The following is a 57,671-nucleotide window of genomic DNA, read 5'->3' as shown; positions in this document are numbered from 1 at the left end:
CAGCGTCAGCCCGAAGCCGGGTATGACGGGGGAAATGCGGCGTGACATGATTTTGGCCTTGGCTGGTTTGGCGACGAAGAAATGACGCGTTGCGAGCGAAGGTCAGACAAGGCGAAGGCCGGCGAGGGCAGCGGAGTTTACGGGCGGTAAATGAGCATGCCCGAGCCGGCTTTCAACACCGTATGACCGAGCGCAGTAGCGTCACTGGGCCTGGTAGATCTGGTCGAAGATGCCACCGTCGTTGAAGAACTTCGGCTGGGCGGTTTTCCAGCCGCCGAAGTCCTGGTCGATGGTCACCAGCTTCAGCTGCGGGAACTGCTGGGCGAACTCCGCGGCGACCTTCTCGTCACGCGGACGGTAGAAGTGCTTCGCGGCGATGCGCTGGCCTTCCTCGCTGTACAGGTACTGCAGGTAGGCGGTGGCGACTTCGCGGGTGCCCTTCTTGTCGACGTTCCTGTCGACCACGGCCACCGGCGGCTCGGCGAGGATGGACAGGCTCGGCACGACGATTTCGAATTGGTCGCCACCTTGTTCCTTCAGGGCCAGGAAGGCCTCGTTCTCCCAGGCCAGCAGCACGTCGCCGATCTGGTTGTTGACGAAGGTGATGGTCGAGCCGCGGGCGCCGGTGTCCAGTACCGGGACGTTCTTGTACAGCTGCTCGACGAACGTCTGGGCCTTGGCCTCGCTGCCGTACTGCTGCTGGGCCCAGGCCCAGGCGGCGAGGAAGTTCCAGCGCGCGCCGCCGCTGGTCTTCGGGTTGGGGGTGATCACTTCCACGCCCGGCTTGACCAGGTCATCCCAGTCCTGGATGCCTTCCGGGTTGCCCTTGCGCACCAGGAACACGATGGTTGAGGTGTAGGGCGTGCTGGATTGCGGCAGACGCTCCTGCCAGTTTTCCGGGATCAGCTTGCCCAGCTTGTGCAACTCGTCGATGTCGCCGGCCAGGGCCAGGGTCACCACGTCGGCGCGCAGGCCGTCGATCACCGCGCGGGCCTGCTTGCCCGAGCCGCCGTGGGATTGCTGGATGGTCAAGGCCTCGTGGCCCTGGCGCTGCCAGTGCTGGTTGAAGGCAGCGTTGAACTCGCTGTACAGCTCGCGAGTGGGGTCGTAGGAAACGTTGAGGATCTGCGTGGCGGCGAACGCCGGGCTGGCGAACAGGGCGCTGGCGATGGCGGCCAGGGCGAAGGCACGAACGGACATGGTTGCGGCTCCTTGGGATGCGGTGGTGGCGTGGCGTTGGCGCGCTCGATAGCGCGCTTCTTCGGCTTGCTCACGCCCTCCGGTGATCCGGTCGGGCCTGGGGTGGTCAGGGTTGTTTGGTGGTTGGCGGCAGACGGAATTTTTCCTTGCGCTCGATCTGCACGACCTGACCGTTGTGTACGGTGATCTCCACCGAACCGAAGCGCAGATCGCGCAGGGCACTGTGGATTTCCCGCAGGATGCTGGCCTGGTCGGCATCGCTGGTGTGTGGGGCGTGCATGGGGCGGCTCCTTGAACGCCGGTCTGGCGTGGAGCGGATATTACGGAGCGATCTTTTATTCTTAAAAATACCGTTTAAGAATTTTTATATATCCTTTTGTTATTTCAGGTATTTGGGCGCGGTTGTCGGCCGCTATGGATACCGCGCCGTCGTGGTCGAGTTCCCTGGCGGAAGGGCGTTGTTGGAAATTCACGCCACCCGTCACATTGGCTTTGGCCGGTCATCGTCAGGAGTCGGTGGCAGGCTTAAGCTCGAACGATCGGTCAAGAATTGAAGAGGTCAGGTTATGGAAGACCAGAGCCAGGTCGCCAGCGAGGTCGAGCAGCTGACGCTCAGCCTGCTGCATTGCCGTGGCGAGGTGGAGCGCCTGCGCGAGCGCGAGCAGCTGGTCGGCAGCCTGCTGGCCAGCGTCAATGCCGTGCTCTGGGCGTTCGACTGGGACCAGCAGCAGATGGTGTACGTCAGCCCGGCGTACGAGCGTATCTTCGGGCGCAGTGCCGCCCTGCTGCTGGCGGATTACGGTGAGTGGCGCAACAGCATCTACCCGGATGACATGGAGTACGCCGAGCAGAGTCTGCGCTCGGTCATGCAGGTCGGTGCGGTGGAGGAGCGCGAATACCGCATCATCCGTGGTGACGGCCAGGTGCGCTGGCTCAGCGACAAATGCTTCATCAGCCCGCCAGCGCTGTTCGGCGGCCGCGCCCTGGTGGTCGGCATCGCCGAGGACATCACCGAGAAGAAAGTCATGCAGAGCGAGCTGCAGCGCCTGGCCACCAGCGATGTGCTGACCGGTGCGAGCAACCGTCGGCACTTCTTCGAGCGCGCCGCCGAGCTGTTCGCCGAGGCCCGCGACAGCGGCCAGCCGCTGGCCTTCCTGCTGCTGGACATCGACGACTTCAAGAAGATCAACGACGGCCATGGCCATCAGGTCGGCGACCGCGTGTTGCAGCGCGTGGCCCACTGCGGCGCCTATGTGGTGCGCCGCGACGATCTGTTCGGGCGCATCGGCGGCGAGGAGTTCGCCGCGGTGTTTCCCGCCTGCGATCTGCAGCAGGCGCAGCAAGTGGCGCAGCGCCTGCAACGCGAAGTGCAGCGCCTGCAGTTTCCCAGTGGTGATGACAGCTTCGGCGTCACTATCAGCCAGGGCCTGACCTGCCTCGGCGACGGCGACACCCTGGATGATCTCTACGCCCGTGCCGACGCGGCGATGTATCAGGCCAAGCGCCAGGGCAAGGACTGCATCGTGCTTGGATGAGTCATAAAAGGAATAAGTAAATAATTTCTTATTCCTTAACTTTAAGAAAACCGCTGCCTAGACTGGCCTCCACCATTTCCAGGAGGCCTGCCATGTCCCGCCAGACCCCGCACTACCTGATCCTGCCTGGCTGGCAGGGCTCACCAGACGAACACTGGCAGAGCCACTGGCAGCGCAGCCTGCCGAATGCCAGCCGGGTCGAGCAGGCCGACTGGCTTTGGCCCGATGCCGAGCGTTGGGTCGCAGCCCTTGAGCAGCGTGTTGCGACGGCCCCGGCCCCGCTGATCCTGGTGGCCCACAGCCTGGGCTGCATCACGCTGGCGCGCTGGGCCGCGCAGGCCTCGGCGAGCGCACTGGACAAGGTGCGCGGTGCGCTGCTGGTGGCTCCTGCAGATGTCGAGCGGGCCAATTGCCCCGAAGCCCTGCGCGGTTTTGCGCCGATTCCCCGTGATGGGTTGCCCTTTCCCAGTCTGTTGGTGGGCTCGGATAACGACCCGGCCGCCAGTGCCGAACGCGCCTCGCAGATGGCGCGCGACTGGGGCGCGGAGGCGCTGATCCTGCCGGAAGCCGGGCATATCAACGTGGCCTCCGGTCACTGCCGCTGGGAGCAGGGCTTCGCCTACCTGTATCGCTTGCAGCAGCAGATCGAGCAGCACGCACGGCGGCGCGCATAACGGCGCGCACCGCTCTGTCGTGGTGGCTTCGGCCCCGCCTGTGTCATCCCGCTAGGCCTGGGCCAGCTGGCGCAGATAAGCGGCGCTGGCCTCGTCGGCCGGAAAAAAGGTCTCCAGCGCCAGCTCGGCCAGGGTCACGTCGTTGGGCGTGCCGAACACGGTGACGGTGCTGATCAGACTGAGCACGCCCTGCTCGGTGCGGAACTGCAGCGGCATCAGCACGTTCTCCGTGACCGGCTCGGCCTTCTCGGCCGGGGCCGGGTAGCCCAGCAGCTCCTCCTGCAGGGCCAGCAGCGCGGGATCGCCGCTGATGTCGATATCGTGCTGCAGGCGCATCAGCAGGTAGGCGCGCCACTGCGCCAGGTTGACGATACGTGGCGCCAGCCCGTGCGGGTGCAGGGAAATGCGCAGCACGTTGAGTGGCGGGCCGAGCAACTCGGCCGGCACGCCGGCCAGGAAGGGCGCCACCGCGGCATTGGCGGCCAGCAGGTTCCACTGGCGGTCGATGGTCAGCGCCGGGTAGGGCTCGTGGGCCTTGAGCAACTGGTCGATAGCCGCCCGTGCGGCGGCCAGCGCCGGGTCGTCCAGCGGGTGCTGGCTGTACAGCGGCGCATAGCCGGCGGCGCTGAGCAGGCGGTTGCGTTCGCGCAGCGGAATCTCCAGCTGCTCGGCCAGGTGCAGGAGCATCTCGCGGCTGGGCAGGGCGCGGCCGGTCTCGACGAAACTCAGGTGGCGGGTGGAGATGTCCGCTTCGCAGGCCAGGTCGAGCTGGCTCAGGCGGCGGCGCTGGCGCCACTGGCGCAACAGGGCGCCGACGGGGTGATGGACTGTGTTCATGGTGAGCGACGATAGACCAGCGAATGCATGGCAGCCATTACCTGGCAGGTAATCGACCTGCCGCACTGCTTGGGAGAACGCTATGGCCGAGGTGCCACTCCGGCGCCATCACAGGAGGATTCACCATGCATACCCTCAATGCTTCTCCGTTGTTGCGTCGTGCCTTGCTTGCCGATGGTGTGGTCGGCCTGGCCACGGGCGCGTTGCTGGTGCTGGCCACCGGCTGGTTTGCCGAACTGCTGGCCCTGCCCCGCGAACTACTGCTCGGTGCCGGCTGGGCGTTGCTGCCGCTGGGCGTGTTTCTGGTCTGGCTGGGCAGTTGTGAGCAGATCAATCGCCAACTGGTGTGGGCGGTGCTGGCCGTCAATGCGCTGTGGGTGCTCGACAGCCTGATGCTGCTGATCGCCGGCTGGATCGCACCGAACCCGCTCGGCCTGGTCTTCGTGATCGGCCAGGCGTTGCTGGTGCTGCTATTCATCGAGCTGGAGTGGATGGGGCTGAAACGCTCCGAGCCAGCGCTGGCCTGATGGGTTAGCTCAGGGCCATGGCCGCCAGCAACTGCTCGGCCGGCTGCGGGCGACCGAACCAGTAGCCTTGTCCCAGGCTGCAGCCGATGCCCTGCAGATAGGCGGCCTGGGCCTCGGTCTCGACGCCCTCGGCCAGCACGCGCAGGTTCAGGCTCTGGCCGAGGCTGACCACCGCGCGGGCAATGGCGGCATCCTCGCCGTCCTGCGGCAGGCCGCGGACGAAGCTCTGGTCGAGTTTGAGCTTGTGTACCGGCAGGCGCTTGAGGCGTGCCAGCGAGGAGTAGCCGGTGCCGAAGTCGTCGATGGCCAGGTGCACGCCCAGCGCCTGCAGGCGCTGCAGCAGCTGCAGGGCGCGATCAGGGTCGTCCATCACCGCGCTTTCAGTCACTTCCAGCTCCAGCCGTGCGGGCTCCAGCCCGGTTTCACGCAGCACCCGCTCGACCCGGGCGTCCAGCTCGCCACGGCCGAACAGGCGGCTGGAGACGTTGACCGCGACGAACTCCAGCGGTACGCCCTGGGTTTGCCAGCGCACCATCTGCGCACAGGCCTGCTCCAGCACCCAGGCGTCGATGGCACCGATCAGGCCACTGTCCTCGGCCATCGGAATGAACTCGCCGGGCGGCACCAGGCCGCGCTCGGGATGCTGCCAGCGCACCAGGGCCTCGACGCCGAGCATGGCGCCGTCGTCCAGGCGGTGGATCGGTTGGTAATACACGCGCAGCTGCTCGTGCTGCAGGGCCTGGCGCAGCTCGGCCTCGAGGGTGACACGCAGGCGTGCCTGGGCGGTCATCTCCTGGCTGTAGAAGCTGAACGTCTGGCGCCCACTGTTTTTGGCGCGGAACAGCGCCGAATCGGCGTTGCGCAGCAGCTGCTCGACCGAGTCGCCGTCTTCGGGGAACAGGCTGATGCCGATGCTGGCGCTGACGAACAGGGTCTCGCCGTCGACGACGAAGGGCTGCGCCAGGCAGTCCTGTACGCGCTGGGCCAGCTGCGAGGCCTGTTCGGCCTGGGCGCAGTCGCCGCTGAGCAGGCCGAACTCGTCGCCGCCCAGGCGCGCCAGGGTCAGCTTGCCGCCCAGGCTTTCGCCCAGGCGCGCGCCAATCAACTTGAGCAGACGGTCGCCGGTGCTATGGCCGAGGCTCTCGTTGACGATCTTGAAGTGGTCCAGATCGATCAGTAGCAGGGCGCCGTGCAGTCCGTCCTGATGGGCACGCTGCAGCGCCTGCTCGATGCGCTCGCCGAACAGCAGGCGGTTGGGCAGGGAGGTCAGCGGATCATGGTGGGCCAGGTAGTCCAGCTCGCGTTGCGAGCGCTTGATCGCACTGATGTCGGAGAACACCGCCACGTAGTGGCTGAGGTTGCCATTCTCGTCATGGATGACGCGGATGCATTGCCACATGGGGAAGATTTCGCCGCTTTTGCGCCGGTTCCAGATCTCCCCGCTCCACGAGCCGCGCTGCTCCAGGGCGTGCCACAGGCTGCGGTAGAAGTCGGCATCGTGATGGCCGGACTTGAACAGGTCGGGAGAGCGCCCCAAGACGTCTTCGGTGGCGTAGCCGGTGATGCGGCTGAAAGCCGGGTTGACGTGGACGATGCGCAGCTCGGCGTCGGTGACCAGCACCCCTTCCAGGGTGCTGTCGAACACGGCGGCGGCCTGGCGCAGGCTGTCCTCGTCGGCGCGGCGCTGGGTGATGTCGCTGGAGATGCCGATGAAGCGCTCGGGGTCGCCCTGTTCATCGAGCAGCAGCTGGCCGCGCGAGTGTAGCCAGCGGTATTCGCCATCGCGGTGGCGCAGGCGGAAGATGCTCTCGTAGTGCGGGCTGCGCTCCTCGAGCAGGGCGCGCAGGCGCTCCTCGGCCAGCGTGCGGTCCTCTGGGTGCAGGCGCGTGACCCAGGCCTGTTGGTCCTGGCCGAACGTCTCCGGGCTGTAGCCGAGCAGGGCGCAGTAGCCCGGCGAGTAGAACACCTTCTGCCCTTTGATGTCCCAATCCCAGAGGCCTTCCTGGGCCGAATCCAGGGCCAGGGCCAGGCGCTCCTCGCTTTCCTTCAACTCGCGTCGCACCTGCCATTGCTCGCGCCAGTGGCGCATCAGCACGGCATACAGCACCAGGGCGCTGAGCAGCACGAAGGCGAAGCCTTTGAGGCTCTGGTAGCGGCTCAGCGTGTCGCGGTCGAAGCCGAGACCCAGTAGGAGGGTGTCACTGCCGAGAATCCAGAGCGTGGCGGCTATCAGGTAAAACAGACTGAACTGCAGCGGTCTGCGCTGGAATTTCATTGCGGGGCCGGCCGTGGCGAGATGTGCGAAATGCCGCACATTATAGATAAGTCGACTAGCAGTGCATTCTTGTCTAACGCTGCGCTGGCATTCTCCACCCGCTTGGGGATAATGCCCGGAGGCTGGGTTTACAGTCGTTCTCCCTTTTTGCGAGGCAACACCATCCATGTGGTACAACGGTTTACTCGATCTCTCGGTCTGGCAGCTCATCGCCGTGACCCTGGTGCTGACCCACATCACCATCGTCAGCGTCACCGTCTATCTGCACCGTTATTCGGCGCACCGCTCGCTGGAGCTGCATCCGGCACTCAAGCATTTTTTCCGCTTCTGGCTGTGGCTGACCACCGGCCAGAACACCCGCGAGTGGACCGCCATCCACCGCAAGCACCACGCCAAGTGCGAAACCGTCGATGACCCGCACAGCCCGGTAATCAAGGGCCTGGGTACGGTGCTGCGCAGGGGCGCGGAGCTGTACCAGGAAGAGGCGAAGAACGAAGAAACCCTGCGCATCTATGGCAAGAACTGCCCGGATGACTGGATCGAGCGCAATGTCTACAGCCGCCATCCCATGGGCGGCATCATCCTCATGGCGATCATCGACCTGGCCCTGTTCGGTGTGCTCGGCATGACCGTGTGGGCGATCCAGATGATGTGGATTCCGGTGTGGGCGGCGGGCGTGATCAACGGCCTCGGCCATGCCGTCGGCTACCGCAACTTCGAGTGCCGCGATGCTGCCACCAACCTGGTGCCCTGGGGCATCCTGATCGGCGGCGAGGAGCTGCACAACAACCACCACACCTACCCGAACAGCGCCAAGCTGTCGGTGAAGAAGTGGGAGTTCGACATGGGCTGGGCCTGGATCCAGCTGTTCAGCTTCCTCGGCATGGCCAAGGTGCAGCGCGTGGCGCCCATCGCCCACCGCGTCGAGGGCAAGCACAGCCTGGACATGGACACCGCCATGGCCATTCTCAACAACCGTTTCCAGATCATGGCGCAGTACCGCAAGCTGGTGATCAAGCCGCTGGTGCAGCAGGAGCTGGCCAAGGCCGACGAATCGGTGCGCCACCTGTTCCGCCGCGCCAAGCGCCTGCTGTCGCGCGAGACCAGCCTGCTGGACGAGCAGCACCATGCGCGCATCAGCGAGCTGCTGGCGCAGAGCCAGGCGCTCAAGGTGATCTACGAGAAGCGCATCGCCCTGCAGCAGATCTGGGTCAAGACCAGCAGCAACGGCCACGACATGCTCGAGGCGATCAAGCAGTGGGTGCACGAGGCCGAGGCCAGCGGTATCCAGTCGCTGCGTGAGTTTGCCGAACAACTGAAGACCTATTCGCTGCGTCCGGCTACCGCCTGAGTCGATAGCTTCGAAGAGCCCGCCGCACTGGCGGGCTTTTCTTTGCCCATGAAAAAGCCCGCCGGAGCGGGCTTTTCTGCAGTGCGTAATCAGCGCCGTTGTGGCGCCGGCTGCTGCTGGGTGATGCAGTGGATGTTGCCGCCGCCAAGGAGGATCTCGCGGCCTGGCACCATCACCACTTCGTGCTCGGGGAACACGCGCCGGAGGATGGTTTCGGCCTCGGCATCCATCGGGTCGTCGAACTTCGGCGCGACGATGCCGCCGTTGACGATCAGGAAGTTGACGTAGGAGCCGGCCAGGCGGATCGATGGATCACGCTCCTGGCTGCCGGCCACCAGGTCGACGCCGGCGCATTCTTCCTCGGTTGCATGCAGCGGGCCGGGAATCGGCATCTTGTGGATGACCAGTTGGCGGCCCTTGGCGTCACGCGCGGTTTCCAGCACCTGCATGGCCGCCTGGCAGCGCGGGTAGTTGGGGTTTTGTGGGTCATCTGTCCAGGCCAGCAGCACTTCGCCGGGGCGCACGTAGCAGCAGAAATTGTCGACGTGGCCGTTGGTCTCATCGTTGTACAGGCCGTCCGGCAGCCAGATCACCGTGTCGATGGCCAGGTGCTCGCGCAGGGTTGCCTCGATCTGCTCACGGCTCAGGTGCGGGTTGCGGTTGCGGTTGAGCAGGCATTCCTCGGTGGTGATCAGCGTGCCTTCGCCATCGACGTGAATGGAGCCGCCCTCCAGTACGAAGCCTTCGGTGCGGTAGCGCGCGCAGCGTTCGACCTGGAGGATCTTGGCCGCGACCTGATCGTCGCGCAGCCAGGGGAAATACAGACCGCCATCGAGGCCGCCCCAGGCATTGAAGCTCCAGTCCACGCCACGTACCTCACCGGCATCGTTGATCACGAAGGTCGGCCCGGTGTCGCGTACCCAGGCGTCGTCGGTGCTGATCTCGATCACGCGGATGGCCTCGCTCAGGCGCGCGCGGGCGTTCTCGAACTGGGCGGCGGAGACGCACACGGTGACCGGCTCGAAGCGGGCGATGGCCTCGGCCACCGCGCTGAAGGCGGCCTGGGCCGGCTTGCCACCCAGGCGCCAGTTGTCCGGGCGTTCGGGCCAAACCATCCAGGTCTGGGTGTGAGGTTCCCATTCGGCGGGCATACGGAAGCCATCGGCGCGGGGGGTGGTGTTCAGCGTGCTCATGAGGGTCACCAGATTCGGGCAGCCAGAACGCAGCGGCACAGACCGCTGGTTCGCGAGGTACGGATTTGGAACGTCGCCGCCAGTATAGGTCGCGACGTCTTAATCGCCTGTTCGTCGCTTTTGGGAAGCGTCGAGACTTTTTATATCCGATAAAAATCGATTTTCAAAGCGGCATGTAGCTTCTAAAAACTTAAAAAGCTGTTTTTTACAGATAATTATTTGATTTGAGAGTGTCTGAGTGGTCGATGCGCGACCAGAGTCCGATAGAAATCGGTCAGTCGAGAGGGGCTGCGCGCTTGGGTAGGCCGAGGGGCAGATACAGGCTCAGGTAGGCGTCGAACACGCGCATGCCCTCCTCGGCCAGGCGCGGGGTAATTTCGCCGTGCAGCTGCACCGAGCGGGCGTAGACGCGGTCGCCCAGCTCCATGGCCAGGGCGAACACGTCGATGTCGTCCGGCAGCTGTGGCAGCGGGAAGTGGCGCTCGAACAGCTGCTGCATCAGGCGGCCCAGCTCCAGGTCGTGCTGTCGGTCGGCCTGAGTGACTTCGGCCAGGCCGTGCTGGGCCAGGATCAGCTGACGCGCGGCGCTGTCGTCGGCGTAGATGGCCAGCATGCGCTGTTCGACGATGCGCGACAGGTCATGCCAGTGACGCAGCGCCTGGTGATCCACCGGCTGCAGCAGGCAATCACGGAAGGCGGCGTGGATGTCGGCGGTGAGGGCTTCGAGCAGCGCCGGCACGCTGGCGAAGAAGTGGTACACGGACGACGGCGGGATCTCGGCGCGTTCGGCCACCGCATACATAGTCAGGCCGCTGAAGCCCTGCTCGCGCAACAGCTCGCGAGCCGCGGCGAGAATCTGGGCGATACGCGCCTGGCTGCTGGCGCGCGGTTTGCGAGGGCTGGCGGTGCGGCTCATGCCGGTCTCCTGTCCGGGGAAGACGCTATTGGACGCCAGCCGGACAGGGCAGGGCAAGCGCTGTCACTGGGCGGTGGCGGTTGCCGCCGGGCCTTCGAGGAAGCTGTTCCAGACTTCGTCGCGGGCAACCTTGATCTTGTCTGACAGCGGCGTGAGGGCGAACAGGCGGCTCTTGGCCGACTCCAGATCGCGGCCCAGCTGCTCGCGCAGCTTGGGCTCAAGGAACTGCTGGGCGTCGGCGTTGGCGTTGGGATACAGCGTTTCGCTGGTGATCAGCGCTGCCACCTGCGGTTGCAGCAGGTAGTCGATGAACTGGTGCGCGAGGTCGGCACGGCGCGCGCTGGCCGGGATCACCAGGTTGTCGATGAACAGGGTCGAACCTTCGTCCGGCACGACGAACTCGACCGGCTGGCCGGCATCGCTGGCGCCCAGCGCATCGCCGATCCAGGCCACGGCCAGGCACAGATTGCCCTGATTGAGGTCGTCGATGTAGCGCTCGCTGTCGATGTAGCGCACATTCGGGCGCAGGCCCTCAAGCACGTTGGCAGCCCGCTGCACACGGCCCGGTGAGGTGTTGGCCAGGCTGCGGCCCTGGAAGTTGAGCAGGTTGTAGAGCAGCTCGTCCGGGGCATCCAGCACGCTGATGCCGCACTGCGCCAGCTTGGCGCTCTGGTTGCTGTCGAACAGCAGGCTCCAGCTGTGCGGCAGCGCGCCACCATAGGCGGCCTCGGCCTGCGGCGTGTTGATCGCCAGGCCCACGGCACCCCACAGGTAGGGCACGGCATAGCGGTTCTGCGGATCGACGGCGGCCAGCTTGCTGAGCATCTGGCGGTCCAGGTGCTTGCGATTGGGCAGGCGCTGCAGGTCCAGCGGCTGCAACTTGCCGGCGGCGATCAGGGCCGGCAGTTCGTCATGGGAGGGGACGGCGATGTCGATACTCTCGCCGCTGGCCAGGGCGCGGTCGAGTTCCTCGTCGGTGCTGAAGGTGCGGTATTCCACCTGGATGCCGGTGGCCTTGGTGAAGTCGTCGAGCACCTGGGGGGCGATGTAGTCGTTCCAGTTGTACACCCGGATGCTGTCGGCGGCAGTTGCCAGGCCTGGGCTCAGGGCCAGCAGCAGGGGAGCAAGAATACGAAACATGACGACCTCCTCGAATGCGTGTGCATGGCTGCGCCGACGCCGGCGGCGTGGGCGACGAATCAGGTGGGCAGCAGAAAAAGAGACGCCGGCACAATGGCCGGCGTCTGGGTGTTGCTTACACGGTATGCAGGTACCAGTTGTATTCGAGGTCGGAGATGGTGGTCTCGAACTCTTGCAGCTCGGCTTCCTTGCAGGCGACGAAGATGTCGATGTAGTCCGGGCTGATGTACTTGTTCAGCACTTCGCTGTCGTCCAGCTCGCGCAGGGCATCGCGCAGGTTGTTCGGCAGGCTCGGCTCCAGCTGCTCGTAGGCGTTGCCTTCGATGGGCTCGCCCGGCTCGATCTTCTGGGTCAGGCCGTGGTGCACCCCGGCGAGGATGGAGGCCATCATCAGGTAGGGGTTGGCGTCGGCGCCGGCCACGCGGTGTTCGATGCGCACGGCGTCCGGGCTGCCGGTGGGCACGCGTACGGCCACGGTGCGGTTGTCCAGCGCCCAGCTCGGCGCATTCGGCACATAGAAGTTGGCACCGAAGCGGCGGTACGAGTTGACGTTGGGGCAGAGGAAGGCCATGGAAGCCGGCAGGGTCTCCAGCACGCCGCCCACGGCATGACGCAGGGCGTCGTTCTGCAGCGGATCTTCGCTGGCGAAGATGTTCTTGCCGGTCTTCTTGTCGAGCAGCGAGATGTGCACGTGCAGGCCGTTGCCCGCCTGGCCCGGATAGGGCTTGGCCATGAAGGTGGTGTCCATCTCATGGTCGTAGGCGATGTTCTTGACCAGACGCTTGAGCAGCAGGGCGTAGTCGCAGGCCTTGATCGCGTCCTCGACGTGATGCAGGTTGACCTCGAACTGCGCCGGGGCGCTTTCCTTGACGATGGCGTCAGCCGGAATGCCCTGCTCCTTGGCCGCTTCGAGCATGTCCTGCAGGCAGTCGACGTATTCGTCGAGGTCGTCGATCAGGTACACCTGGGTCGACTGCGGACGCTTGCCGGAAATCGGTGAGCGCGGTGGTTGCGGACGGCCGTTCACGTTCTCCTGGTCGATCAGGTAGAACTCCAGTTCGAACGCGGCGCAGATCTTCAGGCCCATGTCGTCGAACTTCTGCACCACCTGGCGCAGTACCTCGCGCGGGTCGGCGAAGAACGGCTTGCCGTCGAGCTCGTGCATGGTCATCAGCAGCTGAGCGGTGGGGCGCTTCTGCCAGGGCTCGTTGCACAGGGTGTTGGGAATGGGGAAGCAGATGCGGTCGGCATCGCCGATGTCCAGGCCGAGGCCGGTGCTTTCGACGGTAGCGCCATTGATGTCGAGGGCGAAGAGCGAGGCGGGGAGGTTGATGCCTTTCTCGTATACCTTGTGGAGACTGTTGCGTTCGATGCGCTTGCCGCGCACGACGCCATTCATATCTGCAATCAGAAGGTCAACGAACTGGACCTCGGGATGTTCCTTGAGGAACGCGTTAGCTTCGTTGAGCTGAACGGCACGCGGGGGTACCGACATGATGCAACACCTTTATTGTTAAAAATTTCAATCATTCATTCGTACAGCCGTGAGTCAATCTCAAACACCCTGTACTGTCAATAGCCTGCCATTTTGCCCTGTTATGGGGCGTAAAGGCCAGTTTTGGGGCATTTAGGCCCCCTTGGACTGCCCGCCTGGCCTTGTGGTGCGGGGTGCTCAGTGGCCTGTGTTCAATTTTTTACAGCCCTATTGTGTAAAAAATTGAACAAGGCTAATCTCGACCTCAACCTAACAACAGCAATAAAACAGGTGTTCCATGTCGCGCCTGCCGATCATCGGCGTTACCGCCTGCACCAAGCAGGTGGGCCTGCACCCCAACCACATCGTTGGCGACAAATATGTCCGCGCCGTGGCGGTCGGTGCTGGGGGGCTGCCCCTGGTGATCCCCGCACTGGGTGAGCTGATCGATCAGGACACACTGCTGGCCAGCGTCGATGGCCTGCTGTTCACCGGTTCGCCGTCCAACGTCGAACCCCATCATTATAGTGGCCCCGCCAGCGTGGCGGGCACGCAACACGACAGTTGCCGTGACGCCACGACCCTGCCGTTGATTCGCAAGGCCATAGACGCCGGTATTCCGGTGCTGGGCATTTGTCGCGGCTTCCAGGAAATCAATGTGGCCTTTGGCGGCAGCCTGCACCAGCGCGTGCAGGAAGTGGCCGGGATGATGGACCACCGTGAGCCGGCGGATGAGCCGGTCGAAGTTCAATATGCCCCCCGCCACGCCGTGCGTGTACAGGCGGGAGGGGTACTCGCCGGCATCGGCTTGCCGGACGAGATTCAGGTCAATTCCATTCATGGCCAGGGCGTGCAGCGTCTGGCGCCGGGCCTTCGCGTAGAAGCACTGGCGCCTGACGGGTTGGTCGAAGCCTTCTCTGTCGAGAATGCGCCAGGCTTCGCACTGGGGGTGCAATGGCACCCCGAGTGGCAGGTAAGCTCCAACCCGAATTATCTCGCCATCTTCCAGGCCTTTGGTGAGGCATGCAGGAAGAAGGCGGGACAACGCTGAGTAGGTGAGCAACCGGTCGGCGAAGCTGGGAGGTTTCGCTAGGCTTTAACCGGTCCGCAGTAGCCGCTCTACAACCCTGAGGTCTTTATGACTAGCAAGCTCGACCAGCTCACCAGCTGGCTGAAAGAACGCAAAATCACCGAAGTTGAATGCTTGATCAGCGATCTTACCGGCATCGCCCGTGGCAAGATTTCGCCGACCAACAAGTTCCTTGACGAGAAGGGCATGCGTCTCCCCGAGAGCGTCCTGCTGCAGACCGTGACCGGCGACTACGTCGAGGACGACATTTATTACGACCTGCTCGACGAGGCGGACATCGACATGTTCTGCCGCCCCGACGAGAACGCCGTGTTCTTGGTGCCCTGGGCCCTTGAGCCGACTGCGATGGTGATCCACGACACCTTCGACAAGCAGGGCAATCCGATCGAGCTGTCGCCGCGCAACATCCTCAAAAAAGTCCTGAAGATGTACGCCGACAAGGGCTGGCGGCCGATTGTCGCTCCCGAGATGGAGTTCTACCTGACCAAGCGTTGCGCCGACCCTGATTTCCCGCTGGAAGCCCCGGTGGGCCGCTCCGGTCGTCCGGAAACCGGCCGGCAGAGCTTCTCCATCGACGCGGCAAACGAGTTCGACCCGCTGTTCGAGGATATGTACGACTGGTGCGAACTGCAGGGCCTGGATCTGGACACGCTGATCCACGAAGAAGGCCCGGCGCAGATGGAAATCAACTTCCGTCACGGCGACGCGCTGCACCTCGCCGACCAGATTCTGGTGTTCAAGCGCACCATGCGCGAGGCCGCGCTCAAGCATGACGTGGCCGCGACCTTCATGGCCAAGCCGATCACCGATCAGCCGGGCAGCGCCATGCACATCCACCAGAGCGTGGTGGACATCAAGACCGGCAAGAACATCTTCTCCAACGAAGACGGCACCATGAGCACGCTGTTCATGCACCACATCGGCGGCTTGCAGAAGTACATCCCCGAGCTGTTGCCGCTGTTTGCGCCGAACGTCAACTCGTTCCGCCGCTTCCTGCCGGATACCTCGGCGCCGGTAAACGTCGAGTGGGGCGAGGAGAACCGCACGGTGGGCCTGCGCGTACCGGAGGCCGGGCCGCAGAACCGCCGCGTGGAAAACCGTCTGGCCGGCGCCGATGCCAACCCCTATCTGGTCCTGGCTGCCACCCTGCTGTGCGGCTACATGGGCATGGTCGAAGGCATCAACCCGGGCGCGCCGGTCAAGGGGCGTGGCTACGAGCGTCGCAACCTGCGTCTGCCGGTGACCATCGAGAGCGCGCTGGAGCGCATGGAAGCCTGCAAGGATGCCGAGAAGTACCTGGGCGAGAAGTTCATCCGTGGCTACGTCGCGGTCAAACGCGCCGAGCACGAGAACTACAAGCGGGTGATCAGCTCCTGGGAGCGTGAATTCCTGCTGCTGTCGGTGTGACTGGAGCGGGCGCGGCTGCCGCGCCCGTTGCCACAGATTTCATCGGGTCGCCGCCGGCGGCCCGCGTAATAAAAGGTGTTGTTATGAACAGTGCAGTGACCAACCCGAAAACCCGCGAGTGGCAGGCCATGAGCCGTGAGCACCACCTCGCGCCGTTCAGTGATTACCAGCAGCTGCACGAGAAGGGCCCGCGCATCATCACCAAGGCGGACGGTGTCTATCTGTGGGACAGCGAAGGCCACAAGATCCTCGACGGCATGGCCGGCCTGTGGTGCGTGGCCGTAGGCTACGGCCGCGAGGAGCTGGTGCAGGCCGCCGCCGCGCAGATGCGCGAGCTGCCCTTCTACAACACCTTCTTCCAGACTGCCCACCCGCCGGCGCTGGAGTTCGCCAAGGCCATCGCCGACGTGGCGCCGGCCGGCATGAACCACGTGTTCTTCACCGGCTCCGGCTCGGAAGGCAACGACACCATGCTGCGCATGGTTCGCCATTACTGGGCGAGCAAGGGCCAGCCGAGCAAGAAAGTCATCATCAGCCGCAAGAACGGCTACCACGGCTCCACCGTGGCCGGCGCCAGCCTCGGCGGCATGACCTACATGCACGAGCAGGGCGACCTGCCGATCCCGGGCATCGTGCACATCCCGCAGCCCTACTGGTTCGCCGAAGGCGGCGACATGACCCCGGATGAGTTCGGCATCTGGGCCGCCGACCAGCTGGAGCAGAAGATCCTCGAAGTCGGCGAAGACAACGTCGCCGCCTTCATCGCCGAGCCGATCCAGGGTGCGGGTGGCGTGATCGTGCCGCCGGACAGCTACTGGCCGCGCATCCGCGAGATCCTCGCCAAGTACGACATTTTGTTTGTAGCCGACGAAGTGATCTGCGGCTTCGGCCGTACCGGCGAATGGTTCGCCAGTGAGTACTACGGCAACAAACCGGATCTGATCACCATCGCCAAGGGCATGACCAGTGGCTACGTGCCCATGGGCGGGCTGATCGTCAGCGACAAGGTGTTTGAGGTGATCAACGCCGCGGGCGACTTCAACCACGGTTTCACCTACTCGGGTCACCCGGTAGCGGCCGCGGTGGGCCTGGAAAACCTGCGCATCCTGCGCGACGAGCACATTATCGAACGCGTCAAAACGGAAACGGCACCCTATTTGCAGAGTCGTTTGCGTGAGCTGGCGGATCATCCGCTGGTGGGCGAAGTCCGCGGTGTGGGCATGCTCGGCGCCATCGAACTGGCGAAGGACAAGCAAACCCGTGAACGTTTCCCGAGCGACATGGGCGTCGGCATGATCTGCCGCACCCACTGTTTCGACAACGGACTGATCATGCGCGCCGTGGGCGACACCATGATCATCGCGCCACCGCTGGTGATCAGCAAAACCGAGATCGACGAACTGGTAGAAAAGGCACGCAAGTGCCTCGATCTGACCGCCCGCGCGGTGCTGGTGTAAGGCTTGAGCCACGGCTCGGACCTTGCCAGACTGCACGAGCGTTGGCCAGGCTCACCGGAGGGTGTGTCGCCCAGGCGACGCAGCCCCGGATACTTCAAACGACAATGGAGCTAACCCGCATGATCAAGACCTTCGGTAAAACACTGCTTGCCATGACTCTGGCAGGCGCCGTGGCCGGCATGGCGCAGGCAGACAGCAAGGTACTGCACGTTTACAACTGGTCGGACTATATCGCCCCGGAAACCGTCGATAAGTTCACCAAGGAAACCGGTATCAAGGTCGTCTACGACGTCTTCGACTCCAACGAAACGCTCGAAGCCAAACTCCTGGCGGGCAAGTCCGGCTATGACATCGTCGTACCGTCCAACAACTTCCTGGCCAAGCAGATCAAGGCCGGTGTCTACCAGCCGCTGGACAAGTCCAAGCTGCCGAACTGGAAGAACCTCAATGCCGACCTGCTGAAGACCCTGGAAGTCAGCGATCCGGGCAACCAGTACTCCTTCCCCTATCTGTGGGGCTCCATCGGCATCGGCTTCAACCCGGAAAAGGTCAAGGCCGCACTGGGCGAGAACGCCCCGGTGGATTCCTGGGACCTGCTGTTCAAGCCGGAAAACATCGAGAAGCTGAAGTCCTGCGGCGTGTCCTTCCTCGATTCGCCGACCGAGATTCTGCCGATTGCCCTGCAGTACCTGGGCTACAGCCCGCTCAGCGAAGACCCGAAAGAGCTCAAGGAAGCCGAGGCGCTGTTCCTCAAGATTCGTCCGCACGTGACCTACTTCCACAGCTCCAAGTACATCTCCGACCTGGCCAACGGCAACCTGTGCGTGGCTGTCGGCTACTCGGGTGACGTGTATCAGGCCAAGTCGCGTGCCGAAGAGGCCGCCGCAGGCGTGACCGTGTCCTACAACATTCCGAAGGAAGGTGCCGGTACCTTCTTCGACATGATCGCCATGCCGAAGGATGCCGAGAACGTGGACGCGGCCTACGCCTTCATGGACTACCTGATGAAGCCGGAAGTGATGGCGGAAATCGTCAACTATGTGCAGTTCCCCAGCGGCAACTCGGCGGCCACCCCGCTGGTTGACGAGGCGATCCGCAACGACCCGGGCATCTACCCGAGCGAGGCGACCATGGCCAAGCTCTATGCCTTCCCGGATCTGCCGGCCAAGGTACAGCGCTCCATGACCCGCAGCTGGACTGCGATCAAGTCCGGCAAGTAAGCCAACAGCGACCCCCTCCGGCGGGCGCTCCCGCCGGAGCACCGCCAGGAGGTACCGATGCTTTCTTCGACTACCGTTTCACACGAGCCCCACACAGCTCCGTGGGCGGCCGGCTGGACGGATGGCACGGATGTCAGGGATTGGCAGCGAACTCATCACCACCCCTGGTCGCGCGGTGCGGCCAGCAAGATCAACAAGAAAGAGGACTGACGTGTGCGAATTTCCTTCCGCAAGACCCTGATCTCCGCTGCAGTCGTGATGGGCATGGCAGGCGCCGTTCAGGCGGCCCCGACCGTGCATATCTACAACTGGAGTGACTACATCGGTGAAACCACCCTTGAGGACTTCGAAAAGACCACCGGCATCAAGCCGAGCTACGACGTCTTCGACTCCAACGAAACCCTGGAGGGCAAACTGCTGGCGGGCCGTAGCGGCTACGACATCGTGGTGCCGTCCAACCATTTCCTCGGCAAGCAGATCAAGGCTGGCGCGTTCCAGAAACTCGACCGCTCCCTGCTGCCCAACTGGAAGAACCTGGATCCGGAGCTGCTCAAACAGCTGGAAACCAATGACCCGGGCAACCTCTACGCCGTTCCCTACCTGTGGGGCACCAATGGCATCGGCTACAACGTCGAGAAGGTCAAGGCTGCACTGGGGATCGACGAGGTCGACTCCTGGGCCGTGCTGTTCGAGCCGGAGAACCTGAAGAAGCTGAACAGCTGCGGCGTCGCCTTCATGGACTCGCCGGACGAGATGTACCCTTCCGTGCTCAACTACCTGGGTCTCGATCCGCGCAGCACCAATCCGGACGACTACAAGAAGGCCGAGGCCAAGTTGATGGAGCTGCGTCCTTACGTGACCTACTTCCACTCCTCCAAGTACATCGGCGACCTGGCCAACGGCAACATCTGTATCGCTTTCGGTTACTCGGGTGACGTGTTCCAGGCCGCTGCGCGCGCCGATGAGGCGGGCAAGGGCATCGAGATCGCCTACAGCATTCCCAAGGAAGGCGCCAACCTGTGGTTCGACCTGATGGCCATCCCGGCCGATGCTCCGAACCCCAAGGAAGCCCATGCCTTCATGAACTACGTGCTGGACCCGGCCGTCATCGCGCCGATCAGCGACTACGTGGGCTATGCCAACCCCAACCCGGCTTCCGACAAGCTGATGGACCAGGAAGTGCGTAACGACCCGTCCATCTACCCAAGCCCGGAAGTCATGAGCAAACTCTACATTTCGACCGAGTTGCCGCCGAAGATCATGCGCCAGATGACCCGCAGCTGGACCAAGATCAAGTCAGGCAAGTAAACGTAGTTGAAGCAAACCGTACGGCAGGTCGGGCCTGTCGTACGGGCCCGCTGTGCCAGGCGCAGCAGATTTAATTCGGGCCCCATGGCCCACTTTTTCCCGGGAGTTTTTGGAAATGGCAGTCGCCTCCAGCGCCTACAAGAAAGCCCTTGAGGGCAGCCAGCAACCCAAAGAGGTGTTGGTCAAGATTGATCGCGTGACGAAGAAGTTCGACGAAACCATCGCCGTCGACGATGTCTCGCTGACCATCAACAAGGGCGAGATTTTCGCCCTGCTCGGCGGCTCCGGCTCCGGCAAGTCGACCCTGCTGCGCATGCTTGCCGGCTTCGAACGGCCGACTGAAGGGCGCATTTTCCTCGATGGCGTGGATATCACCGACATGCCGCCGTACGAACGCCCGATCAACATGATGTTCCAGTCCTACGCACTGTTCCCGCACATGACCGTGGCGCAGAACATCGCCTTCGGCCTCAAGCAGGACAAGCTGCCGCAGGCCGAGATCGACGAGCGCGTGGCCGAGATGCTCAAGCTGGTGCACATGACCCAGTACGCCAAGCGCAAGCCGCACCAGCTGTCCGGTGGCCAGCGTCAGCGCGTGGCCCTGGCCCGCTCCCTGGCCAAGCGCCCCAAACTGCTGCTGCTCGACGAGCCGATGGGCGCGCTGGACAAGAAACTGCGTTCGCAGATGCAGCTGGAACTGGTGGAAATCATCGAGCGCGTGGGTGTGACCTGCGTGATGGTGACCCACGACCAGGAAGAGGCCATGACCATGGCCCAGCGTATCTCCATCATGCACCTGGGCTGGATCGCCCAGACCGGCAGCCCGATCGACATCTACGAGACCCCGGCCAGCCGTCTGGTCTGCGAGTTCATCGGTAGCGTCAACCTGTTTGACGGTGAGATCACCACCGACGAGGCCGACCACGCCATCATCACCTGCCCGCAGCTGGACAAGCCGATCTACATCGGCCACGGCGTCAGCACCCGTGCCGAGACCAAGGCCGTCAGCTACGCCCTGCGTCCCGAGAAGCTGCTGATGGCTACCGCACTGCCGGATGACCACGAGCACCCCAACTACAACTGGTGCAACGGCACCGTGCATGACATCGCCTACCTTGGCGGCCACTCGGTCTACTACGTCAAGCTCACCTCCGGGCAGATCGTGCAGTGCTTCATCGCCAACGCCGAGCGGCGCGGCAAGCGTCCGACCTGGGACGACGCCGTGGTGGTGTACTGGGAAGACGACAGCGGCGTGGTACTGCAATCATGAAAATCGGCAAACTGAAACGCTACCTGCCCACCGGGCGGCATGCCGTTATCGGGGTGCCGTTCTTCTGGCTGTTCCTGTTCTTCCTGCTGCCGTTCTTCATCGTTCTGAAGATCAGCTTCGCCGAAGCGGACGTCGCCATCCCGCCTTACACCGAGATCTACAGCTGGGCCGATAACCAGCTATCGATCTTCCTCAACCTGGGCAACTACGTCTTCCTCAGCGAAGACGAGCTGTACCTGGCGGCCTACCTCGGCTCGCTGAAAATGGCCTTCATCAGCACCGCGCTGTGCCTGCTGATCGGCTATCCGATGGCCTACTCCATCGCCCGTGCCAGCAAGGAAGCACAGACCGTGCTGCTGCTGCTGATCATGATGCCGACCTGGACCGCGATCCTGATCCGTGTCTACGCCTGGATGGGCATCCTCAGCAACAACGGCCTGCTCAACAGCTTCCTGCAGACCATCGGCGTGATCGACGCGCCGCTGCAGATCCTCAACACCAACCTGGCGGTCTACATTGGCATCGTCTACTCGTACCTACCGTTCATGATCCTGCCGCTCTACGCCAACCTGGTGAAGCACGATCACAGCCTGCTGGAAGCGGCGTCCGACCTGGGTTCGAGCAACTTCAACAACTTCTGGAAGATCACCGTGCCGCTGTCGAAGAACGGCATCATCGCCGGCTGCATGCTGGTGTTCATTCCGGCGGTGGGCGAATTCGTCATCCCCGAACTGCTGGGCGGTCCGGAGACCCTGATGATCGGCAAGGTGCTGTGGCAGGAGTTCTTCAACAACCGCGACTGGCCGGTGGCCTCTGCCCTGGCGGTGATCATGCTGCTCATCCTCATGGGCCCGATCATCTGGTTCAACCGTAACCAAGCGAAAGAGATGGAGGGCCGCGCATGAAACGCTGGAGTTTCTCTACCGTGATGCTCTGGGTAGGCCTGACCTTCATCTACCTGCCCATGCTGATCATGGTCATCTACTCGTTCAACGCCTCCAAGCTGGTGACCGTGTGGGGCGGCTGGTCGGTGAAGTGGTACGTCGGCCTGCTCGACAACAGCCAGCTGATGGGCTCGGTGATGCGCTCGCTGGAGATCGCCCTGTACACCGCGATTGCCGCCGTGGCGCTGGGCACTCTGGCCGCCTTCGTGCTGACCCGGGTGACCCGCTTCAAGGGCCGCACCCTGTTCGGTGGCCTGGTCACCGCGCCGCTGGTCATGCCCGAGGTGATCACCGGTCTGTCCCTGCTGCTGCTGTTCGTGGCCATGGCCCAGCTGATCGGCTGGCCGCAGGAGCGTGGTCTGGTGACCATCTGGATCGCCCACACCACCTTCTGCTCGGCCTACGTGGCCGTGGTGGTGTCGTCGCGTCTGCGTGAGCTGGACCTGTCCATCGAGGAAGCGGCCATGGACCTGGGCGCCAAGCCGTGGAAGGTGTTCTTCCTGATCACCATCCCGATGATCGCCCCGTCCCTGGCAGCCGGCGGCATGATGTCCTTCGCCCTGTCGCTGGACGACCTGGTGCTGGCCAGCTTCGTCTCCGGTCCGGGCTCGACCACCCTGCCGATGGAAGTGTTCTCCGCCGTGCGCCTGGGCGTGAAGCCGGAGATCAACGCGATCGCCAGCCTGATCATCCTGACCGTGTCGATCTTCACCTTCTTCGCCTGGTACTTCGCCCACAAGGCCGAAGAGCGCCGCAAGCGCGCCATCCAGCAAGCCATGGAGTCGATGGCCGAAGAAGCCTCCAGCTCCAACTGGAAACCGGCTCAGGCTGCCTGAGTCTGTTGCTGAAACGAAAATGGCCACCCGAAGGTGGCCTTTTTCGTTCATGGACTGCGGGTCGCTTTAGCCTGGGCTTACCAGGTAATTTCCTGAAAAATACATGCAGCCTCAGGGCGTGACAGAAATCACGATTCACTCTTTTCAACGAGAAAGATTCTTGCCTGACACACCGCGGATATAAAAAATGCGCATCCGTTTTGATGTCGGATTGCCAGTAATGGCCAAGGATTGGTCGCATGCGTGGGTTGTATCTCGCTGTCGTTGCTTCAAGTCTGCTTCCCTTTGCCGCTGTTCTGGCGGCCCCTGATATCCGCCCTCTACCGGGCGAGCGCGACCTGATTCGCGATCGCCAGGAGCGTTTGCTCGAAGAACAGCGCAAGCGCCTCGAAGAGCTGCAGCAACTGCCTGGTCACGAGGCCCCCATACAGCCAGTTGCGCCGGCCACAGATCAACGCTGCTTCGAGATCAAGAGCATTCGCCTGCAAGGCGTCAGCCTGCTCTCGGCGCTTGAGCAGCGCGAACTGCTCAAGCCCTTCCTGAATCGCTGTCTCGGCAGTGGCCAGCTCAACGAGCTGCTCAAGGCCGTCACCCAGCGCTATATAGACCGCGGCTACGTCACCTCACGCGCCTACCTGCCACAGCAGGACCTGAGCGACGGCGAGCTGGATGTGCTGGTGATCGAAGGTCGCCTGGAAGGGCTGGACAGCTCGGTCATCGCCAGCGATCGCGAACTGGCCATGAGTTTTCCCGGCACACTCGGCGAGCCGCTCAATCTGCGCGAGCTGGAGCAACTGGTCGACCAGCTCAACCGCCTACCCTCGCGCCCCGCGCAACTTGAGCTGGTGCCCGGTGCCGAGGCCGGCGGCAGCCGCGTGCAGCTCAAGGGCGAACCGAGCAAGCCCTGGCATGCCTCCATCAGCCGGCACAACGACGGCGACGTCAGCACCGGCGAGCAGCAGTGGGGTATCGGCCTGGACTGGGACAGCCCGCTGGGCCTGGCCGACCAGCTCAGCCTGCGCGGCGGCCTGGATGCGGTGAGCGACGAGTTCCGCCACTCCGACAATCAGAGCCTCTACTACAGCCTGCCCTACGGCTGGTGGACCTTCAGCTACAGCTACAGCCAGAGCTACTACCGCAACCAGACCGAAGGCTCCGGCTTCGTTTTCGAGATGGACGGCGAGAGCCGTACCCATGCATTGCGTGCCGAACGCCTGCTGCATCGCGATGCGCTGAGCAAGACCAGCGTCAACTTCGGCCTCAGCCACCTGCGCACCCGCAACTACATCGACAACGCGCTGATCGACGTCTCCAGCCAGCGTCTGTCGGAGACCCAGCTCGGTTTCAACCACGGCCGCCGCATCGGCAGTGCCTTCGTCAACGCCGATATCGGCTGGCAACAGGGTGTCGGTGCGCTGGATGCGCAGAGCGAAGGCGACCCGCTGCCGGGCGAGCCGGTGGCTCGCTACAACAAATACAGCCTGACCCTCAGCTACCTGCAGCCCTTCCAGTTGCTGGGCGAATCCTTCAGCTTCGACAGCCTGGCCAACGGCCAGTGGAGCGAGGATGTGCTGTACAGCCCGCAGCGCATCAGCATTGGCGGCTTGGCCTCAGTGCGCGGGTTCAAGGAACAGTCGCTGTCCGGCGACAGCGGCGGCTACTGGCGCAACCAGCTGCGCTGGAGCCGTCCCGTGACCTGGGCACCCCTGCAACCCTATCTGCGCGAATACGGCATCGCCTTCGCCTACGACCTCGGGGTCATCCATGGCGAGCGCTACAACCCCGAGCTACGCGGGCGCCTGTCCGGCAATGCCTTCGAGTTCAGCGTGCGAGGCCAGCACCTGGCCGCCAGCCTGACTCTGGCGCGCTCGCTGGAGCGGCCCGCGGTGATCGAGAACCGCGAGCACCCGCTGTATTTCCGCGTCGATCTTTTCTTCTGATTTCGCTTGTTGTTGGCAGGAGCTTCTCACATGGACGTCCGCAGCCCATTCTTCCAGAACATCGCCGCCGCCCTGGCCGGCATCCTGTTCCTCAACCCGATCATGGCCGCAGCGGCCCAGGCCACACTGGCCTCGGCTAACGGCAATACCGAGGTGGCCCAGGCTGGTAATGGCGTGCCGGTGGTGAACATAGCTACGCCCAATGGCAACGGCCTGTCGCATAACAAGTTCAATCAGTACAACGTCGGCCAGCAGGGGCTGATCCTCAACAACTCCACGGCCAAGACCCAGAGCACCCAGCTTGGCGGCATCATTCTCGGCAACGCCAACCTCAAGGGGCAGGCTGCCAAGCTGATCCTCAACGAGGTCACCGGCGGCAGCCCCAGCCAGCTGCGCGGCTACACCGAAGTGGCCGGCCAGAAGGCCCACGTGGTGGTGGCCAACCCCAATGGCATCACCTGCAACGGTTGCGGCTTCATCAACACGCCACGCGCCACCCTCACCACCGGCAAGCCGATCATCGAGGGCGGCCGCCTGGATCGCCTGCAGGTCGAGGGCGGTGCCATCAGCATCGAAGGCCAGGGTCTCAACGCCAGCAACGTCGACCAGTTCGACCTGATCACCCGCAGCGCCAGGATCAACGCCGAGCTGCACGCCAACAAGCTCAACATCATCACCGGCGCCAACGATGTCGAAGTTGCCGACCTGACCGTCAGCAAGCGCGCAGCCAACAAGGCGGACGAGCCGCAGCTGGCCATCGACAGTTCGGCGCTGGGTGGCATGTATGCCGGCGCGATCCGCCTGGTGGGCACCGAAGCCGGCGTCGGCGTGAAGCTGGCCGGCAACATGGCGGCCAGCGCGGGCGATATCCAGATCGATGCCAGCGGCCAGCTGAGCCTGGCGCAGACGGTTGCCAGCGGCAGCGTGCGCATCGCGGCCGATAACCTGGAAGCCAACGGCAAACTCTATGCCGGCAACAGCATCAGTGCCCAGGTCGACGGCCAGCTGCGCAACCAGCAGAGCCTGGCGGCGCGCAATAGCGTCACGCTGGGGGCCGACGAACTGGTCAACCGCGGGGTGGTCGAGGCCGGGGTCAATCCGGACGGCAGCCGCAACGCCAGCGGCGACCTGAGCATTACCGCCCGCGAGCTGGACAACCGCGACGGGACTCTCGCTGCCAGCCGCCAACTGCAGGCCAAGGCCAGCGAGGCCCTGGACAACCAGGGCGGCACCCTGAGCGCCGGCAGCCAGGCCAAGGTGAGCAGTGCCAGCCTGGACAACCGCGGCGGCCGAGTGCTGGCGCAGGGAGAACTGACAGTCACCACCGACGCCCTGGACAACAGTGGAGAGGGCCTGGTGTACGGTCAGCAGCGCGTTGCAGTGCAGACCGGCACCCTGGACAACCGCACCGGCCAGATCTCCAGCAAGGGCCAGGCCGAGGTCGTGGCGACCAGCCTGGACAACCGTCAGGGCAGCCTGGTCAGCGAGGGCGGCGTGGCCGTCGAAGCGCAGAGCCTGGATAACCGTGGCGGCCTGGTTTCCGGCTGGCAGGGCCTTGAGGTCGAGGGCGGCACGCTGGACAACTCGGCCAGTGGCACCCTGTCGAGCAAGAGCGGTGCACTGACGGTCCGACTGCAGGGCGAGGTGAACAACAGCGGCCAAGGTGCGCTGGTCAGCAAGGGCGACCTCAGGGTTCAGGCGGCCAGCCTGGACAACAGTGCCGCCGGCGTCATCTCTAGCCAGGCCAGGGTCGAGCTGGCATTGAATGACAGGCTGGTCAACCAGAGCGGCCTGGTCAGCAGCCAGGGCGACCTGCAGATCGAGGCAGCCGAGATCGACAACCGCAGCGGCGAGATCGGCAGCGGCGGCAACCTGCTGCTGCGCGGCAATGGCCTGGACAACGGTTCCGGCAGGCTGATCGCCGAGGGCGGTTTCACCCTGGAGCTACTCGGCCTGCTGAACAACGCGGGCGGCCAGTTGGCCAGCGCCGGCAACCTGCTGCTGAGCAGCGGCAGCCTGGATAACCGCGGCGGCCAGCTGGCCAGCCAGGGGCTGCTGGAGCTGCTGACCGGTGACCTGGACAACTCGGCGGGCGGCACCCTGGCGGCTCGCGACCGGTTGCAGATCACCGCCAGCGGGCAACTGGACAATGGGCAGGACGGCCTGATCTACAGCGAACGCGACAATGTCGAGATCGCCGCCGCCGGCCTCGACAACAGCGCCGGCAGCATCACCAGCAAGGGCCAACTCGGCCTGACGCTGGATGGCGCGCTGAACAACCGGCAAGGCACCCTGCAAAGCGCAGAGGGCGATCTAGACATAACCGCCGCCAGCCTGGACAACAGCGACGCGGGCCTGCTCGCCAGCCTGGGTGGCTGGTTGCGTCTGCAACTCAGTGGCCTGTTCGACAACCGCGACGGCACCGCCCAGGGCGAGAGCCTGGAGGTCGTCAGCGGCGATCTGCACAACGACGGCGGCCACCTCTCCGCCACCCTCGGCGATGCCAACATCAGCGCCGACGCGGTGGAGAACGGCTCCGGCGGGCTCTTCGCCAAGGGCCTGCTCAGCGTGATCGCCGACAGCTTCGGCAACCAGGGCAGCGGCACCGCGGACGAGCAACGCGGCAAGGTGGCCGCACAGCAGATCGACTTCGGCCTGAGCGGCGCGCTGAACAACCGCTACGGCCTGATCGAGAGCGGCAGCACCCTGACCATCGAGGCCGCCAGCCTGGACAACAGCCAAGGCAAGCTGCGCGCCATCGGCAGCACGGGCGAATCGCTGATCGATGTGGGCCTGCTGGACAACCGTTCCGGGCTGGTGGAAATCGGCAACAGCGTGCTGCGCCTGCAGCTAGACGACCTCAAGAACGCGGGCGGCGAGATTCGCCATACCGGCAGCGACAACCTCGCCCTGGCCTCGGCGCGGGCCATCGCCGCCGGCGGCACCCTGGCCACCAGCGGCGAGCTGAACATCAGCGCGCAAAGCTGGACCAACAGCGGCATCCTCCAGGCCGCCCGCCTGCTACTCAACGTCAACCAGTTCAACCAGACCGCCAGCGGCCAGCTGCTGGCCGGCGAAGCCCTGACCGCCACTGGTGGTAGTTGGATCAACAACGGCGTGATCGCCAGCGACGGCGACCTGAGCCTCATCCTGAGCGGCGCCTATAGCGGTAGCGGCAAGCTCACCAGCCTCGGCGACCTGACCCTCAAGGCCGCCAGCCTCACCCTCGGCAGCACCGGGCGCATCAGCGGCGGCGGCCTGACCGACATCGACATCGACGGCATCCTGGCCAACAGCGGCAAGATCACTTCGGCCAAGGATCTGAAGGTCGCAGCCGCCACCCTGAACAACTACGGCACCCTGGGCAGCGGCGAGAACCTGCGCCTGGGCGCCAGCAACCTGCTCAACGACCGTGGACTGATTTTTAGCGGCGAAGATATGGCGCTGCGGGTGAATAACTTCATCAATAGCTATGCCGATGTTTACAGCCTAGGCAAGCTGAGCCTGGCTAAGGACGACGCCAACAATCACTCCAGCCTGCTGGAGAATATCTCGGCGACGATTGAGAGCGCGGAAGACATGAGCTTGCGCGCGGTCTTTCTGGTCAACCGCCGGGATGTAATCGAGGTCGGCGAACGCAAGGTATCCGGCGATATTCGTTACAGCTGCAGTAACTGCGAGGGCTCTAACTACGACCTTTGGTACTACGTCACTGAAGTCTATGAGACCTATGTCAAAGCCAACTCGCCGAGCTCGTCGATCATGTCGGGAGGAAAGCTGGGGATCGACGCCGTTGGATTGGCTAACAAAAGCAGTTTGGTTTCCGCCGTCGGTGACATTGATATCAAGGCCCTGAACTTCTCTAACGAAGGTGTGGCGTTAGAGAGCGTCACTCATCAAAGCCGCTACAAGAACCCCGCCGATTCGGAAAGCGGCAGCGTATTCATCGGGCTAGTCAGCCCAGGCGGCGACCTGTATGAGTACAACAAGTACAACGCCCGCTATCTGCACAGCTATGTCGACGAAAATGGCAACTATTACTACAAGCGCCTGAATGAGATCACTGATGTCCTGAACCCGGACTTCGACCTGTCGCGCAATGTCCCTGTACCGGCCAAGATCCTGTCTTATGGCGTCTGGGAGTCGCGTCAGACTGCGACCCAAACCGGTGTTGGCGCACAGGCGGTGATCCAATCCAGCGGCAAGGTCACCATCAACGCCAGCGAGTCCTTCAATAACAGCGTGATCAAGGTCAACGCCCCGGTCGGCCTCGGCGCGGACCGCACCGGCTCAACCGTCGGCCAGGGCACGGGCGCGACCTTCCTGTTCCACCTCAACAGCCAGCTACCGCCAGACCTGGCACAGAAACAGATCAATCCCCTGAGCCTGCCGGGCTTCAGCATTCCCCAGGGCGAGAACGGCCTGTTCCGCCTGAGCGGCACCGGCGGAGCACAGAGCCAGACAGTGGATGGCGTTGCAGCGGCATCACTCAGCAGCCGCCAGCCGGGCGCCCATCGCTATCTGATCGAGACCAATCCGGAACTGACCAACCTCAAGTCCTTCATGGGCTCCGATTACCTGCTCGGCCTGCTGGGCTACGACCTGGACAAAGTCAGTCAGCGCCTGGGCGACGGCCTGTTCGAGCAGCGCCTGATGCGTGAAGCGATAGTCGCGCGCACCGGCCAGCGCTTCCTCGCCGGCCTGACCAGCGACGAGGCGATGTTCAAGTACCTGATGGACAACGCCGTCGCCAGCAAGCAGGCGCTCAACCTGTCGCTGGGCGTCAGCCTCACCGCCGAGCAGGTCGCAGCTCTGACCCACGACATCGTCTGGCTGGAAGAGCATGAGGTAATGGGCCAGAAGGTGCTGGTGCCGGTGCTTTATCTGGCGCAGGCCGAAGGCCGCCTGGCCGCCAATGGTGCGCTGATCCAGGGCAGGGACGTCAGCCTGATCGGCGGTGCCGAGCTGAACAACCAGGGCACTTTGCGCGCCAGCGACAACCTCAGCATCACCGGGCGCAATATCGTCAATGCCGGCGGTCTGATGGAAGCAGGCCAGCGTCTTGACCTGCTGGCCACCGACAGCATCCGCAATGCCCAGGGTGGCATCATTAGCGGGCGCGATGTCAGCGTTACTGCTGTGATGGGGGATGTGATCAACGAGCGAAGTATCGCGACATACAATGATCACAGCACTAACTTTGGTTATGGTCAGTGGTCAAGAGACTTTGTCGATAATGCGGCTCATATAGAGGCCGGTGACAGTCTGAGTATATCTGCGGGTAGAAACATCGCGAATGTCGGCAGTGTAATGAGTAGCGGTGGCGACATCGTGTTGGATGCTGGACAAGATGTGGTGATTGCTGCAGCCGAGAGAAATTTTGATTTCAATAGCGGACGTGATTACACCATTTCTCAGACAGATCAGTTTGGCGCACAAATTAGTGCGGGTCGTGATGTGACAATAAATGCTGAGCGGGATATCGCTGTAGTCGCGAGTGATGTAGAGGCGGAGCGAGGTATCGCTATGCTTTCCGGTCGTGATGTGACGATATCTTCAGCTGCCAACGAGGATCACTTCTACTCCAAGGGCGACGACACCACCCGCCAAGAAAATCATGTTAGGCAGGAGAGTAGCGATATCAAGGCTGGCGGTGATTTATACATCAGCTCTGATCGGGATCTCACTTTCATTGCCAGTAATGCTGAAGCAGGTGGAGAGGCTTATTTGGTTGCTGGAGGCAATCTTTCCGTTCTTGCGGCTCAGGACAGTGACTACAGCCTGTTTGAGGAGGAGAAGGATGGTTCATGGGGAAGTAGTGAGTATCAGCGTGATGAGGTCACTGATATTCGTAATATTGGCAGCACTATAAAGGCGGGCGGTGATGTCACTTTGGTTAGCGAGGGTAACCAGCACTATCAAGGTGCGCGCATCGAGAGTGGAGGTGATCTGACTCTGGATAGCGGCGGCAATATATTCTTTGAGGCCGTCAAGGATTTACATCAAGAAAGCCATGACGAGAGCGACAGCAGCTGGGCCTGGAATTCCTCATCTGGAGAAGGCCGTACGGACGAGTCATTGCGGCAGAGCGTGCTTATCGCTAAAGGCGATGTGCTGATCAAGGCGGCAGAAGGAATACAGATTGATATAAAAAACATCAATCAGAAAACCGTAACGCAGACAATCGATGCCATGGTACAGGCAGATCCTGAGTTAGCCTGGCTCAAAGAGGCTGATATACGCGGCGAAATAGATTGGAGGAAAGTCAAGGAGCTACACGACAGCTGGGACTATGAGCATTCTGGACTGGGCGGCCCAGCGATGATGATCATTGCCATCATTGTTACCTATCTGACATGGGGCGCGGGTAGCTCGCTGGTAGGTGTCGCTTCGAACAGTGCAGCAGGTGTTGCTGCTAACTCGGTGGTTAGCGCGGTTGCTGTTAATGCAACAACTAGCACAATTAACAACAAGGGCGATCTATCCGCGGTAGTTGAAGATGTTACTTCGTCGGATGCCATCAAGGGCTATGTTACTGCAGGTATTAGTGGTGGCCTTGGTGGTACAAATATAGCTCTCCAGCTAGCGGTCAATTCTGCCCTGGATACTGCTCTCCGCGGCGGCAGTTTCAAGGATAACCTTGTGGATGGTGCTCTCCAGCTGGCGGCGAGTGCAATTGCAGGAAGCATCTACGGGCAGGTCGGTGATAGTCTCAAAGGCACAGGCATTGCCACCAAAACTGCTGTTCACGCGATAGTTGGCGGACTTATTGCGGAAGCTGCTGGTGGCGACTTCAAGACGGCAGCTTTAGCGGCAGGTGCTAACCAACTGATCTTGGATCTGGTTGGGGATAAGATATTTCCCGGAGAGGCGCACGATCGTGTAGTGGCGATGACATCGCAGCTTATAGGTATTGTGGTTGCCGATGCAGCAGGAGGAAGCACGAAGGACCAAGAGGTCGCCGGCTGGGTTAATGTTCAGGCGACTTTGAACAACTACCTTAATCATGACGAAGTGGACAAGCTTGCTGAGGAGCTGATTCAGTGTCGCTCTAAAGCGGATCCGCAGGCGTGTCGCACCCAAGTTAAAACAGATTTTGAAACCGTGAGCGGGACGAAGACAGGGATCGACTTGTCCGGCTGCAAACGGGGCGGCGAACAGCTCTGTCTAGACCAGTTGAACGCTGCCGAAGCTGGTACTACGGCTTTAGATAAGTACTTGGAACTGGTCAGCTTCTCCGACGAGGAGAGGGCGATCATGGAAGACTTCCAGGCGATAAATGAGTCCGATGAGCGGATTGCTTATACAGAGTGGTTGCGTCCATTTTGGGAGGGGTCAGGTGCTGCCGCTGGGGTCTTAGGTGGGGTTGTAGCTGTAGCGGGGAAGGGGAAATCAACGGCTACTACACTGATTGATGAGGCAAAAGGAATACTTACACCGAAAGATTTTCCTGACGTCTCCACCAAGATAAGCCAGAAGCAGCTTCGCCATATTGCTGGAACACAACAGCTTGAGGCACGGGGAGGCGGTGGTTTCTTAAACAGTGTCTCTGATGCTCAAAAAGTGCTTGATGCCTACCATGCCGGCCAAGTGAAAATCCTAGGGAGAAATGCCCAGGGATTCCCGGTAGTCAAATTTGAGGGCATTACTGGAACCAACGTTAATCTCGGTGTTGGTATAACTGATCAGGCGACCAATGTATTTATTATTAAGGGCACAAAGAGCCCGAGTATTGTTCCTACAAATCCAAACTGGAGCCCCAAATGAGTAGTCAGCCAGCGTTGGAAGAATGGAATTTTCAAGTGTTAATGCTCATTCAAGCGTTGGTAGGTGCGGTATCTGCCAATTTTAGAATGGTTGCATTGCTATGGGATGGTGGCGAGTGGGTGTTGAGGTTTTATCTTGAAGAGAGCAACGAAGAGGACGTTGAGGAGATTGAGGATGTTGTTTGCCAATATACGGCATATCAGGGCTCTAGTTTGCGATGCAGGTCTGAGTTGATCGTAGGGCGTGAACGCCTTCCGGGGCTTTCGGAGGTGGGCAGGGTTGTATACCGTCGCAGAGAGTCTTTTGATATTTAGTTGGCGCATAAACGCACATAAACGGGGACACCTATAACAAGAACAATAGGGGACAGACCACGTTTCCAGCCCCCTCCTCTACCTGAATAGTTCTCGTCTAGTCTGAACTCGTTGCAAATGGAAAAAGGAGTTTCCAATGCCGCGTCGAGCCCGTGTGCTGTTGCCTGGGGTACCACTGCATCTGATCCAGCGGGGCAACAATCGGTAATGGTAATAGGGGACAGACCACGTTTTCTGACCCCGTCTTTTGCCTGAATAGATCTCGTCTAGTCTGAACGCGTCGCAAATGGAAAAAGGAGTTTCCAATGCCACGTCGAGCGCGTGTCCTGTTGCCTGGAGTGCCGCTACACCTGATTCAACGGGGCAACAATCGATCTGTCTGCTTCTTTGCCAATGAAGATTACCTGTTCTATCTGGAGTGTCTGGCGGAGCAGGCGCGTAAACATGGCTGTGCCATCCACGCCTGGTGTCTGATGACCAACCACGTTCATCTGCTATTGACGCCGAGCAGAGCGGACAGCGTTGGTTTGTTGATGAAGGGGCTAGGGCAGCGCTATGTGCAATACATCAATCGCACCTACCGGCGAAGCGGTACGTTGTGGGAGGGCAGGTTTCGTTCCTGTCTGGTTCAGGATGAAGGCTACTTGCTTGCCTGCTATCGCTACATCGAGATGAACCCGGTGCGTGCTGGCATGGTGACGCACCCGGCAGAGTATCGCTGGTCAAGTTATCGGGAGAATGCTCAGGCGGAACAACGTGCGCTGACCAAGCCCCATAGCTCGTATGAGATGTTGGGTAAGGACTGGCAGGCACGAGCGGCGCACTATCGAGAGCTGTTCCGACACGAGCTTGATCCCGGCCTTGTAGACGAACTCCGTTCGGCGACTAATGGTAACTATGTTTTCGGTAACTCAAGGTTTGCCGAGGAAATTGAGAGGACGTTGGGTCGTAGGGTGGTTCCTGGTAAACCTGGTCGGCCAAAGACGCAACCAGCAGACCATCAATAGATCAACGGATGACTTGAAATTATGGTCTGTCCCCTATTTCGTAGCCATGGAGTCGATGGCCGAAGAAGCCTCCAGCTCCAACTGGAAACCGGCTCAGGCTGCCTGAGGTAGTCGAGACGAATGAAAGGGCCACTTCGGTGGCCCTTTTGCTTTCTGGCCTGGTGCTCGGCCCTGCCCGTATCGTAGACGCTGCGGCCAGAGCGGCTTCTGCTAATCAAACAAGGTGAATTCCCGTTGCACCTTGAAGTAGATCTCGCGTTCGGTGAGGTCTCTCTTGTCGATATCCGACGCATAGTCTTTCACCAGGCGCAGCCCCCACATCAGTTGCCATTCCGGGCGCGGTGAGAAGATTTGCGTGTATTCCAGGGTCTGGCTGGTTTCGCGAGCCAGTTCGCTGCCGCGCCAGCGCTCGTTATCGCGCGTGGTCAGGTCGTTGAGCCAGAGCAGGCGGTGGGTCAGGCCGTTGGGGGCGTGATAGAGCGCGGTGAGGGAAAAGAACTGTTCCTTGTAGAGCCGCTCTCCATGGGTATCGAAGTGGCGCAGGGTGAAGTCTGCCATCAGGTCCAGGGCGCCGGTGGTGTAGTGCAGCTTGGGCTTGATCTCGCGCATCTTCCCCAACACCAGGTTGTCGGGGTCGGCGATGGAGCCCCAGCGGCCATCCAGGTGCAGGGTCCAGGGCGTGTAGGGCGATGTCTGGAAAAACCACTGCCAGTAGTGCTCGTCGAAGCGCGGGGCGTTGTCACCGGCCGACAGGTCGCCCTGGTCGATGCGGTTGACGGCGCGGTTGCGCTGCTGCCAGCCCAGCCGAGCGATGGTCTGGTAGCTGCCGCGAAACTCGCCCCACAGGCCGACGGTGGTTTCCAGTGGCTGGTCATCGGAGTGTGAGCGCATATGCCCGCCAATCAGGTAAGTGCGGATGCGCGACTGGCTTTCATCGTCCTCTTTGGCCTGGAAGTACCACTTGCGGCCGTAGGCCAGGTTGAGTGCGCGGAAGTCTACGCGGCGGACAAAGCCCAGGTCGGCACGGAAGTCCGGCGATACATCGTAGTAGCGTGCCCAGTAGAGGGATTCCGGGCCGTCGTGGTTGTAGCGCAGCTGCAGGTTGTAGCCGTGCAGGCTGTCGTCGAAGTCGGCACGCCTGACGTAGGGGGTGGTGGCGCAGTCGCCCAGCTCGCATTCCGGCTCGGGGGCGGCCTCGGTACAGCCGGCGCTGTTGCAGAGGTCTTCGGCGAAACGCTGTGGGTACTGCGTATCCGACACCATCAGTTGCCCGCGTACCTTGTCGTCGATACCCAGATTGCCGGTGCCGTTCAGGCTCAATACCGCGTTGTGGTAGTCGTCGGCGCTGCGCAGGGTGCTCAACACGCCCAGGCTGTGTTTGTCGGATTGGGTTTCGTAGTTGAACGCCGCCGAGCGGCTGCTATCGACCAGGCTGACGATATCCGAGCCGAGGTTGTCGGGCATATAGATCTGCGTTTGCTGGTCAACCGCAGCAAGCACTCCGCTGGTGGCCGTCGGGCTGCTCCACAGGTGGGCCAGGCCCACGTCCGGCTGCACGATATTGCGCGTATAGACCACCTCGTTGAGGGTGCGGAAGTATTCGCGGGCATCGACAAAAAGCTCGCGCTTTTCCGGCTCGTAGGGGTCAAAGGGGTCGTTGATGCTGTCGCGGGCGATGTCCGATTCCACGTCCGCGTAGTTGGGGTTTACCGTCATCAGAAACTGGCGGTCGGCGGCGATGCGGTAGTTCAGGTAGGCGCCGGCGGTGTGCAGCGGCTGCTCGTCCACCTGCGCAAAGCGTGCGCCGATATCGCGCTCTTCATCGCGGTTATAGACATAGTGGGGCGTCACGGTCAGGCGCTGGTTGCTGCTGGCAGGGGCGGCGGTCTTTGCCGGTTCCCCGGCCAGCACCAGTTGGACGGCGCCGGCCAGCGTACGCTCGACCTGGCGCGGATGGTGGCGCTTGAACAGCAGCAACAATTCCTGGGGATGCGTCGGCGCGCTCGGCAGCAGGCGCAACTGCTCACGCGGGATCGCCATTTCTACCCGGAAGCCGGTTTCGTCAATCTGTGCAGCGGCTTCCCATTGGGCGTCCCAGTCGTACAGATAGCGATCACTGATGCTGTCCTGCAGCACGTCGGATTGACTGCCGTGCGGGTTCACCCTGAACTCGTACTTGCGCAGGCCCTGCCCGGCCGGGTCCAGCACCAATGCCACGTAATCGTCCTCTTTCAGGCCGTCGCGCTCACGCACGGCAGAGCGCAGCTTGTCGATTTCCGGGTCTGAGGCATCAAAGGAGACGTAGAGGTGGGTGTCGGTCAGCCCGACCCGCACGCGGGTGGCCACGCCGGCCTCGCGCAGCCGCACCGGGAACACTTCGTACTGGATGGGGATGTCGTCGAGGCTGTGCCAGAAGGCATCTGAGAGGTCGCCGTCAATGAGCGGCGTGTCGAGCCGGACATAGATCAATTGCCGGGGAATCTGTGGGGTGGCCATCGCTGCGCTGTCGGCTGACGCTGCCTCGGCGGCTTCGGCGTCCTGATCGCCCAGAATTTCCTGGGCGCCGGCGTGCTGGCCAGTCCATAGCAGCGCCACTAACAGCCACAGGGGCAATCCCTTGCACCGGCCCAAGGCAACCTCCCTTCTTGCTCTTGCCGCATCAGTCGGGTCCGCATCCGCGTGTCTTCCTGAGCATAGCAAAGCGCGATTTCACGACTGCGGGGGTGCGTGAGCGGTGACCGGATGATGTCGCGTGCGGGCAGAAGTCGCGCCTTGCCGCGCCCGCAGCCAAAAACGCCGCGACTTCTGTGCGAAATCGCGGCGCTGTTCCCGAGAGGTTCTTAGGCCAGGCTCGTTACGGGGTTTTCAATCCGCCGGTTGCAGGCTCAGGGTCGAGTGCGTATTGGCCCGTACATCCTTCTCGCTCAGGTGCATGGGCACGTACTGCCCTTGGATATAGGCCTCGGCCTGGTCCGCGTAGTGCGCGTCGAAGGGTACGCCGCTCTGGCCAACCGGGTTGATGCCCAGTCCTTTGCTGGCGTCGGCCATATCGATCAGGCGGCGGGTCGAGGGGCCGTAGAGCACCGACCAGGGCGCCGGGCCAACGCGATGCGAGAGGTTGTTCGGCACTTCATGGCCGCCAGGAGCGGCGAAGGGGCCGACGTTGAACAGCAGGTCCAGCGGCTTCTGTGCGCCCAGCGGGTGCTGGTGGCTGAGGGTATGACCCTGGCCCCAGTGCCACTGGCTGCTGTCGCTGCCGAAGCTCTGTTGCAGGTGTGCAATGCTGTGGCGCCAGGCGGCGGCGACGGTGTCGCGGCGGCTTTCCTGCGCAGCAGTACCGCGCTTGTCCCACCAGGCCGCGTCGGCATCGGCCGTCAGGCGCGGCAGGGCCACGTCGAGCACGCGGGTCTGCAGCAGGCTGTCGAAGAAGGCGTCGCCCAGTTCGTCGTGCATGGCCTGGTTGGCCAGCTCATAGGTGAGCTGGTTGAACAGGGTGGCGGCGATGGAGTCCAGCGGGTGGCCGCCGTTCCAGTTGGCCAGTTGCTCGACCAGGGCGCGCTCGCTGTCGTCTGCCGCTGCGCGGCGCAGGTCGTCGAGGATCGGTGCGAGCAGGCGCGGGCCGTAGCCGGTGCCGTCGTCCAGTTGCAGGGCCTGGTTGTTGTGGGTGTCCCATTGCATGCCCGGTTCGGCCAGGCGCTCATTCAGGCGCGCGCCGCGGTCGGCCAGGTTGTAGTAGCCGGGAATCGCCACGCCGGTCGGCGATTGCGGCTGGTAGTTGGCGGAGATGATGTAGCCACGCGCCGGGTTTTCTTCCTGCGGATTGGCGCTGAAGGGCAGGAAGCCGGGCTTGGCCGCCTCGCCGCTGGCGCCATCGAGGATAAAGCTGGGGTTCACCCCGGCCGGGCGCTGCGGTAGCTTGGCGGCGGCCCACCAGCCGATGTCGCCGCTGGCGTTGGCGTAGATCACGTTGAGGCCGGGGGCCTCGATCTTCTCCACGGCGGCGCGGGCCTTGTCCAGGCTGTCGGCGCGGCCCAGCTGGTAGAAGGCATCGAGGATCGGGTTGTCGGTTTCCAGGAAGGCCCACCACATGGCAATCGGCGTTTTGCCGGCGTTGGCGCCAAGGGCGTCGTTGACGATGGGGCCATGGGGCGAGCGGCGCAGGGTCAGCGTGACCGGTTCGCCGTCCTTGACCTGGATGGTTTCCTCGCGGCTCTGCAACTCGACCCACTGGCCGTCGACCCAGACCTGGTTGGGGTTGTCCGGGTTGACCTTCTCGGCGATCAGGTCGAGGTCGTCGTTCTGGAACATGGTCAGGCTCCAGGCGAACTGCGTGTTGTGGCCGAGCGAGGCGTAGGGGTTGAGCGCCTGGTGGTGGCCGTACAGCTCGAAGCCGGGGTAGCTCAGGTGCGCCTCGTACCACACCGCCGGCACGGCAAAGCGGATATGCGGGTCGCCGGCCAGCAGCGGCTTGCCGCTGGCGGTGCGGCTGCCGGAAATGGCCCAGGCGTTGCTGCCCTCGAACTGTGGCAGGCCGGCATCGACCAGCGCCTGCTGGCTCAGTGCTGCCAGCCTGTTGAGGCCACGCCAGTCGTCCGCGCCCAGGCGCTGGGCCACGGCGCCTTCGGGGTGCCAGGCGAGGTCGAAGACCTTGAGGTAGTCGCCGCCGAGCTGATCGCGCACGTAGGTCAGCACTGGCTCGGTGCGGAAGGCGGCAGCGAAGCTGTAGGCCATGTAGCCGGCCACCGAGACGGTGTCCTCGACGGTGAAGGGGCGCTTGTCGATGCCCAGCAGGTCGAACTCGACCGGCGCCGGGCGGCTGGCCTGGTACTGGTTGATGCCGTCCAGATACGCCTGCAGTGCCCTGACCGCCGGGCTGTTGCGGTCGAGGGTCTTGGCGTAGCGGTCGGCGTGCTCGCGAATGCCCAGGGTGCGGAACAGGCGGTCGGTATCGACCAGTTTGGCGCCCAGCACTGCGGCCAGTTCGCCACGCGCCAGGCGGCGCAGCATTTCCATCTGGAACAGACGGTCCTGAGCGTGGACGAAGCCCAGGGCGCGGTACAGGTCGGCCTCGTTCTGCGCCTGGATATGCGGCACGCCGCGCTCGTCGTAGCGTACCTCGACCGGGGCCTGTAGCCCGGACAGGGATAGTTCGCCGTCGCGCAATGGGTTCTTGCTGTGGGCGTACCAAGTGGCGCCGGCGGCGACGGCGGCCACCGCGATGGCGAGAACGGTCAGACTGCGTTTCATCAAGCGCTCCTTATTGTTGTGCGGCCATTCTCGGTGCTGCTTCGGTCAGCGGCATTGACCATTGGCTGCATGGCTGAAATTCTTTGGTCAATCGAGGAGCTGCCATGACCCTGCCTGCCGACATTGCCCCGCTGAGCCAATCCGCCACCCTGCGCCGCCTGTTATATGAAGCCCTGGCCGACTTGGGGCACGAGCCCGCGGCGATCTACCGTGGCGCCAACCAGCATCGACGGTTGGTGCCGCCGCCCAGTGAGGGGCGCCTGAGCCACGATGAGGCGCCTCTGTTCTGGCTGGCCGCCGATACCCTGACCGGCGATGCCGATATCGGCCTGCACCTGGGCGAGGTGATGAAGCCACGCCTGCTCGACGTGGTCGGCTATCTGCTGCTGGCCAGTCGTGACCTGGAGCAGGCGCTGCGCAGCTTCCTGCGCTTCCAGCACATCCTCGCCGGCGGCTTTGCGGCGCAGATGCGCATTGAGGGCGAGCGCGCCTGCCTGGTGCTGGATATCAATTACCGGGGTTTCGGCCCGCTGCGCCAGCAGATGGAGTGCTTGGCGCTGCTATTCATCAAGCTGCTACGGCTGATCAGTGACGATGAGTTTCGTCCGCTGGCCGTGGACTTCCGCCATGCCAGGCCGCGTAAGCTGACCGAGCATCGCCGGCTGTTCGGCCTGCAGCCGCAGTTCGCCTGCCCTCATGATGCACTGTGGTTTTCCGCCAGCCTGCTCAAGCGTCCGTCGCGCAACTCAAACCCCGAGCTGCACCGTCTGCTCTGGCAGCATGCCGAAACGCAGCTGGCGGCGCTGGTGGAGAATGACCTGCTCAATCGTCTGCGTTACCTGCTAAACCTGCGGCTGGGCCAGGCCGATTGCTCGCTGCGCGCCTGTGCCGCCGAGCTGGGCCTGGAGCCGGTCGCCCTGCAACGTGGCCTGGCCGCCCAGGGCAGCCACCTGCGCCAGGTGCGCGAGGCGGTGCAGCAGGTCAGGGCGCAGGAGCTGCTGCAGGCTGGCGAGTCCATCCGCGAAGTGGCACGGGCCTGCGGCTTCGCCGAGCTGTCGCCGTTCTATCGGGCGTTCAAGCGCTGGTTTGGCGTCGCCCCGGATGCTTACCGCAATCGGCTGGCGTCTGGCTGAGTCGGCTCAGCTCTGGATGGTCGCCGCCGGGTTGATCACCCGGCCCAGGCCGAGGTTGCGCAGGGCCAGGTGCAGGGCGCTGTGGATCACTTGCGGGTTGTCGATGCGCATCAGCTGGTCGAGCAATTCGCGGGCTTTGCTCGAGCTGATCTGGCGCAGCAGCCACTTCACCTTGGGCAGGTTGGTGGCGTTCATCGACAGGCTGTCGAAGCCCATGGCCAGCAGCAGTACGGCCATGGCCGGATCGCCGGCCATTTCGCCGCAGATGCTCACCGGCTTGCCTTCGGCGTGGGCGCCGTCGACGATCAGGCGCAGCGCGCCGAGCACCGCCGGGTGGAGGAAGTCGTAGAGGTCGGCGACCCGCGGGTTGTTGCGATCCACCGCCAGCAGGTACTGGGTCAGGTCGTTCGAGCCAACCGAAAGGAAGTCGACCTGATGCGCCATCTCGCGGATCTGGTAGACGGCGGCGGGAATCTCGATCATCACGCCCACGGGGGGCATGGACACGTCGACGCCTTCGTCACGCACTTCGCCCCAGGCGCGGTGGATCAGGTGCAGGGATTCTTCCAGCTCCTGCAGCCCGGAGATCATTGGCAGCAGGATGCGCAGGTTGTTCAGGCCCTCGCTGGCCTTGAGCATGGCGCGCACCTGGACCAGGAAGATTTCCGGGTGGTCGAGGGTGACGCGGATGCCGCGCCAGCCGAGGAAGGGGTTGTCTTCCTTGATCGGGAAGTAGGGCAGGGACTTGTCGCCACCAATGTCGAGGGTGCGCATGGTCACCGGCAGCGGGTGGAAGGCCTGCAACTGCTCGCGGTAGGTGGCCAGCTGCTCCTTCTCGCTGGGGAAGCGCTCGCCATTCATGAATGGCACTTCCGTGCGGTACAGGCCGACGCCTTCGGCGCCGCGCTCCTGGGCGCGTTTCACATCGGCCAGCAGGCCGGTGTTGACCCACAGCGGCATGCGCTGGCCGTCCAGTGTCTCGCACGGCAGTTCGCGCAGGGCGTCGAGGCCCTGAGCCAGCTGGCGCTCTTCCTCGACCACTTCGGCGTACTGCTTGCGCAGCACTTCGCTGGGGTTGGTGAAGACTTCGCCGTGGTAGCCGTCGACGATCAGCTGGATGCCGTCGACCTTGGAGTAGGGCAGGTCGACCACGCCCATGACGGTGGGAATGCCCATGGCGCGGGCCAGGATCGCCACATGTGAGTTGCCCGAACCCTGCACGGAAACCAGGCCGGCCAGCTTGCCTTCCGGCACCTGGCCGAGCATGGCCGGCGACAGTTCCTCGCTGACCAGGATGCTGTTGTCCGGGTAGACCAGGCTCTGCTTGCGTTCTTCCTGCAGGTAGGCGAGCAGGCGGCGGCCGAGGTCGCGCACATCGCTGGCACGCTCGCGCAGGTAGGCGTCGTCCATCAGCTCGAAGCGTTTGACGTGCTCGGTGACCACCTGGCGCAGCGCGCCCTGGGCCCACTGGCCGGTCTTGATGACCTTGCGCACCTCGCTGCCGAGGGCGTTGTCGTCGAGCATCATCAGGTAGACGTCGAACAGCGCCAGTTCTTCCTTGCGTAGCTGGTTGGCGAGTTTTGCCGACAGCTCCTGCATGTCCTCGCGCACCCAGTCCAGGGCTTTGCCGAACAGTTCCAGCTCGGCCGCGATATCGTCGATTGGCTTGTCCGGCACCACGTTGAGGTCGGCCGGCGGCAGTACTACCACGGCCGTCCCGACGGCGGCGCCAGGCGCGCCCGGTACGCCGACGAAACGAGCTTCCTGGATACCCTTGCCCTGCTTGCCCAGGCCGCGGATCGAGCCGGTGGCCTCGGCATGGGCGATGACGCCGGCGAGCTGAGCGCTCATGGTGACCAGGAAGGCTTCCTCGCCTTCGTCGAACTGGCGGCGTTCCTTCTGCTGCACCACCAGGACGCCCATCACCCGGCGGTGGTGGATGATCGGTGCGCCGAGGAAGGAGGCGTAGCGTTCCTCGCCGGTTTCCTTGAAGTAGCGGTAACGCGGGTGTTCGGAGGCGTGTTCGAGGTTGAGCGGTTCCTCACGGGTGCCGACCAGGCCGACCAGGCCCTCGTTGGGTGCCATGCTGACCTTGCCGATGGAGCGCTTGTTGAGACCGTCGGTGGCCATCAGCACGAAGCGGTTGCTCTCGGGGTCGAGCAGGTAGACCGAGCAGACCTGGCTGGCCATGGCCTCCTTGACCCGCTGCACGATGATCGTCAGCGCCGCCTTGAGATCCTTGGCGGCGTTTACTTCCTGAACGATCTTGCGCAGCGTGTTGAGCATGCTTGCTTCCGTCAGTCGCGCGCCAACAGGCGCGGGGCGAGTTCCTTGAGGGCGCGACGGTAGACCTCGCGCTTGAAGCTGACTACCTGGTTGAGCGGGTACCAGTAGCTGACCCAGCGCCAGCCATCGAACTCCGGCTTGCCGGTGACGTCCATGCGTACCCGCTCCTCCGCGCCGGTCAGGCGCAGGAGGAACCATTTCTGTTTCTGGCCGATGCACAGCGGCTGACTGTGGGTGCGCACCAGGCGTTGCGGCAGACGATAGCGCAACCAGCCGCGGGTGCAGGCAAGAATCTTCACATCCTGCTGCTCCAGTCCCACTTCTTCGTTGAGCTCGCGGTAGAGCGCCTGCTCGGGCGATTCCTGCGGGTTGATACCGCCCTGGGGGAACTGCCAGGCGTCCTGGTTGATCCGCCGCGCCCACAGCACCTGGCCGACATCATTGGTCAGAATGATGCCGACATTGGGGCGGAATCCATCGGAGTCGATCACGGCAGAGCACCTCGAAAACGCAAGTCCCGGCATTGTTCCACAAAGCTCTCCAGCGCAGCAAACGCGCGGCCCTGGCCGTGGGCAGTGGCAGCGAAAAAGGCTATTCTGGCGGCCCTTTTGGCCTAGCGATTCAGGTATTCCGACGTGCGACTCGCCCTTTTCGACCTCGACAACACCCTGCTCGCCGGTGACAGCGACCACAGCTGGGGCGAATTCCTCTGCGAAACGGGCCGCGTCGATGCCGTCGAATACCGCGCGCGCAACGATGCCTTCTACGCCGACTACTGTGCCGGCAAGCTCGATGTGGTGGCGTACCAGAGCTTCACCCAGGCCATTCTCAGCCGCACCGACGCTGCCGAGCTGGCGCAGTGGCAGGCCGAGTTCATGCGCGATGTGATCGAGCCGATCATCCTGGCCAAGGGCGAGGCGTTGCTGGCGCAGCACCGTGAGGCCGGCGACAAGCTGGTGATCATCACCGCCACCAACCGCTTCGTTACCGCGCCTATCGCCCGGCGTTTGGGGGTGGAGACGCTGATCGCCACCGAATGCGGCATGCAGGATGGTCGCTACACCGGCCAGGTCGCCGGCGTGCCCTGCTACCAGGGCGGCAAGGTGACGCGTCTTAACGAGTGGCTGGCCGAGACGGGCCACAACCTGGATGGCGCCTATTTCTACAGCGATTCGCGCAACGACCTGCCGCTGCTGGAGGCGGTGGCCAACCCGGTGGCGGTCGATCCGGACGACACCCTGCGCGCCATCGCCGGCGAACGCGGCTGGCCGGTACTCAGTCTGCGCGCTTGAGGCTCACAGCGGCTTGGCCACCATCAGCCAGAAGATGACGATGAAGGCGATAAAGGCCGGCCAGCCCAGGTAGAGCCAGATACGCATATAGAGGTGGGCGCGCGCAGGCAGCTCCGTGCCGTTGCGCAGCGCCTTGGCTGCCATATTACGCACGAGGATCTGTAGCCACAGCACCGGCAGCCAGCACAGCCCGGCGAAGACGAACAGCCCGACACTCCACAGCAGCCACAGCTGATTCAGCGGCCAGCCAGCGACCTTGGCCAGGGCCAGGCCGCTGAGGGGTTGGAATACGGCGGTAGTGGCGATGAACAGCCAGTCGGCCGTGACCAGGTGGCGGAAGGTGGTGGCGATTACCTGCAGGTTGCCGCTGCGCCAGGCGCGCAGGGCGTAGTAGGCCGAGCCCAGGCCGAAGCCGAACAGCAGGGTGGCGGAGAGGATGTGCAGGGTCTTGAGCAGCAGGTACAGGCTCATGGCTGCTGCTCGTGAGGTGTGCGCAACATCATCAGGCCGGCTTGGCCCCCATCAGCGCGAATATCGCCAGCAGCACCACGAACATCAGTCCGGCGTAGGCCAGCACGAAGCGCAGCAGTTTCACCGGCACATTGCCGGCGGCCACGGCTTGCTGCCAGGCACCCAGACGGTGGTGCAGGAGCAGGCCGAACAGCATCAGCAGGCCGAACAGCTTGGCGCTGAACAACAGCCAGCTGGCGCCCAGCGACAGGCCCACGTTATGCACCAGCCACCAGCCGCTGACCGGCAGGCTCAGGGTGAGCAGGCCGATGGCCGGCATGCTGTACAGGCGGGTGATGCGCAGCTTGCGACTGAGCACGGCGGCATCGCCGGAGCGATGCGCCTTCCACAGCATGAAGGCGTGAGCGATGAAGCCCGCCAGGACCAGCACGGCGGGAATCAGGTGGGCGTACTTCAGCAGTTGGTAATGTTCCATCACTGCATTCCTTATCCGAGGAACAGTTTGTAGGCGGGATTGTCGCTCTCGTCCCAGTAGGGGTAGCCGATGGCGTCGAAGGCTGCCGGAATCTGCTCGCGTTCGTCCGCCGGCACCTGCAGCGCAGCCAGCACGCGGCCGTCGGCGGCGCCGTGGTTGCGGTAGTGGAACATGGTGATGTTCCAGCGCCCGCCCAGGCGGTTGAGGAAGTTGAACAGCGCGCCCGGTCGCTCGGGGAACTCGAAGCGGAACACCACTTCATCGGCCACCGCCGCAGAGTGACCACCCACGGTGTGACGGATATGCAGCTTGGCCAGTTCGTTGTCGGTCAGGTCCAGCACCGGGAAGCCCTGTTCGCGCAGGCTTTCAACCAGTGCGGCGCGCGGGTCGTTTTCCGGGTGGGTCTGCACGCCGACGAAGATGTGGGCCTCGCGGTCGGTGTGGTAGCGGTAGTTGAACTCGGTGATCTGCCGTTTGCCGATCGCCTCGCAGAAGGCCTTGAAGCTGCCCGGGCGCTCGGGGATGGTCACGGCGATGATCGCCTCGCGCTTCTCGCCCAGCTCGGCGCGTTCGGCCACGTGGCGCAGGCGGTCGAAGTTGACGTTGGCGCCGGAGTCGATGCCGACCAGTACCTGGCCCTGAACGCCTTCGCGCTCCACGTATTTCTTGATCCCGGCCACGGATAAGGCGCCGGCCGGCTCGGTGATCGAACGGGTGTCGTCGTAGATGTCCTTGATCGCCGCGCAGATCTCGTCGGTGCTGACGGTGATCACCTCGTCGACATGGTCCTTGCAGATATCGAAGGTGTGCTGGCCGATCTGCGCCACCGCCACGCCGTCGGCGAACAGGCCTACGGTAGGCAGTACCACGCGCTCGCCGGCGCCCATGGCGGCCTGCAGGCAGTTGGAGTCTTCCGGTTCGACGCCGATGACCTTGATCTCCGGGCGCAGGTACTTCACGTACGCCGCGATGCCGGCGATCAGGCCGCCGCCGCCGACCGGCACGAAGATGGCATCGAGCTGGCCCGGCTGCTGACGCAGGATCTCCATGGCCACGGTGCCCTGGCCGGCGATCACCAGCGGGTCGTCATAGGGGTGGATGTAGGTGTAGCCCTTCTCTTCCACCAGCTTCAACGAGTGCGCCAGCGCCTCGGGAAAGGCGTCGCCATGCAGCACCACCTTGCCGCCACGCGAGCGCACGCCCTGCACCTTCAGTTCCGGGGTGGTACGCGGCATGACGATGGTCGCCTTCACGCCCATGTGCTTGGCGGCCAGGGCCAGGCCCTGGGCGTGGTTGCCCGCTGAGGCGGTGACCACGCCGCGCTCCAGCTCATCGGCAGTGAGCTGGGCCAGCTTGTTGTAGGCGCCGCGAATCTTGAACGAGTACACCGGCTGCAGATCCTCGCGCTTGAGCAGAATCTGGTTGCCCAGGCGCTCGGTGAGCTGGCGGGCAGGTTGCAGCGGGGTTTCCACCGCGACGTCGTAGACGCGCGAGGTCAGGGTCTTCTTGACGTACTGTTCGAGCATTCGGGCAATCTTTGCAGGTAAGGCGGGACGGGCCAGTCTACCCCAGCGATTCGCCGTGCGACCACAGAGAATGCGGGGTTTTTGCCCGCCGTGCGGCTATAATTCGCGGCTCCGTTTCCTCCCAGGCGCAAAACCGCAATGACCCAGGATCAGCTCAAGCAGGCCGTGGCCCAGGCCGCCGTCGACCATATCCTTCCCTTTCTCGACAGCAAGAGCGTGATCGGTGTCGGCACCGGCTCCACCGCCAATTGCTTTATCGACGCCCTGGCTCAGCACAAGATGGCTTTCGATGGCGCCGTGGCCAGCTCGGAAGCCACCGCCGCGCGCCTCAAGGGCCATGGCATCCCGGTGTATGACCTCAACGCCGTGGACGGCCTGGAGTTCTACATCGACGGCGCCGACGAGAGTGACGAACACCTCAACCTGATCAAGGGCGGCGGCGCCGCGCTGACCCGCGAGAAGATCGTCGCGGCGGTGGCCAAGACCTTCATCTGCATCGCCGACGCCAGCAAGCTGGTGCCGGTGCTCGGCGCCTTCCCGCTGCCGGTGGAAGTGATTCCCATGGCCCGCAGCCACGTGGCGCGCCAGCTGGTCAAGCTGGGCGGCGACCCGGTGTACCGCGAGGGCGTGGTCACCGACAACGGCAACATCATCCTCGACGTGCACAACATGAGCATCGTCGACCCGGTGAAGCTGGAGGCGGACATCAACGCCATCGTCGGCGTGGTCACCAACGGCCTGTTCGCCGCACGCCCGGCCGACCTGCTGCTGCTCGGCACCGCCGAGGGTGTGAAAACGCTGAAGGCTTGATTGGTCATGCGGCGCAAGAACCCGGCTCAGGCCGGGTTTTTTGTGCCTGCAAGCTTCCTGTAGGAGGGGCCTTTGCCGCGACTGGACGGGTCTCGCGTAGCCTGGGTCGCGGCCAAGGCCCCTCCTACGTTTTGCTGTGGCCTGGGGTTATCGCGGCTAAAGCCGCTCCCACGCGAGTATGTCCGGGCTTTTGTGGGAGCGGCCGGGCGGCACTCCGCTTTAGCCGCGATGATCGGCCCGTAGGGCGTTTGGCTGGTCAGGGATGCTCGACAAACCACTGGTCGATCAGCGCGCGCAGGCGTTCGCCGGAGAAGCTGGCGAAGTGGCCGCCATGCACGGTGCGCACCGGCAGGCGGCGCAGGCGTTCCAGGCTGGCGGCGTAGTCGGTCAGGTTGGAGTGGTAGGCGTCCTCGATCAGCGGGCCGTCGTAGACGATGTCGCCGGAGAACAGCGTCTGCGTCCTGGCCTCCCACAGGCTGATGCCACCGGGTGAGTGGCCGGGGGTGTGCAGCACCTGCAGCACGCGGTCGCCGAGATCGAGCACATCGCCTTCCTCGATCAAACGGGTGGCCGGCGCAGCCTTTACCCGGTATTCGGCGTAGCACAGCGGGCAATCCGGATGCGCCTCGAACATCTCGTCGCCAACAAACGCCGTGGCCAGGGTGTTGTTGCCGTCCGGCGCGGCGAGGATGGCGGCCTCGGCCGGATGGCAAAGGCGCTCGGCGAACTCGTGGTGGCCGGCGATATGGTCGAAGTGGGTGTGGCTGGCCACGGCCAGCAGTGGCTTGTCGGTCAGCCAGGGCAGCTGTTCGCGCAGGCTGACCAGGCCGGAGCCGGAGTCCACCAGCACATCGCGCTCGCGCCCGCTGATATGCCACAGGTTGCAGCGGTAGAAGGGCCGCACGTAGGGCTCGTGGATCAGGCGCACGCCATCCTCCAGGGGGCGCACCTCGAACCAGCGATCTTTGCTGACGATCTTCATCGGGATGCCCGGGCGACCTGTCCCATCTAGCCCAGCCTGAGGCCGGGATGCAGGTCATGCAGATAGTCCTGGGCCTTACGGCTTTCCTGGCAACGGCTGAGATCGAGGTCGAGGATGCTGGTGCCTGGCTGTTGCGTGAGTTGCGCCAGCACTTCACCGTCCGGCCCAGCCACCAGGCTATGGCCGCAGAACTGCAGATGATCCTCCTGGCCACTGCGATTGACGCAGGCGACAAACACCTGGTTGTCAAGGGCTCGGCAGCGGACCTGCAGCTGCTGCCGTTGTGCATTGGGCTCCATGTTGGCGGTAGGGCTGATGATCAGCTCCGCGCCCTGCTGGGCCAGAGCTCGACTGACTTCGGGAAACTCGTTGTCGTAACAGATCATCAGGCCTATGCGGCCGTGTCGGGTCTCCACCACCAGTGGCTCCGAGCCAGGCAGGAAGACCTCATGCTCATCGGCCCACAGCTGCATCTTGCGGTAACAGCCGAGCTGTCTGCCCATGTCATCCAGCAGCACGGCACTGTTGTAGATGCCTTCCGTGGCTTTTTCGGCAAAGCCCAGCACCAGATGCAGACCATAATGGCGCGCAAGACGCGCGGCCTCGGTGAGCAGGGGGCCGTTGCGGGGCTCGGCAAGCTCATCGAGCTGGTTGAAGATCAGATAGCCGGTGAGGGCCAGCTCCGGCAGCGCCAGGATATCGGCTCGGGCCTCCTGAGCCGCCCGACACAATGCTTCCAGCTCTGCCAGGTTGTGCGGGATACGCTCCCGTTGCGGAGCAGTCTGGGCAATCATCAAACGCATGGGATCAGCCTTCCAGGGACTTCGGGGCGCGCTGCTGGCCATCACGCAGCAGCATCAGTTTGACACTGCTCCAGTAAAGCGCACCGGTAATCAAGAACACCGGCAGTGATGAGCCGAAGGACAACGGCGAGATCAGGGTCCAGTAGGCCGACAGTCCAGCACCGATCAAGTAAGCGGCAAAGGCGAATTTGGCGGTGGGCAGGCCCGCCTGGCGCTGCTGTTTGAGCAGATCGGCGTTGTAGCGGCTGGCATCGATCAGGTAGTAGTCGCAGATGATTACGGCAAAGGCCGGAATGAACAGCCCTCCGATAATGATGAGGAAGTTCTGGAACTGGTCGAGGATGCCGGGAATCAGTGCGCCGAAAACGCTGACCAGGCCGATCACGAGGGCCGGTTTCCAGAATTTCATTTCAGGAGCCAGATTCATGGCCGACAGGGTGGCGCTGTAGACCGCCATGATGTTCGTGGTCATCACCGAGAGGAAGATCACCAAGGCGGCGGGCAGGCCGAAGCCGAACTGACTGAGCAACTGAGTCGGGTCATAGGTCTGCGGCATGTCGTTGAGAAGCGACAGGCCTGATACCGCCGCGCCCAGCGCCATGGCCAGCAGGGTGGCGGTGAAGTAGCCCAGGTAGGTGGCGCAGACGGCCGTCCGTGGTGAGTTGCAGTTGCGGTTGTAGTCGGCCGAGGAGGATATCCAGGAGAACGCGGTGGCCACCACTATGTCGAAGGCGATGCCGATGGTGATGCCATCGACGCGCTCCGGCAGCTCCAGCAGCGAGCCCAGGTCATAGTGGCTGTTCAGGGCGTAGAACACCGCCAAGGACAAGCCCAGCATCAGTACCGCAGCCCAGCGTTCGACGCGTTCAATGCCCAGATGACCGCGCAACACGACCATCACCACGATGACCTCGCAGATCACCGTCATCAGGGCCAGATTGCTGTAACCAAAGGTCGACTCTATGGCGAAGTTCAGGCTCATGCCGGCCAGCAGGGCCTGAATCCAGCTCCAGCCGACCAGCATGCAGACGTTGATCAGGGAAATCAGCTTGGCGCCACGGTTGCCATACGCGCGCCGGCTCAGAACCATGGTCGGCAGTCCGGTGCGCTGCCCCATCAGACCGACCAGAACCAGTGGGATGGCGCCGATCAGGGTGCCTAGAGCCACCGTGCCCAGGGCCTCGGCAAAGTCCAGGTCGGGCACCAGCAACATGCCGGTAAGAATGGTGGTGACCACCATATTGGCGCCAAGCCAGAGGGCAAATGTGGCAAAGAACTTCATGCTCTTTGCCTGGGTGCTGTTCAGGCTGTCGTGACCCAGAAGGGAGCCGGTCATCGTCGATTCTCCAACGCTCTTGTTAATTTTATTGTCGGGCAGTAGTGCTCGGCATTCGCACAGGGTGAGTCGTTCAGGGGTGGAAGGGGGCGCCTTCCTGTACTTCGATCACCAGCGGCCGGTGACTCGGTGCGCTGGCCAGCAGCTCGGCCAGGTGTGCATGGTCACGCGCGCGTTCGGCGACGCAGCCATAGCCGCGGGCGATGGCGATCAGGTCCGGGGTGTAGATGTCCACGCCAATCGGGGTGATGTCGCGGCGCTCCATGTAGCGCTTGATCTCGCCGTAGCCCGAGTTGTTCCACAGCAGCACGATGATGCCGACGCCGGCCTCCACCGCGCTGGCCAGCTCGGGCAAAGTGAACTGGATGCCGCCGTCGCCGATTAGGCACACCACCGGGCGCGCCGGTTCGGCCAGCTTGGCGCCGATGGCTGCCGGCAGCCCGTAGCCGAGGGTGCCGTAGCCGGTGGACGAGTTGAACCAGCGCCGCGCGCCGTCCAGCTCGACCAGGTGGTTGCCGCTGTACACGGTCTGCGTCGAGTCGCCGACGAAGCGCGCCTCGGGCAACGCCTGCAGCACGGTGTCGAACAGCGTGCGGTAGTGCACCCAGCCGGAGAAGCCTTCGGCCAGTTGCGCCTGCACGGCGGCGGTGCGCTGGGCGCCGGGGCTGTCCGGGTTGGCGCTGCGCGTCGGCAGCAGCTCCAGCAGGCCGCGCATGGCGCTGCGTGCGTCGCTGTGGATGGCGATGCTCGGCGCATGGTTGCGCATCAGCTGCTGCGGGTCGATGTCGATGCGGATCAGCTCGCCGCCGAGCTTGAAGTTGCCGTCGAACACCACGTCGTAGTCGGTTTCGCCCAGCTCGGTGCCGATGGCCAGTACCACGTCGGCTTCCAATGCCAGTTCGCGCACCGGCACCAGCGACTGGTTGCTGCCCAGCAGCAGCGGATGGCCGGGCGGCAGCAGACCCTTGGCGTTGATGGTCAGCGCTGTCGGGGCGTCCAGTGCGGCGGCCAGGGCGCGGGCCTCGGCCTGGGCTTCGACGCAGCCGCCACCGAGCAATAGCAATGGCTTCTCGGCCTGGGCCAGCTTGGCCGCCGCTTCATGCAGCGGCGAGCGGGCCGGGGCCGGGCGCGCCAGTTGCACGCGCGGCTGCACCTGCATGTGATCGGCCGGAGCGGTGATGATATCCAGCGGCAGCTCGATATGCACCGGGCGCGGGCGCTCGCTGTCGAACACGGCGAAGGCGCGGGCCAGCACGGCCGGCAGTTCCTCGACGCTCATCAGGGTGTGGCTGAAGGCGGTGACGCCCGCGGTCATTGCCCGCTGGTTGGGCAGCTCATGCAGATAGCCCTTGCCCAGGCCCAGACGATTGCGCTCGTTGACGCTGGAGATCACCAGCATCGGGATCGAGTCGGCGTAGGCCTGGCCCATGGCAGTGAGGATATTGGTCATGCCCGGGCCGGTGATGATGAAGCACACGCCCGGCTTGCCGCTGGTGCGGGCATAGCCATCGGCCATGAAGCCGGCACCCTGTTCATGGCGCGGGGTGATGTGACGGATGCTGCTGCCCGGCAGCCCGCGATAGAGCTCGACGGTGTGCACGCCGGGGATGCCGAACACGGTGTCGACGCCCCAGGCTTGCAGTTGCTTGACGAGGAATTCGCCGCAGGTGGTCATGTCTTGAATCCTGTGTGGAACGGATGACCCTCACCCCGGCCCTCTCCCAGAGGGAGAGGGGGAAGTGGGACCCCGTATTAACCGACGATCCAGTGCGCCATCAGCGCGATGATCGGCAGGGTGATCAGGGTGCGGATGATGAAGATGACGAACAGTTCGAGAATGTTCAGCGGCAGCTTGGCCTTGAGGATCAGCACGCCGACTTCGGACATGTAGATCAGCTGGGTCAGCGACACGCAAGCCACCACGAAGCGGGTCAGCTCGCTCTCGATGCCCTTGCCCAGCACGGCCGGCAGGAACATGTCGGCGAAGCCCACCAGGATGGCTGGGGCGGCCTTGGCGGTTTCCGGCAGCTGCAGCGCTTCGAGCAGCGGCACCAGTGGGTAGGACAGCCAGTTGAACACCGGGGTGAACTCGGCGATGGCCAGGGACAGGGTGCCGATGGCCATCACCAGCGGCAGCAGGCCGAGCCAGATATCGACCACGTTGTGCACGCCGATGCGCACCATCTGCACGGGCGAGGGGTTGGCGTTGGCGCGGGTCACGGCCTGGGTCAGGCCCCAGCGCAGCAGCGAGGTGCCGGCCGGCACGTCTTCACTGATCTGCTTGCCGACGCCGGGCACGTAGTCGTCCTTCTTCCACGACAGCGGCGGGATGCGCGGGGTGATGATGGCGGCGGCCAGGCCGGCGACCACCACGGTCAGGTAGAAGGGCACGAACAGGTGATCGAGTTTCATGAAGCTGGTGATCAGCAGGCTGAAGGCGATCGAGGCGATGGAGAAGTTGGTGGCGATCACCGCCGCTTCCCGCGCGCTGTAGAAGCCTTTCTGGTACTGCTGGGCGGTGATCAGCACGCCGACCGTGCCCGAGCCGAGCCAGCTGGCGATGGCGTCGATGGCCGAACGCCCCGGCAGGCCGAAGATCTTGCGGAACACATTGCGCACGACGGTGCCGATGAACTCCATCAGGCCGTAGTCGGTCAGCAGCGGCAGGACCAGGCCGGCGACCAGGAAGAAGGTGATCAGCACCGGCGCCAGGTCTTTCAGCACCACGCCGCCGGTATTGGCGTTCCAGATCCACTCCGGGCCGAACTGCCAGAAGGTCATGGCGGCGAACAGCGCACCGACCACCCGCAGGCCCAGCCAGAACGGATGCAGCACGAACAGCTCGCGCAGCGCCGGGCGCTCGCTGACCCAGCGCGGCTTGAACAGGCTGCCGAACAGGCCGCAGACGGCGGAGAACAGCAGCAGGGCGGTGGCGATGGCCGGCAGCTGGGCGGACAGCGACGCCTTCAGCGCATCGGCCAGCACGCCGAGGCCGATGGTGACCTTGTCTTCGTAGACGATGGGGGTGAGGAACAGCAGCACGCCGAGCAGCGAGGGGATCAGGAAGATCAGCAGCTGGCGCAGGTTGAAGCGGGCTGTGCGGGGCGGCTGGTCATCCAGCAGCGGCATGGATTCTTCGTGGTTCATCTTGGCACCCTATTTATTGTTGTAGTGCCCGGGCGTCCTGGCGCCCGGATCGGATAAAAGGCCGGGTCGGCGCCTAGCGGCGCTGCACACCCGGCAGCACGCAGAGCATTTCGTAGAGCAGGTTGGCGCCCAGCAGCGAGGTGTTGCCGGTGGTGTCGTAGGGCGGAGAAACTTCGACCAGGTCGCCGCCGATGATGTCCAGACCCTGGCAGCCACGGATGATCTCCATCGCCTGGATGGTGGTCAGGCCGCCGATTTCCGGGGTGCCGGTGCCCGGCGCCCAGGCCGGGTCGATACCGTCGATGTCGAACGACAGGTACACCGGGCCGCCGCCGACCTTCTCGCGCACTTCGGCCATCAGCGGCTCCAGCGACTTGTGCCAGCACTCCTCGGCCTGGACCACGCGGAAGCCCTGCTTGCGGCTCCAGTTGAAGTCCTCGGCGGTATAGCCCTGGGCGCGCAGGCCGATCTGCACCACGCGCTGGCTGTCCAGCAGGCCTTCTTCCTGGGCGCGGCGGAAGGTGGTGCCGTGGGCGATCTTCTCGCCGAACATGTGATCGTTGACGTCGGCATGGGCATCGATGTGCACCAGACCGATCTTGCCGTGCTTCTTGTGCAGGGCCCGCAGGATCGGCAGGGTGATGGTGTGGTCGCCGCCCAGGGTCAGCGGCTTGATACCGAGTTCGACGATCTCGTCGTAGGCCTCTTCGATGATGCGCACGGCGTCGAGCAGGTTGAAGGTGTTGATCGCCACGTCGCCGATGTCGGCCACGTTGATCGAGTCGAAGGGGGCGGCGCCGGTGGCCATGTTGTAGGGGCGGATCATCACCGACTGGGCGCGGATCTCGCGCGGGCCGAAGCGGGTGCCGGAGCGCAGCGAGGTGCCGATATCCAGCGGCACGCCGACGAAGGCGGCATCGAGCTGGCGTTTTTCCTCGGTGGTCTGGATATGCGGCAGGCGCATCATGGTGGCGATGCCGCCGAAGCGGGGCATTTCATTGCCGCCCAGGGGCTGGTGCAGGATCTTGTCCATGGGTGGGCCTCACGGTGTTGTCTTGTAATGAACCCGGGACGGTCGAGCGTCCCGGGCGAAGCGTGGGCCCGATTCTTCTGCGCTGGGGCGACAAAAAGAATCGCTGTGGCGAAATAATTACTTCATGAATTTCTAAACTAACCGTCGCCGCCTTAGGATGGGCACCTAACCCAATGGACTGTGCCTATGACCCTCGCCTTGCCCGATCTCAAGCTGCTGCGCATCTTCGCCAGTGTGGTGCGCTGCCAGGGTTTCGCCGCTGCCCAGCAGGAGCTCAACCTGTCCACCTCGGCGATCAGCACCTACATGAGCCAGCTGGAAAGCCAGCTGGGCCTGGTGCTTTGCCACCGCGGTCGTGGCGGCTTCAGTCTGACCAGCAAGGGTGAGCTGTTTCATCAGGAGTGCTTGCGCCTGCTCGCTGAACTGGAAGGTTTCGAGCGCTATTCGGCAGCGCTCAAGGGTGAGCTGCGCGGCACCCTGAACCTCGGTGTATTGGACTCCACCGTGGGCGATCCAGCGCTGCCGTTGGCGGAAGTGATCGGCGTGTACAGCGAGGAGCATCCCGCCGTGCACCTGCACCTGGCGGTGCAGAGCCCGGCCGAGTTGCAGCTGGGGGTGCTGGAGAATCGCCTTGATCTGGCCATCGGCGCCTTCTATACGCGCACCAATGGTCTGGTCTATCAGGCGCTGTACCGCGAGCAGCACTGGCTGTACTGCAGCGACCGCCATCCACTGTTCGGCCAGCGCCGCATACCGGCGGAGGTGATCACCCAGCAGCGCATGGTCGGGCGCGGCTACTGGAGCCAGAACGAGCTGGCCCGGCATGGTTTCAAGCACAGTGCCGCGACGGTGGAGTCGATGGAGGCGCAGCTGATTCTGGTGCTGTCCGGCGCCTACATCGGCTATCTGCCGGAGCACTATGCGCAGTCCTGGGTCGATCAGGGGCGGCTCAAGGTGCTGCTGCCGACCACCTTCGGCTACCAGGCGCCGTTCAGTCTGGCGCTGCGTCGCGGACGGTCGCGCGAACCGCTGATCCAGAGCTTCCGCGATCTGTTGCGCGGGCAGCTGAACCCCACCTGAGCACGCGAATTGGCGATCAGCGTCTAGGCTTGGTGAACCTTCCCCACGACAGGAGTCAGACCATGGCCAGTAAATTTCACCTGAAAACTGCCAAAGACGGCCAATTCCACTTCAACCTGCTCGCTGGCAACGGCGAGATCATCCTCACCAGCGAGCTGTACAAGGCCAAGGACTCGGCGCTCAACGGCATCGAGTCGGTGCGCAAGAACTCGCAGCGCGACGGGGCCTTCGAGGTCAAGCCAGCGGCCGGTGGCAAGTTTCACTTCGTGCTCAAGGCCACCAACGGCCAGGTGGTCGGCCAGAGCCAGCTGTATGCCAGCGAGGCCGGTGCCGTGGCGGGCACCGAGTCGGTGAAGAAAAACGCGCCACAGGCGGCGCTGCAGGACGATAGCTGAAGTTATTCGGCTGCTTGCTTTTCGAAGACGTAGAACAGGTTCGGCTCGCTCACCAGGTAGAGCCGGCCCTGCTCGTCCATGGCCACTCCTTCGGCCTGCGGCACACTCTTCTCCAGCCCCTGGCGGCCACCGAGCAGCGACAACGCGCTGATCGGCCGCCCATCGGCATTTAGCTCCAATACCAGGCGCGATTCGTCCGACAGGGCCATCAGGTGTCCGGTGCGCTCGTCGTACTGCAGGCTGGACAGGTCACGCACGAACAGTCGGGCATCGCGCTCCGGGTCGTCCACCACATGCACGGCGAAGGGTTTGTCTGGATTGGTGTGGGGGAAGCCATGGATCTCGTAGATGCTCACCGGGTCGCGTTCCTTGGCCACGAACAGGCGCTGGCCCTGGCTGTCGTAGGCCAGGCCTTCGAAGCCCTTGTTGCCGTTGAGGCCGATGCCCAGCGACAGTTGCTGCGACTCGGCGGCGTCGACGAAGAGGGTGTCGTCATCCAGGCGGACCTTGACCAGGCGCTGCAGGCGCTCGTCGGTAATGACGTAGATCCCGCGGCTGATGTATTCGATAGCCTCCGGGTCGCCGAAGCCCACCAGGGGCACTTTTCGTAGCACCCGGCCATCGAGGGACAGTTCGACGATATGCGGCTTCTGGTTGGTGACGGTGAACAGGCTGCGCCGGTCCGGGTCGTAGGTCAGGGCCGAGACGTCATCATCCAGCCCGGCGATGGGCTGGGCCTGCAGAGTGGCGACATAGTCCGGCAGCCAGGCCGATTGCTCGCGCCACTCGCTGGCATGGCGCCATTCCTGCACCAGGAACCAGCCGCGCTCGAACAGGCGGAACTGTTGGGCAGCGATGGCAGCGAGCAGCAGCAGTACCAGCAGCGCCGCTGCCAGCCAAAATCCAGGGCGAGTAAGACGACGCATGATGGTGAGGAGCCCGTAGGGAAAGACGCCACATGTAAGCACGGTCGGCTGAATTAAAGCTTAAGTGGTGTCTCTGCGACGCGCTGAATTCAACTCCGGGGCGGTGTTTCCGGCGATTTGCGAAACACGTAGAACAGATTGGGCTCGCTGACCATGTAGATGGTGCCTTCCTCGTCCATGGCCACGCCTTCGGCACGGGGAATTCGCCGTTCCAGGCCGCTCTGGCCACCGATCAGGCTGATGAAACTGATTGGCTCGCCCTGTTCATCCAGTTCCAGCAGCAGGTGAGACTGGGCCGAAAGCGCCAGCATATGCCCTGTGCGTGGATCGACGCTAAGGGCCGACAGGTTACGCATGCCCAGGCCATAGCTGGGCAGAGGCTGCAGTTCGCTCTGTAGCAGGCGCTGGCCGTTGCTGCCCAGACCGAACAGTCTGGGGCTGCGCTCCTTGCCGAGCAGCAGGCGCTGTTGGGCCGGGTCCCAGGCTACGCCTTCGAAGCCCTTGTTGCCGGCATCGGGGAAGCCCAGGTCGAAGGGGTTGCCGTCGGCGATATTCAGCTCGAAGGTGTCCGGCGTAAGTTCGAAGATCGACAGGTTGCGTTTGCGCTCATCGGCGACAGCGATCTTGCCGTTCTCCAGCACTGCCACGCCCTCGGGGTTGGAGAAGCCCTTGAGGGCGATGCGACGCAGGACTTCGCCGGTGCGACTGAGCTCCACCAGCATGGGCAGCTTGCCGGTGACGGTGAACAGGGTGCCGGTCAGCGGGCTGTAGGCCAGGTCGGAGGTTTCGTCCTCTTCCAGGCCATCCAGTGGTTTGCGCTGGATACTGGCGGTGTAGCCGGGTAGCCAGATACTGGCAGCGCGGGCGCTGGCCGGCGTGTCCCGCTCCTTGAGCCAGAGCTGGGCGCGATCATCCCAGTGCAGGTAGTGAACGAGCAAAGCCAGGCCGGCCAGGGTAGTGGTCAGCAGCGCGAAGCGGCGGAGGGGGCGGGAAAATGAGGGCATCGACTACTGCTCGAAAGAACGACTCCCTCAGACTACTGAGTCA

45 protein-coding genes (1 of these 45 running past the window's edge) are annotated in these 57,671 nt (G+C 63.5%); 21 read left to right on the top strand and 24 right to left on the bottom strand.

Translation table 11 applies throughout. From position 1 onward, the window contains the following. The 3 genes from cysT to oscA all read right to left on the bottom strand — a co-directional run. On the bottom strand, positions 1-48 hold the start of the coding sequence (gene cysT, locus ACF8C6_RS16855) for a sulfate ABC transporter permease subunit CysT (protein WP_392500331.1). The gene continues 771 nt to the left of window position 1, outside the view; 48 of the gene's 819 nt are visible here — the first part of the coding sequence; the start codon lies at positions 46-48; its stop codon lies off the left edge, out of view. A 153-nt stretch (positions 49-201) separates the two neighbouring features. Beyond that, positions 202-1,200, bottom strand: coding sequence for a sulfate ABC transporter substrate-binding protein (locus tag ACF8C6_RS16850; RefSeq protein WP_392500330.1), 999 nt, complete (start codon positions 1,198-1,200; stop codon positions 202-204). Positions 1,201-1,306: 106 nt separating this feature from the next. Continuing rightward, the gene (gene oscA / locus ACF8C6_RS16845; protein WP_392500329.1) at positions 1,307-1,480 is read right to left on the bottom strand and encodes a sulfur starvation response protein OscA; all 174 of its coding nucleotides are present in this window, start codon (positions 1,478-1,480) and stop codon (positions 1,307-1,309) included. A gap of 286 nt (positions 1,481-1,766) precedes the next feature. Between oscA and ACF8C6_RS16840 the strand changes: the two genes are divergently transcribed. Together ACF8C6_RS16840 and ACF8C6_RS16835 are read left to right on the top strand one after the other, a co-directional pair. Beyond that, positions 1,767-2,735, top strand: a complete 969-nt coding sequence (locus ACF8C6_RS16840; RefSeq protein WP_392500328.1) for a GGDEF domain-containing protein — start codon at positions 1,767-1,769, stop codon at positions 2,733-2,735. Between the two features lie 92 nt (positions 2,736-2,827). Further along, positions 2,828-3,409, top strand: a complete 582-nt coding sequence (locus ACF8C6_RS16835; RefSeq protein ID WP_392500327.1) for an RBBP9/YdeN family alpha/beta hydrolase — start codon at positions 2,828-2,830, stop codon at positions 3,407-3,409. 51 nt (positions 3,410-3,460) lie between these two features. Here ACF8C6_RS16835 and ACF8C6_RS16830 read toward each other — a convergent pair whose 3' ends face one another. After that, positions 3,461-4,246 carry a helix-turn-helix domain-containing protein gene (locus tag ACF8C6_RS16830; RefSeq protein ID WP_392500326.1) on the bottom strand — a complete coding sequence of 262 codons (786 nt, stop codon included), beginning with the start codon at positions 4,244-4,246 and terminating at the stop codon, positions 3,461-3,463. 125 nt (positions 4,247-4,371) lie between these two features. On the opposite strand from ACF8C6_RS16830, the gene ACF8C6_RS16825 reads away from it, so the two are divergent. Beyond that, the gene (locus tag ACF8C6_RS16825) at positions 4,372-4,773 is read left to right on the top strand and encodes a hypothetical protein (protein WP_392500325.1); all 402 of its coding nucleotides are present in this window, start codon (positions 4,372-4,374) and stop codon (positions 4,771-4,773) included. Between the two features lie 4 nt (positions 4,774-4,777). Here ACF8C6_RS16825 and ACF8C6_RS16820 read toward each other — a convergent pair whose 3' ends face one another. Further along, complete coding sequence (locus tag ACF8C6_RS16820; RefSeq protein ID WP_392500324.1) at positions 4,778-7,048, bottom strand: putative bifunctional diguanylate cyclase/phosphodiesterase; 2,271 nt, start codon at positions 7,046-7,048, stop codon at positions 4,778-4,780. A 166-nt stretch (positions 7,049-7,214) separates the two neighbouring features. Here ACF8C6_RS16820 and desA point away from each other — a divergent pair, with 166 nt between their 5' ends. Then, positions 7,215-8,399 (top strand): delta-9 fatty acid desaturase DesA, encoded by a 1,185-nt coding sequence (gene desA, locus ACF8C6_RS16815; RefSeq protein WP_277688007.1) that lies wholly within the window; start codon positions 7,215-7,217, stop codon positions 8,397-8,399. Between the two features lie 89 nt (positions 8,400-8,488). Here the strand turns inward: desA and aguA are convergent, their stop codons facing one another. The 4 genes from aguA to ACF8C6_RS16795 all read right to left on the bottom strand — a co-directional run bounded on the left by aguA (position 8,489) and on the right by ACF8C6_RS16795 (position 13,143). After that, a complete protein-coding gene (gene aguA, locus ACF8C6_RS16810; RefSeq protein WP_392500323.1) occupies positions 8,489-9,592 on the bottom strand; it encodes an agmatine deiminase in 1,104 nt (367 codons plus the stop codon). A 274-nt stretch (positions 9,593-9,866) separates the two neighbouring features. Next, the gene (locus ACF8C6_RS16805; protein WP_392500322.1) at positions 9,867-10,508 is read right to left on the bottom strand and encodes a TetR/AcrR family transcriptional regulator; all 642 of its coding nucleotides are present in this window, start codon (positions 10,506-10,508) and stop codon (positions 9,867-9,869) included. 63 nt (positions 10,509-10,571) lie between these two features. Beyond that, positions 10,572-11,648: an extracellular solute-binding protein gene (locus ACF8C6_RS16800; protein ID WP_392500321.1), complete on the bottom strand. Its 1,077-nt coding sequence runs from the start codon at positions 11,646-11,648 to the stop codon at positions 10,572-10,574. Between the two features lie 115 nt (positions 11,649-11,763). After that, positions 11,764-13,143: a glutamine synthetase family protein gene (locus ACF8C6_RS16795; protein ID WP_277688011.1), complete on the bottom strand. Its 1,380-nt coding sequence runs from the start codon at positions 13,141-13,143 to the stop codon at positions 11,764-11,766. Between the two features lie 277 nt (positions 13,144-13,420). Here ACF8C6_RS16795 and ACF8C6_RS16790 point away from each other — a divergent pair, with 277 nt between their 5' ends. From ACF8C6_RS16790 to ACF8C6_RS16735, 12 genes are all read left to right on the top strand, one after another. Next, complete coding sequence (locus tag ACF8C6_RS16790; RefSeq protein ID WP_392500320.1) at positions 13,421-14,173, top strand: gamma-glutamyl-gamma-aminobutyrate hydrolase family protein; 753 nt, start codon at positions 13,421-13,423, stop codon at positions 14,171-14,173. A gap of 87 nt (positions 14,174-14,260) precedes the next feature. Next, positions 14,261-15,619 (top strand): glutamine synthetase family protein, encoded by a 1,359-nt coding sequence (locus ACF8C6_RS16785; RefSeq protein ID WP_392500319.1) that lies wholly within the window; start codon positions 14,261-14,263, stop codon positions 15,617-15,619. A gap of 83 nt (positions 15,620-15,702) precedes the next feature. Further along, entirely contained in the window at positions 15,703-17,076 is a 1,374-nt protein-coding gene (locus ACF8C6_RS16780; protein ID WP_392500318.1) for an aspartate aminotransferase family protein, read from the top strand. Between the two features lie 119 nt (positions 17,077-17,195). Then, a complete protein-coding gene (locus ACF8C6_RS16775) occupies positions 17,196-18,296 on the top strand; it encodes a polyamine ABC transporter substrate-binding protein (protein WP_392500317.1) in 1,101 nt (366 codons plus the stop codon). A gap of 258 nt (positions 18,297-18,554) precedes the next feature. Beyond that, positions 18,555-19,604: a polyamine ABC transporter substrate-binding protein gene (locus ACF8C6_RS16770; RefSeq protein WP_392500609.1), complete on the top strand. Its 1,050-nt coding sequence runs from the start codon at positions 18,555-18,557 to the stop codon at positions 19,602-19,604. Between the two features lie 115 nt (positions 19,605-19,719). After that, positions 19,720-20,874: a polyamine ABC transporter ATP-binding protein gene (gene potA / locus ACF8C6_RS16765; RefSeq protein WP_392500316.1), complete on the top strand. Its 1,155-nt coding sequence runs from the start codon at positions 19,720-19,722 to the stop codon at positions 20,872-20,874. Between the two features lie 23 nt (positions 20,875-20,897). Next, complete coding sequence (locus ACF8C6_RS16760) at positions 20,898-21,779, top strand: ABC transporter permease subunit (RefSeq protein WP_392500607.1); 882 nt, start codon at positions 20,898-20,900, stop codon at positions 21,777-21,779. Further along, positions 21,776-22,654 carry an ABC transporter permease subunit gene (locus tag ACF8C6_RS16755; RefSeq protein WP_392500315.1) on the top strand — a complete coding sequence of 293 codons (879 nt, stop codon included), beginning with the start codon at positions 21,776-21,778 and terminating at the stop codon, positions 22,652-22,654. The genes ACF8C6_RS16760 and ACF8C6_RS16755 overlap by 4 nt, the downstream gene beginning before the upstream one ends. 239 nt (positions 22,655-22,893) lie before the next feature. After that, the gene (locus tag ACF8C6_RS16750) at positions 22,894-24,594 is read left to right on the top strand and encodes a ShlB/FhaC/HecB family hemolysin secretion/activation protein (RefSeq protein ID WP_392500314.1); all 1,701 of its coding nucleotides are present in this window, start codon (positions 22,894-22,896) and stop codon (positions 24,592-24,594) included. Between the two features lie 30 nt (positions 24,595-24,624). Then, complete coding sequence (locus tag ACF8C6_RS16745) at positions 24,625-32,361, top strand: filamentous hemagglutinin N-terminal domain-containing protein (protein ID WP_392500313.1); 7,737 nt, start codon at positions 24,625-24,627, stop codon at positions 32,359-32,361. Beyond that, positions 32,358-32,675 carry a hypothetical protein gene (locus tag ACF8C6_RS16740; RefSeq protein ID WP_392500312.1) on the top strand — a complete coding sequence of 106 codons (318 nt, stop codon included), beginning with the start codon at positions 32,358-32,360 and terminating at the stop codon, positions 32,673-32,675. The genes ACF8C6_RS16745 and ACF8C6_RS16740 overlap by 4 nt, the downstream gene beginning before the upstream one ends. A 305-nt stretch (positions 32,676-32,980) precedes the next feature. Next, positions 32,981-33,682: a transposase gene (locus ACF8C6_RS16735; protein ID WP_392500311.1), complete on the top strand. Its 702-nt coding sequence runs from the start codon at positions 32,981-32,983 to the stop codon at positions 33,680-33,682. Positions 33,683-33,892: 210 nt separating this feature from the next. Here the strand turns inward: ACF8C6_RS16735 and ACF8C6_RS16730 are convergent, their stop codons facing one another. Together ACF8C6_RS16730 and ACF8C6_RS16725 are read right to left on the bottom strand one after the other, a co-directional pair. Further along, a complete protein-coding gene (locus ACF8C6_RS16730; RefSeq protein ID WP_392500310.1) occupies positions 33,893-36,295 on the bottom strand; it encodes a sugar-binding protein in 2,403 nt (800 codons plus the stop codon). A 252-nt stretch (positions 36,296-36,547) separates the two neighbouring features. Beyond that, positions 36,548-38,929: a penicillin acylase family protein gene (locus ACF8C6_RS16725; protein WP_392500309.1), complete on the bottom strand. Its 2,382-nt coding sequence runs from the start codon at positions 38,927-38,929 to the stop codon at positions 36,548-36,550. Positions 38,930-39,033: 104 nt separating this feature from the next. Between ACF8C6_RS16725 and ACF8C6_RS16720 the strand changes: the two genes are divergently transcribed. Continuing rightward, positions 39,034-40,062, top strand: coding sequence for an AraC family transcriptional regulator ligand-binding domain-containing protein (locus ACF8C6_RS16720; RefSeq protein WP_392500308.1), 1,029 nt, complete (start codon positions 39,034-39,036; stop codon positions 40,060-40,062). Positions 40,063-40,068: 6 nt separating this feature from the next. On the opposite strand, the gene ptsP is transcribed toward ACF8C6_RS16720, so the two are convergent. Together ptsP and ACF8C6_RS16710 are read right to left on the bottom strand one after the other, a co-directional pair. Continuing rightward, entirely contained in the window at positions 40,069-42,348 is a 2,280-nt protein-coding gene (gene ptsP, locus ACF8C6_RS16715; protein ID WP_392500307.1) for a phosphoenolpyruvate--protein phosphotransferase, read from the bottom strand. Between the two features lie 11 nt (positions 42,349-42,359). Beyond that, positions 42,360-42,839 carry an RNA pyrophosphohydrolase gene (locus tag ACF8C6_RS16710; protein WP_277688022.1) on the bottom strand — a complete coding sequence of 160 codons (480 nt, stop codon included), beginning with the start codon at positions 42,837-42,839 and terminating at the stop codon, positions 42,360-42,362. A 144-nt stretch (positions 42,840-42,983) separates the two neighbouring features. On the opposite strand from ACF8C6_RS16710, the gene ACF8C6_RS16705 reads away from it, so the two are divergent. Continuing rightward, on the top strand, positions 42,984-43,640 hold the full coding sequence (locus tag ACF8C6_RS16705; protein WP_392500306.1) for an HAD family hydrolase: 657 nt from the start codon (positions 42,984-42,986) through the stop codon (positions 43,638-43,640). 3 nt (positions 43,641-43,643) lie between these two features. On the opposite strand, the gene ACF8C6_RS16700 is transcribed toward ACF8C6_RS16705, so the two are convergent. Genes ACF8C6_RS16700 through ilvA form a run of 3 tightly spaced genes read right to left on the bottom strand, consistent with a single transcriptional unit; the run spans position 43,644 to position 46,112 of the window. Beyond that, positions 43,644-44,111: a DUF2269 family protein gene (locus tag ACF8C6_RS16700; protein WP_392500305.1), complete on the bottom strand. Its 468-nt coding sequence runs from the start codon at positions 44,109-44,111 to the stop codon at positions 43,644-43,646. 31 nt (positions 44,112-44,142) lie between these two features. After that, positions 44,143-44,586, bottom strand: coding sequence for a DUF2269 family protein (locus tag ACF8C6_RS16695; RefSeq protein WP_392500304.1), 444 nt, complete (start codon positions 44,584-44,586; stop codon positions 44,143-44,145). An 11-nt stretch (positions 44,587-44,597) separates the two neighbouring features. Next, positions 44,598-46,112 (bottom strand): threonine ammonia-lyase, biosynthetic, encoded by a 1,515-nt coding sequence (ilvA, locus tag ACF8C6_RS16690; RefSeq protein ID WP_392500303.1) that lies wholly within the window; start codon positions 46,110-46,112, stop codon positions 44,598-44,600. Between the two features lie 138 nt (positions 46,113-46,250). Between ilvA and rpiA the strand changes: the two genes are divergently transcribed. Continuing rightward, positions 46,251-46,922: a ribose-5-phosphate isomerase RpiA gene (gene rpiA / locus ACF8C6_RS16685; RefSeq protein ID WP_392500302.1), complete on the top strand. Its 672-nt coding sequence runs from the start codon at positions 46,251-46,253 to the stop codon at positions 46,920-46,922. Between the two features lie 256 nt (positions 46,923-47,178). On the opposite strand, the gene ACF8C6_RS16680 is transcribed toward rpiA, so the two are convergent. The 6 genes from ACF8C6_RS16680 to speB all read right to left on the bottom strand — a co-directional run bounded on the left by ACF8C6_RS16680 (position 47,179) and on the right by speB (position 54,223). Next, complete coding sequence (locus ACF8C6_RS16680; protein WP_392500301.1) at positions 47,179-47,904, bottom strand: MBL fold metallo-hydrolase; 726 nt, start codon at positions 47,902-47,904, stop codon at positions 47,179-47,181. Positions 47,905-47,930: 26 nt separating this feature from the next. Further along, positions 47,931-48,707 (bottom strand): carbon-nitrogen hydrolase family protein, encoded by a 777-nt coding sequence (locus ACF8C6_RS16675; protein ID WP_392500300.1) that lies wholly within the window; start codon positions 48,705-48,707, stop codon positions 47,931-47,933. 4 nt (positions 48,708-48,711) lie between these two features. Beyond that, positions 48,712-50,043: a purine-cytosine permease family protein gene (locus ACF8C6_RS16670; protein WP_392500299.1), complete on the bottom strand. Its 1,332-nt coding sequence runs from the start codon at positions 50,041-50,043 to the stop codon at positions 48,712-48,714. Positions 50,044-50,116: 73 nt separating this feature from the next. Next, positions 50,117-51,718 carry a 5-guanidino-2-oxopentanoate decarboxylase gene (locus tag ACF8C6_RS16665; RefSeq protein ID WP_392500298.1) on the bottom strand — a complete coding sequence of 534 codons (1,602 nt, stop codon included), beginning with the start codon at positions 51,716-51,718 and terminating at the stop codon, positions 50,117-50,119. Between the two features lie 77 nt (positions 51,719-51,795). Then, positions 51,796-53,190 carry a YjiH family protein gene (locus ACF8C6_RS16660; RefSeq protein ID WP_392500297.1) on the bottom strand — a complete coding sequence of 465 codons (1,395 nt, stop codon included), beginning with the start codon at positions 53,188-53,190 and terminating at the stop codon, positions 51,796-51,798. Positions 53,191-53,263: 73 nt separating this feature from the next. Further along, the gene (gene speB, locus ACF8C6_RS16655) at positions 53,264-54,223 is read right to left on the bottom strand and encodes an agmatinase (protein ID WP_392500296.1); all 960 of its coding nucleotides are present in this window, start codon (positions 54,221-54,223) and stop codon (positions 53,264-53,266) included. A 186-nt stretch (positions 54,224-54,409) separates the two neighbouring features. On the opposite strand from speB, the gene ACF8C6_RS16650 reads away from it, so the two are divergent. Both ACF8C6_RS16650 and ACF8C6_RS16645 read left to right on the top strand, forming a co-directional pair. Then, positions 54,410-55,303: a LysR family transcriptional regulator gene (locus tag ACF8C6_RS16650; protein WP_392500295.1), complete on the top strand. Its 894-nt coding sequence runs from the start codon at positions 54,410-54,412 to the stop codon at positions 55,301-55,303. A gap of 62 nt (positions 55,304-55,365) precedes the next feature. Further along, positions 55,366-55,698 (top strand): YegP family protein, encoded by a 333-nt coding sequence (locus tag ACF8C6_RS16645; RefSeq protein WP_392500294.1) that lies wholly within the window; start codon positions 55,366-55,368, stop codon positions 55,696-55,698. 2 nt (positions 55,699-55,700) lie between these two features. Here ACF8C6_RS16645 and ACF8C6_RS16640 read toward each other — a convergent pair whose 3' ends face one another. Both ACF8C6_RS16640 and ACF8C6_RS16635 read right to left on the bottom strand, forming a co-directional pair. Further along, the gene (locus ACF8C6_RS16640; RefSeq protein WP_392500293.1) at positions 55,701-56,624 is read right to left on the bottom strand and encodes an SdiA-regulated domain-containing protein; all 924 of its coding nucleotides are present in this window, start codon (positions 56,622-56,624) and stop codon (positions 55,701-55,703) included. A gap of 89 nt (positions 56,625-56,713) precedes the next feature. After that, positions 56,714-57,628 (bottom strand): SdiA-regulated domain-containing protein, encoded by a 915-nt coding sequence (locus ACF8C6_RS16635; protein WP_392500292.1) that lies wholly within the window; start codon positions 57,626-57,628, stop codon positions 56,714-56,716. Positions 57,629-57,671: the final 43 nt, after the last annotated feature.

This window comes from Pseudomonas sp. zbq_18, assembly GCF_043102245.1.
In the GTDB taxonomy this organism is placed as follows: Bacteria; Pseudomonadota; Gammaproteobacteria; order Pseudomonadales; family Pseudomonadaceae; genus Aquipseudomonas.
The sequence above is the reverse complement of the archived record's forward strand: the minus strand, read 5'-3'. Positions and strand labels throughout refer to the sequence as shown.

Coding starts and splice junctions, on each gene's coding strand:
- ACF8C6_RS16850 (WP_392500330.1), bottom strand. CDS start 1,200: ATGTCCGTTCGTGCCTTCGCCCTGGCCGCCATCGCCAGCGCCCTGTTC.
- oscA (WP_392500329.1), bottom strand. CDS start 1,480: ATGCACGCCCCACACACCAGCGATGCCGACCAGGCCAGCATCCTGCGG.
- ACF8C6_RS16840 (WP_392500328.1), top strand. CDS start 1,767: ATGGAAGACCAGAGCCAGGTCGCCAGCGAGGTCGAGCAGCTGACGCTC.
- ACF8C6_RS16835 (WP_392500327.1), top strand. CDS start 2,828: ATGTCCCGCCAGACCCCGCACTACCTGATCCTGCCTGGCTGGCAGGGC.
- ACF8C6_RS16830 (WP_392500326.1), bottom strand. CDS start 4,246: ATGAACACAGTCCATCACCCCGTCGGCGCCCTGTTGCGCCAGTGGCGC.
- ACF8C6_RS16825 (WP_392500325.1), top strand. CDS start 4,372: ATGCATACCCTCAATGCTTCTCCGTTGTTGCGTCGTGCCTTGCTTGCC.
- ACF8C6_RS16820 (WP_392500324.1), bottom strand. CDS start 7,048: ATGAAATTCCAGCGCAGACCGCTGCAGTTCAGTCTGTTTTACCTGATA.
- desA (WP_277688007.1), top strand. CDS start 7,215: ATGTGGTACAACGGTTTACTCGATCTCTCGGTCTGGCAGCTCATCGCC.
- aguA (WP_392500323.1), bottom strand. CDS start 9,592: ATGAGCACGCTGAACACCACCCCCCGCGCCGATGGCTTCCGTATGCCC.
- ACF8C6_RS16805 (WP_392500322.1), bottom strand. CDS start 10,508: ATGAGCCGCACCGCCAGCCCTCGCAAACCGCGCGCCAGCAGCCAGGCG.
- ACF8C6_RS16800 (WP_392500321.1), bottom strand. CDS start 11,648: ATGTTTCGTATTCTTGCTCCCCTGCTGCTGGCCCTGAGCCCAGGCCTG.
- ACF8C6_RS16795 (WP_277688011.1), bottom strand. CDS start 13,143: ATGTCGGTACCCCCGCGTGCCGTTCAGCTCAACGAAGCTAACGCGTTC.
- ACF8C6_RS16790 (WP_392500320.1), top strand. CDS start 13,421: ATGTCGCGCCTGCCGATCATCGGCGTTACCGCCTGCACCAAGCAGGTG.
- ACF8C6_RS16785 (WP_392500319.1), top strand. CDS start 14,261: ATGACTAGCAAGCTCGACCAGCTCACCAGCTGGCTGAAAGAACGCAAA.
- ACF8C6_RS16780 (WP_392500318.1), top strand. CDS start 15,703: ATGAACAGTGCAGTGACCAACCCGAAAACCCGCGAGTGGCAGGCCATG.
- ACF8C6_RS16775 (WP_392500317.1), top strand. CDS start 17,196: ATGATCAAGACCTTCGGTAAAACACTGCTTGCCATGACTCTGGCAGGC.
- ACF8C6_RS16770 (WP_392500609.1), top strand. CDS start 18,555: ATGGGCATGGCAGGCGCCGTTCAGGCGGCCCCGACCGTGCATATCTAC.
- potA (WP_392500316.1), top strand. CDS start 19,720: ATGGCAGTCGCCTCCAGCGCCTACAAGAAAGCCCTTGAGGGCAGCCAG.
- ACF8C6_RS16755 (WP_392500315.1), top strand. CDS start 21,776: ATGAAACGCTGGAGTTTCTCTACCGTGATGCTCTGGGTAGGCCTGACC.
- ACF8C6_RS16750 (WP_392500314.1), top strand. CDS start 22,894: ATGCGTGGGTTGTATCTCGCTGTCGTTGCTTCAAGTCTGCTTCCCTTT.
- ACF8C6_RS16745 (WP_392500313.1), top strand. CDS start 24,625: ATGGACGTCCGCAGCCCATTCTTCCAGAACATCGCCGCCGCCCTGGCC.
- ACF8C6_RS16740 (WP_392500312.1), top strand. CDS start 32,358: ATGAGTAGTCAGCCAGCGTTGGAAGAATGGAATTTTCAAGTGTTAATG.
- ACF8C6_RS16735 (WP_392500311.1), top strand. CDS start 32,981: ATGCCACGTCGAGCGCGTGTCCTGTTGCCTGGAGTGCCGCTACACCTG.
- ACF8C6_RS16725 (WP_392500309.1), bottom strand. CDS start 38,929: ATGAAACGCAGTCTGACCGTTCTCGCCATCGCGGTGGCCGCCGTCGCC.
- ACF8C6_RS16720 (WP_392500308.1), top strand. CDS start 39,034: ATGACCCTGCCTGCCGACATTGCCCCGCTGAGCCAATCCGCCACCCTG.
- ptsP (WP_392500307.1), bottom strand. CDS start 42,348: ATGCTCAACACGCTGCGCAAGATCGTTCAGGAAGTAAACGCCGCCAAG.
- ACF8C6_RS16700 (WP_392500305.1), bottom strand. CDS start 44,111: ATGAGCCTGTACCTGCTGCTCAAGACCCTGCACATCCTCTCCGCCACC.
- ACF8C6_RS16695 (WP_392500304.1), bottom strand. CDS start 44,586: ATGGAACATTACCAACTGCTGAAGTACGCCCACCTGATTCCCGCCGTG.
- ilvA (WP_392500303.1), bottom strand. CDS start 46,112: ATGCTCGAACAGTACGTCAAGAAGACCCTGACCTCGCGCGTCTACGAC.
- rpiA (WP_392500302.1), top strand. CDS start 46,251: ATGACCCAGGATCAGCTCAAGCAGGCCGTGGCCCAGGCCGCCGTCGAC.
- ACF8C6_RS16680 (WP_392500301.1), bottom strand. CDS start 47,904: ATGAAGATCGTCAGCAAAGATCGCTGGTTCGAGGTGCGCCCCCTGGAG.
- ACF8C6_RS16675 (WP_392500300.1), bottom strand. CDS start 48,707: ATGCGTTTGATGATTGCCCAGACTGCTCCGCAACGGGAGCGTATCCCG.
- ACF8C6_RS16670 (WP_392500299.1), bottom strand. CDS start 50,043: ATGACCGGCTCCCTTCTGGGTCACGACAGCCTGAACAGCACCCAGGCA.
- ACF8C6_RS16665 (WP_392500298.1), bottom strand. CDS start 51,718: ATGACCACCTGCGGCGAATTCCTCGTCAAGCAACTGCAAGCCTGGGGC.
- ACF8C6_RS16660 (WP_392500297.1), bottom strand. CDS start 53,190: ATGAACCACGAAGAATCCATGCCGCTGCTGGATGACCAGCCGCCCCGC.
- speB (WP_392500296.1), bottom strand. CDS start 54,223: ATGGACAAGATCCTGCACCAGCCCCTGGGCGGCAATGAAATGCCCCGC.
- ACF8C6_RS16650 (WP_392500295.1), top strand. CDS start 54,410: ATGACCCTCGCCTTGCCCGATCTCAAGCTGCTGCGCATCTTCGCCAGT.
- ACF8C6_RS16645 (WP_392500294.1), top strand. CDS start 55,366: ATGGCCAGTAAATTTCACCTGAAAACTGCCAAAGACGGCCAATTCCAC.
- ACF8C6_RS16640 (WP_392500293.1), bottom strand. CDS start 56,624: ATGCGTCGTCTTACTCGCCCTGGATTTTGGCTGGCAGCGGCGCTGCTG.
- ACF8C6_RS16635 (WP_392500292.1), bottom strand. CDS start 57,628: ATGCCCTCATTTTCCCGCCCCCTCCGCCGCTTCGCGCTGCTGACCACT.